The organism is Dactylosporangium sp. NPDC051485 (assembly GCF_040682015.1).
Classification (GTDB): domain Bacteria; phylum Actinomycetota; class Actinomycetes; order Mycobacteriales; family Micromonosporaceae; genus Dactylosporangium.
Window position 1 is genome coordinate 54,754 of the sequence record NZ_JBFAZW010000010.1, and the last position, 56,110, is coordinate 110,863.

Below are 56,110 nucleotides of genomic sequence, written 5' to 3' on the forward strand. Positions count from 1 at the left end.
CGGCTCACCCCGGCGAGCGGCGGCACCGCCCTCATCCCCGGCCTGATCGTGGCCGGCCTGGGTGTGGCCGCGGTGCTGCCGACGATGGCCTCGGCCGCCCTGGCCGCGGTCCCACACGAGCGCAGCGGCATGGCCGGCGGCGCGGTGAACACCTTCCGCCAGCTCGGCTTCGCCCTGGGCGTAGCCATCTTCGGCGCCCTGTTCGCCGACCGGCTCTCGGCGCACCACCCCCCGACCGACGCCATCAACCACGTCACCGCCGTGGCCGGCTGGGTCGCCCTCGCCGGTGGCGTCCTGGTCCTGCTCCTGGTCCGCACCGGCCGCCCCGCCTGGGAGGCCCCCGCGAAGCCTTCAGAGGCCGGCCAGCCCGGCGCGCTCGCCGGCCTCGACGGCGCTCAGCGTGACGAGGCCGTCGCGTGACCACTTCTTGTCGTTGAACAGCCGGATCCACAGGCCGGCCGCCCACGCCGCGCGGTTCTCCGCCGCGGTCCACGGGCGGCCGGCCGCCCGCTGGTAGCCCTCCAGGAACTCCGCGCTCTCCTCGACGGTGGCCCCGAACCGACCGTCGTGCCCGGCCGGCCACATCGCGGCGGCCACGCCGACGATCACCGCCTCGGGCTCGGCCACCGCGCTGTCCCAGTCGTGCACCGCGAGGGGCTCGCCGCCGCGCCACCACACGTTGTGGGCCTCGAAGTCGCAGTGCCCGACGACCGGCGGGGCGTCGAACCCGGCGAGCCGGGCCCGGACCGCCGCGGCGCCGGCGTCGTGCCAGGTGGGCTCCGCGTTCAGGTCGGCGTCGCGGTCGTCGGGGCGGGGCCAGAGCGGGCCTTCGTCGTGGTACCACCGGATCCAGGGCGGCGACGGGCGCAGCGTCGGCGTTGCGCGGGCATCCGGCGCGGCCGCGATCAGCCGGGCCAGCAGCGCCGCCGTCGGGCCGGCCGCCGGCGGCGCCTCGTCCGGGCCGCCGGGGACCGCCAGCTCGGCGCTCAGGGCCTGCCCGCCGAACCGGGCCGGGCCGGCGACCGGCTCCGGGCAGGGGAAGCCGGCCAGCCACAGGTGCCGCTGCACGTGCGCGCAGCCGGCCAGCCGCTCCTCGGCCGGGCGGGCCTTCACCACGACCTCGCGGCCGTCGGCCAGGCGCAGCACGTGCACCTCGGACAGGTTGCCGGTGACCAGGACCGTCCCGGCGACCTCGGCGCCGAGCCAGGCGCCGAGCTCGTCGGGGCCGATCACAGCGGCAGCCAGGCCAGCACGTCGCGGATCTTGGCATCCCAGTACGACCACTCGTGGTTGCCCGGCGAGAAGTCGGCCGTCAGCGCGATGCCGCGGGCGGCGCACGCGTCGCGGAAGCGCAGGTTGCCCGGGTACAGCACGTCCTGCGTCCCGCAGGTCAGGTACAGCGGCGGCCGCGCGCCCGGCCGGTCGAGCAGGTGGAACAGGTCCTCGTCGGTGCCCGCGATCGCCGGCGGGTCGCCGAAGATGCGCTGCCACATCCGCGGGTCCTCGGGCCGGTGCAGGGTGCCGGCCCGGTCGGCGAGGTCGAGCGCGCCGGAGAGGCTGGCCGCGGCGCCGAAGCGGTCCGGGTGGCGCAGGGCCAGCTTGAACGCCCCGTAGCCGCCCATGGACAGCCCGGCCACGAAGGTCTGGGCCGGGTCGGCGGAGAGGCGGAAGAACGCCCGGGCCTTGCGCGGCAGCTCCTCGGCGACGAACTGCCAGTACGGCCGCCCCCACGCCTCGTCGGTGTAGAAGCTGCGGTGCACCTGGGGCATCACGACGGCCACGCCGAGCTCGGCGACGTAGCGTTCGATCGAGGTGTACCGCGTCCAGGCCCCGTGGTCGTCGCTGAGCCCGTGCAGCAGGTAGAGGGTGGGGAAGTCCCCGGCGCGCGAGCTGCCGCCCAGGCCGATCTGCCCGGACGGCGGCTCCGGCAGCAGGACGCTCATCGTCGTGCCGAAGCCCAGGACGTCGGAATAAAAATCGCATCGCACCAGCGCCATGCAGCTACCGTAGGCCAGTGATCGGGCACCGTCGCGCCACCCTCGCCCTTGCGGCCCTGTCCGTCTCCACGTTCACGTTCGTGGCCACCGAGATCCTGCCGGTCGGGCTGCTCACCCTGATCGCCGACGACCTGCACCGCTCGCCGTCGCGGATCGGGCTGCTCATGACCGGCTACGCGGCCGTGGTCGTGCTGGCCTCGCTGCCGCTGGCCCGGCTCACCCAGCGCGTTCCCCGCCGGCCGCTGCTCGGCGTCACGCTCGCGGTGTTCTCCGTCGGCACGCTCGTCTCCGCGCTCGCGCCCGGCTATCCGGTGCTGCTCGGCGCCAGGCTCGTCGTCGGGCTCAGCCAGGCGATGTTCTGGTCGGTCGTCGGCTCGACCGCCGTCGGGCTGTTCCCGCCCGAGCGGCGCGGGCGCACGGTGGCCCGCCTGTCGCTGGGCGCCGCCCTCGCCCCGGTGCTCGGCGTGCCGGCCGGCACCTGGCTCGGGCAGCAGGCCGGCTGGCGGGTCGCCTTCCTGGTCATGGCCGGGGTCGGGGTCGCCACCGGCGCGGCGATCGTGGCGCTGCTGCCCTCGGCCCAGCCCGGGTCCTCCCCGTCCTCGCGCGGCCTTGCCCCGGACGCCCGCCGGTTCGCCGTGCTGGCGCTGTCCGTCACGCTCGGCGTCACGGGGGCGATGACGGCGCAGACCTACGTGACGCCGTTCCTGCTCGACGTGGCCGGGTTCGCGCCCGCCACGCTCGGGCCGATCCTGGCCGTGGCCGGCTCGGCCGGGTTCGCCGGCACGCTCGTGACCGGGCGGTTCCTGGACCGGCACCCGTGGGGCGCGCTGCTCGTGCCGATGGCGCTGCTGTGCGCGACCCTGCTGGGGCTCTTCACGCTCGGGCCGGTGCGCCCGGTGACGGTCGCCGTCCTGGCGCTCAACGGGGCCGCGTACAGCGCGATGGCGGTGGCGGTGCAGAACCGGACGCTGCTGATCGCGCCGGGCAGTACCGACATCGGGGCCGCCGTCATCGGATCGGCGTTCAACGTGGGCATCGCGGCCGGCTCGTTCCTCGGCGGCGAGATCGTCGACGGGCCCGGGGTGCGCGTGGTCGCCCTGACCGGCGCCGGGCTCACCGCGGCCGCCGCCGCCCTGCTGCTGGCCGAGCCGCGGCTGGCCCGCCGCGGTCCGTCCACTGTGGAGAAGGCGGCCGCGGCCGAGCCCGTTGCGGCGGAGCCGATCCGGGCGACTGGCACGTGATCGGGTACCCGGCTGACCTTACGGTGCCGGACCGTGGCGGCGGTCCGGCACCCGCTCGGGGTCAGGCGAGGTCGAACTGCTCCCACTGGCCGATCGCGGTGCGGTTGGCGATCAGCGGCGCGGCACCGGCGTTGTCGGCGCACACGTAGCGGCCGTTGGCCCGCGACACCAGGCTGACCGTGCCGTTCGGGTTGTGCACGAGCCCGAAGGTCTCCCAGGCGCCGATCGCGGTGCGGTTGGCGATGAGCGCCGCCGCGCCCGCGTTCTCCGCGCACACGTACTTCCCGTTGACCCGGGCCCGCAGCGCCACGTCCCCGCCGGAGAGCTGGATGAGGTCGAAGCGCTCCCAGTCCCCGGCCGCCGTGCGGTTGGCGACGAGCGCGGCGGCCCCGGCGTTCTCGGCCGAGACGAGCCGGTCGTTGGCCCGCGCGCGCAGCGTCACGCCGTTGCCGGGGCTGGTGGTCGGCGGCGGCGTCGTCGGGGTGGTGGCCGGGACCGGCGGGGTCGGGCGGGTGGCGGTGAGCGCGATCTCGCCCTTGAGCATCCGGCCGCCGTCGTTCGTCAGGCGCAGGTAGTAGTCGGAGGAGCAGCGCACGCCGTCGGCGTCCAGGGCCCGCAGGCCCGAGCCGCCCGGGACCAGCGAGGCGTCCGGCGCCGTCTTGGCGATCTGGTTGCCCTCGTTGTACTCGTCGAACATCGAGATGTAGACGCTCTTCACCCCGGCCCGGGCCATGTTGTAGAACTGCCGCCACATGAGGTCGCCGTTCGCGCGCTGGCCGGGCACGCTCATGTCGCCGGGCAGCACGCACGGCTGGTAGTCGATGTTGCGGGCGGCGCAGTCGGCGAGGTCGCCGACGGTCCGGTTGGTGTAGAACCAGTCCGATCCGGCCGCGTCGCCGATCCGGCCGACCATCCACGGCGAGAGCATGTCGAAGGCGTGGTAGACGTCGAGGTACCCGGCCCGCGAGTCGTCGGTGCCCAGCCGCCAGTGGGTCGGCACGCCGCCCATCACGTAGCAGCCCTGGGCCTTGAACCAGTTGATGACGTCGAGGCAGGCGGCCGCGCTCCACGGGTGGTTGCCGTCGTTGAACCCGAAGCCCCAGATGCCCACGACCGGCTTGCCGTTCTGCCGCGCGTACGCGCCCGACGCGGTGTGCGCCGCCATCTTCGTGGTCCAGTCCGTCTTGATCTGGCCCTGCATGTCGGCCCAGCCGCTGACGTCGTACATGATGTAGAACTTCCGCCCGGTCGCCTCGGCCGCGGTGCGCACCTTGCCGGCCATCGCGTCCCGGGTCGCTCCCTCGCCCCCGAACGGGTTGAACCGCTGCAGGGCCGCGGTGTCACAGCCGTTCTGCTGCATCCAGCGGAAGTGCGTGTCCACGGTCTGCTGGTCGTAGGAGGAGTAGAGGTTCGCCGGCTGCCCGTTGCCGAGGTTGGAGAAGGCGGTGCGGTACCCCTTGGTGTACTCGCGCATGTCGGGCCAGCTCTTGATCGCGGCCTGGCTCGGCGACGGCGCCTGCGACCAGTTCTGGCTCCAGTGCCACCAGCCGTTGATCGGCGCGCCGTCGCCGGGGCAGGCGAACCACCCCTGGTACCCGACCGTCACCTTGCCGACCACGTCCCCCGGGGCGCTGGCCGCCAGCCCGTCCGGCGTCGCGTAGAAAGCCAGGGCCCCCGCCCCGCCAACCGCGAGCCCGGAAGCGATCACGGTCCGTCGTGAGATCCCCATCGCGCCTGTACTCCACCGATCTGTTCGCCAGGTTGCTTGATCGACCGGAGCCTAGGCATCCGCGGGTTCCCCGGTCAATCGATGTGCGCTTTTGATCGTGAATGTTTGCGCAGCTCAACACGCATCTGTGGAGATCATTGATTCTCCCTTAGCCGAGTCTTAGCCGGACCTTTTCCCGCAACTTGGCCCAGTGAAATCGGCCACGAATTGGAACTTCCGTGGTCCAATGCCGAGGACTTGAATAGCTGCATGATCGTCGTGGACATGTGGTTCGACCCGAAGTGCCCCTGGGCCTGGAACGCCTCCCGCTGGCTGCTGGAGGTCGAGCGGGTCCGCCCGGTGGAGGCCCGCTTCCACGTGATGAGCCTCTGGCTGCTCAACAAGGACCAGGAGAACCTGGACGACTGGTACCGCACCTGGCTGTCCGACACCCGGGGCCCCGTGCGCGTGTCCATCGCCGCCGAGCAGCGGTACGGCACGTCTGTCCTGCGCGGGCTCTACACGGAGATGGGCAACCGCATCCACCACGATCGGCAGCCGATCGGCGCGGACCTGTACCGGGGCGCCCTGAAGGCCCTGTCGCTGGACGACTCGCTGGCCGAGGCCGCGGAGACGGACACCTACGACGAGGCCCTCCTCGCGAGTCACCGGGCGGGCCTGGACCCGGTCGGCGAGGACCTCGGCACCCCGGCCATCCACATCGAAGGAACGGCCATCTTCGGTCCGGTGGTGACCCCTGTCCCGCGCGGCGAGGCGGCCGGCGAGTTCTTCGACGCCATGCACCTGCTGATGCGCAACCCGGGCTTCTACGAGCTCAAGCGAGGCAACCGCCGCAGCCCGAGCGTCGACTGACCTGTACGGCGGCGTCCCCGGGCGGTCGATCAGCGCCCGGCGGGCGTCACGCGTCCGGGGTGCGCAGGACCCGGAACGTTGTGGGGCGGGTCTGCTTGAAGCCCAGCGACTCGTACAGGCGGATGGCGTTGGTGTTGCCGGCCGAGGCGTGCAGGAACGGGGTCTCGCCGCGGGCCCGGATGTCGTGGGCCAGGGCGCGGACCAGCCGCGTGGCCAGGCCTCGGCCGCGGTAGGCGGGGTCGGTGCACACGGCGCTGATCTCGGTGTGGCCCGGCGGGTGCATGCGCTCGCCGGCCATGGCGATCAGGGCGCCCTCGTGGCGCAGGCCCAGGTAGGTGCCCAGCTCGATGGTGCGCCTGCGGAACGGGCCCGGCTGGGTGCGGGCCACCAGGTCGAGCATCTCGTCGACGTCGTCGGCGCCCAGCCGTACCGCCGAGGGATCCGGCGCGGTGTCCAGCGCCACGGCGGCGAGCTGGACGCCCGGGATCTCGTGGACGAGGGCCCAGTCCGCGGGGACGGGCGGGACCGGGCCGGCCAGCAGGACGTCCGAGCCCGGGCCGGCCAGCTCGGCCAGGTCCGGCCAGGCCTCCGGGCCGGCGTCGGGGTCGAGGGCGCAGAACGTGGCCACGTCCGGGTGGAAGCGGGCCGCGCGGCCCGAGCGCTCGGCGAAGCTGTGGTGCGGCCCGTGCAGCGCGGCCCAGACCGGCGCGTCGAGGACGTCGTGAGGTTCCATCGTCGCCGAGTGTATGGTGCCGCGGTGCATGACCGAAGCCCGTGCTGGGCGCGGTCGACGAACGCTGATCCCAGCAGGGCTCCTGCCACGTCAGGTCAAGCGTCACCGCGGGTGCCGGCGCCGGCGAGATCCAGGCTCGGCAACGCCGCGAGCAGTTCCCGCGTGTACTGGTGCGAGGGGTCGGTGAACACGTCGTTCACCGGTCCCTCTTCGACGACCCGGCCGCCCTGCATGACGAGCACCCGGTCGGCGACGTGGTGGACCACGCCCAGGTCGTGGGAGATGAACAGCAGCGCGGTGCCGTCCGCGGCCTGCAGTTCGGCCAGCAGGTCCAGCACCTGGGCCTGGATCGACACGTCCAGGGCGGACACCGGCTCGTCGCAGACCAGCACGTCCGGCCGCGGCCCGACGGCCCGGGCGATCGCGACCCGCTGCCGCTGCCCGCCCGAGAGCCGGCGCGGCCGCCGCCGCAGATGCTCGGCGCCGAGCCCGACCCGCTCGAGCAGTTCGACCACGCGGTCCCGGCGGGCCTGGCCGCGCTCGGTGAGCCCTTCGCCGATGATCTCCTCCACGGTGTACCGCGGGTCGAAGGAGCCCAGCGGGTCCTGCGAGACGACCTGGAGCCGGCGGCGGCGGGCCCGGCGCCGCCGCTCGGGCACGCCGCTCCAGTCCTCGCCGCCGAGGAGCACCCGTCCGGCCGACGGCTCCAGCAGCCCGAGCGCGATGCGGGAGAGCGTCGTCTTGCCCGACCCGGACTCGCCGACGACGCCGAGCGTCTCGCCGCGGCGCAGTTCGAAGCCGACGTCCTGCACGGCGGTGCGCTCGCCGAAGCGCTTGTGCACGCCGGTGGCGGACAGCACCACCTCGCCCGGCGCGGCCCGCGGCGGCAGCGGTTCCCGGCCGGGGGAGGAGAGCCGGTGCCCGCGGGAGGCGGCGGTGGGCACGGCCGCGAGGAGGATCCGGGTGTACTCGTGCTCCGGCGCGGTGAGCACCCGCGCGACCGGCCCCTGCTCCACGATCTGGCCCTCGCGCATGACCAGCACCCGGTCGGCGATCCCGGCCACGACGGCCAGGTCGTGGCTGACCAGCAGCAGGGCCCGGCCCTCGGCCTTGCGCTGCGCGAGCAGCCGCAGCAGCTGGGCCTGCACGGTGACGTCGAGTGCGGTGGTCGGCTCGTCGGCGATGAGCAGCGGCGGGTCGGCGGCGATCGCGGCGGCGATGAGCGCGCGCTGGCGCTGCCCGCCGGACAGCTCGTGCGGATGCGAACTGGCGCGGTCGGGCGGCACGGCCACCGACTCGAGCAGCGCGGCCACCCGGCCCGGGCGCTCGGCCGCGGTCCCGATGCGGTGGGTGCGCAGCGTCTCGGCGATCTCCTCGCCGATCGTGCGCAGCGGGTCGAGCGAGACGAGGGCGTCCTGCAGAACCAGGCCGGCGAGGCGCCCGCGCAGCCGCCGCCAGTCCCGGTCGGCGAAGCCACCGGTGTCGCGTCCGGCGACGACCAGGCCCTCGTGCCGTACCACCGCGGCCTCTCCGGCCAGGCCGACGAGCGTCCGCGCGGTCACGCTCTTGCCCGACCCGGACTCGCCGACGATGGCCACGCACTCGCCGGGCTCGACGGAGAAGCTCACGCCGCGCACGGCGTGCACGCCGCCGGGAAAGGTCACGTGCAGGTTCGATACCACTGTGGACATTCAGTGCCTGCCTTCGAAGCGGGCCTGCAGCCGCCGGCCGACGGCGGTGAGCGAGACGACGGTGACGGTCAGGGCGAGCCCCGGCAGGATCGCGGTCCACCAGGCGACCCGCAGGTAGCTGCGGCTCTCGGCGAGCATCGCGCCCCACTCCGGCGACGGCGGCTGCGGGCCCATGCCGAGGAAGCTCAGCGCGGCGGCGTTGACGATCGACGCGCCGAGGCCGATGGTGGCCAGGATCGGCAGCGGGCCGAGCACGTTGGGCAGGATGTGCCGCCAGGCCAGCCGGGCCCGGGACAGCCCGAGGGTCAAGGCCTGCTCGACGTAGCCGGCCCGGCGCACCAACAGGGTCTGGGCCCGCACGATGCGCCCGTAGCGGGGCGCGAACGCGAGCGCGATGGCCAGGATCAGGCTGGGCGTGCCGGGCTCGGTGAACGCGATGAACAGCAGTGCCAGCAGGACCTCGGGAAAGGCCGACAGCACGTCGAGCGCCCGGCTGAGCAGCTCGTCGACGACCCGCGGGGCGAGCCCGGCGACCAGCCCGATGATCCCGCCGGCGAGCACGGACAGGGCCGTGGCCGCGGCGCCGATGCTCAGCGAGTACCGGGCGCCGTACACGACCCGGGTGAACACGTCGCGGCCGAGCTGGTCGGTGCCGAACCAGTGCGCCCCGCTCGGCCCCTGCAGGGCGGCCAGCGGGTTGGCGGCCAGCGGGTCGGCCCCGGTCAGCAGCGAAGGGAACACTACCGCGACCACCACGACGGCCAGCAGCGCGAGCGGCACGATCGTCGCCGGCACCCGCCACCGCGAGCGGAGGTCTATTGTGGACGGTGCGGGCAGCGAGATGTCCACCATGGTCAGCTCCTTCGCAGCCGGGGGTCGATGACGAGGTACGCGACATCGGCGAGCGTGCTCAGCAGCACGTAGATCGCGGCGGCGAGCATCACCACGGCCAGCACGACCGGGATGTCCTTGTCGCCGACGGCCTGGGTGGCGACCTGGCCCAGCCCGGGCCGGCCGAAGACGCGCTCGACGACCACGGCCGCGCTGAGCAGGAAGCCGATCAGCGTGCCGCCGAGCGTGACGGCCGGCAGCAGCGCGTGGCGCAGCGCGTGCCGCCACAGCAGCGCCCGCCGGGTGAGCCCGCGGGCCCGGGCGGTGACCGCGAAGGGCTCCTCCACGGCCCGTTCGAGGCCTTCCCGGATGACCTGGCTCAGCAGGGTGCCGATCGGCAGGGCGAGGGCCAGCGCGGGCAGCACCAGCGCGGAGAGGTCGCGGTCGCCGGAGACCGGGAACCAGCCCAGCTGGAACGAGAAGAGGCTCAGCAGCAGGATGCCGATGAGGAACGCGGGCGCCGACACGACGGTCAGCTCCACCGTGGACACCAGCCCGGCCAGCCAGCGCGGCCGCCCGGCGGTGAGCAGGGCCAGCCCGACGGCGATGACGACGCTGAACGCGCTGGCGGCCAGGGCGAGCTTGACGGTGGGCCAGATCTGGCTGCCGATGATGTCGATGACGGGGCGCTGCAGCACGTAGGAGCGGCCGAAGTCGCCGTGCAGCAGGCGCCACAGGTAGTCGAGGTACTGCACCACGGCCGGGCGGTCCAGGCCGAGGTCGGCGGCGATCTGCGCGCGGATCGCCGGGGTGTCGGGCCCGTCGCCGACGAGCGTGTCGATGGTGTCCCCGGGCGCCAGGTGCAGCGCCAGGTAGGCCGCGGTGGCGGCGGCCCAGAGGACCGCCGCCCCGCTTGCGATGCGTCGCAGGATCGGCTGGAGCATGGCCTAGTTGCCGATCCAGACGTTGTAGGCGCTGCGCGGCACCCCCGCCGTGGGCTCGAACCCGAGGCCACCGATCTTCTTCTGGGCCGCGAGCTGGTCGGCCGGGGCGTAGAGCGGCAGCAGCGTCGCGTTGTCGGTGACCAGCTTCTGCAGCTTGACGTAGATCTCCTTGCGCTTGGCCACGTCGCTGGTCGCGGCGGCCTGGGCCACCAGCTGGTCGACCTCCGGCGAGTTGAACCCGTGCCGGTTGATCGGCGCGCCCTTGGGCAGGATGAGGCTCAGCGCGGCGCCGGCGTCGGTGTCGGCCCGGGAGTTCTCGAAGACCTCGAACTCGTTCTTGTTGAGCGCGTCGGTCGCGGTGCCGGCGTCGACGATCTTCACCTGCAGGTCGATGCCGGCGGTCTGCTTGACCGCGGCCTGCACCGCCTGGGCGAGGATGTCGCGCTTGTCCCGCACGTAGGGCGCGGAGAGCACGATGCGCACGGAGAGCCGCTTGCCGTCCTTGGTGCGGAAGCCGTCGGCGTCCTTCGTGGACCAGCCGGCCTCGTCCAGCAGCGAGTTGGCCTCGGCGGCGTTGTTGCCGTAGGTCTTCTCCAGCGAGGGGTCGTAGAACTGGCCGGACGGGCTGAGGATGCTCCAGGCGCGGGTGGCCGTGCCGCGGTACACCCCCTGCAGCACCGCGTCCACGTCGACCGCGTCGCGGAAGGCCTTGCGGACCCGGATGTCGTCGAACGGGGCGCGGGTCTGGTTGAGGTAGTAGTTGTACGCGGTGCCGCTGTTGAGCGACCGGCTGAAGGTCAGGTTCGGGTCGGCCTTGACCAGCTCCTGCTCGGTCGCCGGGATGCCCTCGGCCACGTCGATCTGGCCCGAGGTCAGCGCGCCGACGCGCACCGAGGACTCGCCCAGGAAGCGGTAGGTGACCTCGTCGAGGTAGGCCGGGCCCTGGTGGCCGGCGTTGGACGGCGCCCACTTGTAGTTCGGGTTGCGCTTGTAGTGCACCTCCTGGCCCTTGGTGTAGCGGTCCAGGATGAACGGCCCGGTGCCGACCACGTCGGGACCGCCGGCCTTGAGGTTCGGGCTCTTGAGCGACTTCGGCGAGATCTGGGCGCCCTGCGGCGCGGCGAAGAAGTCCAGGATCAGCACGTCGGGCTTCTTGAGGTGGATCTCGATCGTGGTGGGGTCGACGACCTGGGCGTCCTTGAAGTTCTTCAGCTGGGTGGCCAGGACCGACGGGGCGTACCCGGGGACCTGCAGCTGGTCGAGGTTCGCCTTGACCGCGGCGGCGTCGAACTTCTCGCCGTCGTGGAAGGTCACGTCGTCGCGGAGCTTGAAGGTGTACGTCAAGCCGTCGGCCGACGCCGAGTACGACGACGCCAGCCAGGGGAGGTACCCGCCCTTGTCGTCGTGGGTCAGCAGCCCCTCGAAGCTGTTCCAGACCAGCAGCCGGGCCTTGGCCTGCGCGTACTGGTGCGGGTTGAAGGTGATCGGCTCGGTCTCGACGCCCCAGGTGAGCTTGCCGCCCTGGACCGGAGCGCCGGCCCCGGCCGCGGGGTCGGCACCGGCGCCCTGGCAGCCGGCGAGGAGCAGGCCGGCCACGGCGAGACCGGCAAGAAATCTGCGCATGAAGAATCCTCAATGGAGGGTGTAGGAGGGCGACCCGCTCGACATCGATGCGGCGGCGTCCCCGCCAGTGCACCAGCGGCCCGCCGGGCAAGTCAACGAACCGAGGTCCGTGTCACGAACCCCTGGCGTAAATCATAGTTCACACGTAGGATTAGTCGGCTTAGCCGCTCCGGATCTCGGAGGTTTCGTCATGCCCGAACGACCGCAGGAGCACGGAGTGCCGCGCGCCGAGTACACGACCACGCCCCTGCGCGGGCGCCTGGGCCTGGCCGATGAGTGACCCCGTCTTCCACTGGTTCCTGCCGACCGGCGGCGACGACCGGGCCGTCGGCCCGGGCAGCCACGGCGGCATCATCGGCGCCCAGGACGCGGCCGCGCTGCAGCGCTCGGCCACGCACCGGGCGCCGAGCCTGGAGTACCTCGGCGAGATCGCCCGCGCCGCCGACCGGCTCGGCTACGCCGGGGTACTCACCCCGACCGGCGTGCACTGCGAGGACGCCTGGCTGACCACGGCCGCGCTCATCGCGCAGACCCAGCGGCTGCGCTTCCTCGTCGCGTTCCGCCCCGGGCTCATCGCCCCCGTCCTGGCCGCGCAGATGGCCGCCACCTTCCAGCGGTTGTCCGCCGGGCGGCTGCTGCTCAACGTGGTCATCGGCTCCAGCGCGGCGGAGCAGCGCGGCTACGGCGACTTCCTCGACCACGACGCCCGCTACGAGCGGGCCGGGGAGTTCCTCGACGTCGTGCGCGCCGCCTGGCGCGGCGAGCCGTTCGACCACGCCGGCCCGCACTACACCGTCGAGGGCGGGCTGCTGCGCGAGCCGCCGCCGAGCACGCCCACCGTGTACCTCGGCGGCTCCTCGCCCGCCGCGGTCCGCCTCGCCGCCCGGCACGCCGACGTGTACCTCACCTGGGGCGAGCCGGTCGATCAGGTGGCCGAGAAGGTGGAGAAGGTCCGGGCCGAGGCCGCCGCCCACGGCCGGGAGCTCCGCTTCGGCATCCGGCTGCACGTCATCACCCGCGACACCGCCGAGCGAGCCTGGGACGACGCCGAGCGGCTCATTGCCGGCCTGGACGAGGCAACGGTACGGCAGCGCCAGGAGAGCCTGCGCGGGCTGGACTCGGAGGGGCAGCGGCGCATGCTGGCCCTGCACGGCGGCGACCGCGACCGGCTGGTCGTCGCGCCCAACCTGTGGGCGGGCATCGGCCTGGTCCGCGGCGGGGCGGGCACCGCGCTGGTCGGCAGCCACGCCGAGGTGGCCGCGCGCATCGAGGAGTACCGGGCGGCCGGCATCTCCGAGTTCATCCTGTCCGGCTATCCGCATCTGGAAGAGGTCTACGCCTTCGCCGAGGGCGTCCTGGGGAGGTCGTCGTGAACGTGCCACTGTCCATTCTGGACCTCGCACCTGTCCCGTCGGGCAGCGATACCGGGGCGGCCCTGCGCAACAGCATCGACCTGGCCCGGCGGGCCGAGTCGCACGGGTATCACCGGTACTGGGTCGCCGAGCACCACTTCACCGACGGGGTGGCCAGCGCCGCCCCGGCGGTGCTCATCGGGCTCATCGCCGCGGCCACGGACCGGATCCGGGTCGGCTCGGGCGCGGTCCAGGTCGGCCACCAGACGCCACTGTCCATCGTGGAGAGCTTCGGGCTGCTCGACGCCGTCTTCCCGGGCCGCATCGACCTCGGCCTGGGCCGCTCCGGCCAGCGCCGCACGGAGGCCGTCGCGGCCGCCGCCGCCCCGCGCCCGGCCCAGCGCACCTCGTCGACGGTCGTCGACGGCCTGCTCATCCCGCCGCCGTTCGACTTCACCACCATCGTGGCGTCACCGCGCTGGGCCGTCCAGGCGGGCCTGCAGCAGCAGCCCGGCGCCGAGTCCCCGGACTTCGCCGAGGTGGTCGACGACATCCAGGCGCTCATCGGCGGCACCTACGCCCGGGACGGGATCGACGTGCACGTCACGCCGGGGGAGGGGGCCAAGACCGAGCTGTGGGTCCTGGGCAGCAGCGCGGGGCGCAGCGCGCAGGTGGCGGGGGAGCGGGGCCTGCCGTTCGCGGCCAACTACCACGTGTCGCCGGCCACCGTGCTGGAGGCGGTGAACCACTACCGCTCGGCGTTCCGGCCCTCGGCGGTGCTCGACCGGCCGTACGTGCTCGTCTCGGCCGACGTGGTGGTCGCCGAGACCTCCGAGGAGGCGCGCCGGCTGGCGTCGCCGTATGGGCACTGGGTGTACAGCATCCGCTCCGGCCGCGGCGCGATCCCCTTCCCGACGCCGGCCGAGGCATCGGCCTCGCCGCTGTCGCCGGAGCAGCAGGCGCTGGTCCAGGACCGGCTGGACACGCAGTTCGTGGGGACCGCGGAGGAGGTGTCGCGGCAGCTCTCGGTGCTGCAGCGGGTGACCGGCGCCGACGAGCTGCTCGTCACGACCATCACTCACGACCACGGGGACCGGGTGCGCTCCTTCGAGCTGCTGGCCTCGCACTGGCTCGCGTGACCTGGGGATAACGAAAAGTCCGGACATCGTGCGATGTCCGGACTTTTCGGCTCGATCGTCTGCGCCGGGTGGCGGTCAGGCGCTGCGCACCTGGCCGGCGCACGACGTCGCGACGCCCGCCCAGTCGGTGCCGAAGACCTTCGCCGAGGCGGCCTCCAGCGAGGCCTGCTTGCGCACCACCTCGCCGAAGAAGTCGAGCATCTTCGGCTCGGTGAACTTCTTCGCCAGGCAGTTGATGGCGATGAGGGCGATGCCGTACCGCCCGCTGATCTCCTCGCCGCCGGCGCTCTCCGGCGGCGGCCCGAGCGTGATCGTCCCGTCCCAGCCGTGCTTGACGAACCACCGCACGCTGGGCACCCGGCCCTGCATCGTGCGGCCGTCGCCGTTGGCGATGTAGTCGGCGATGCCCTCGGTCATCCACCAGGTCTTGGCCGTGCCGTAGTCCTCGCCGACCGTGACCACGTGGCCGAACTCGTGCGTGAGCAGGATCTGCAGGAAGTCCTGGCCGGCGTCGGCGGCCTGCATGACGATGCCGCGCGGGCCGGTCGAGTAGCCGTCGTAGTTGGCGCCGATGTCGCCGTTGTCCCACCACGACTTCCACTCGCCCTGGCCGGCGATGTACACGATGTACCACTTCGGCGGCGGGTCCCACTTCGCGAACCGGTCCGCGACGTCCGCCGCCGCGTCGGCCTTGGCCACCACCCGCTGCAGCTTGCCCGCGCTGGCCGCGGTGCCGGCCACGATGACGTGCCGCCCGACCGACGTCTGCAGCGCGGAGGCGTCCCACGGCTCGGAGGTCTGCTCGTACTTCGCGACCGTCGCCTTGCTCCCGGTGACCGTCCACGAGGTCTGCACGACCTGCGGGAACAGCTGGGTGCAGCCCTGGCCGAAGCAGTAGTCCCAGCGGACCAGCACGGACCAGGTCCCGTCGGCGTTCTGCGAGGGCCGGTCGACCAGCGAGGGCGTCCACCGCTGCACGCCCATCGCGCGCAGCGAACCGAACCGCCGGGAGAACCCGTCCTGCAGGCCACCGCCGAGTTCGGCGAGGTACCCGTCGCGGTCGCCGGCCAGCAGCGCCTTCGACTGCTTGCCCAGCGCGTCCAGGATCGGGACCGACACCCCGGTTTCGGCCTTGGGTGAGCCCGTCGCCGCCGCACCGGACCCGGCGGAGCGCCCGGCGAGCGGGTGGGCGGCGCCGGCGAGGGGTCGCTTACCGCCGGAGCCGGCGAAGGCGATCCCGATGAGCAGGGCGAGCACCAGGACGGCGGCGGTGACGACGCCGGTCGCGACCAGGCCTCGGCGCCGCGGCCGGGGCGGCAACGGCGGCTGCCCGGGCCAGTACCCGGCGGGGTACTGCGGCGGGTGGTACGGCGGCGCCGCGGGGTAGGCGGCGGGCGTGTACATCTCCGGGCCGCGCTGCTGCGGGATGTGCAGGCCCGCGCCGGTGACCGTCGTGCGCGGCTGCTGGTGCGCCTCCGGCTCCGTGGCCTCCCCGGGCTCCGCGAGCCTTTGCGCGTCCTGTGCTACGGCCACCGGCGAAGTCGCGGCGTCGGCCGCGGCGGGAGCGGGCACCGCGGCGGGCGGTGTCCAGTAGGTCGGGGCCGGTGGCGGTTCCGGCGCGAGCGGCGGCGCGGCAGTTTGCGGCCCGGCCGGTGCCGCGGGCTCCTGTGGGCCCGCCCCCGCCGGAGCCGCCGCCGGCTCCGAGTTGTCCCCGTGCATCACGCAGGAACCGTACTGGATGCGAGGTGTCCTCGGGAATCGGTCCGCCGGCCAGCTTGCACCGGGTGTCCGCGGGACGTGACGCGGGTCATAAACGCCTGCGCAGGGGCCGTCCGGGTCCGCCCTCCGCCCGTACCGTGACCGGCATGGCCCCCGGCATCGAAGCGCTCGTGTTCGACTTCGACGGCCTGCTCATGCACACCGAGGACACGCACCTCGATGCGTGGCGGACCGAGTGGGCGTACCACGGCCTCGCCCTCGACGAGTCCACGTTCTTCGCCGACCACGGCGGCGACATGACCGAGCACCACTTCGCCGCGCTCGCCGCCGCGGTGGGCCCCGGCTTCGACCGCCCGGCCAGTCACGCCCGCCGGATCGCCTACCGCGACACCCTCCACGTGGGCCTCGACCTCGCCGCCGGCTTCCGCGACTGGTTCACCGCGGCCGCCGGCCTGGGCCTGCGCCTGGCGGTGGCGAGCAGCTCGACCCGGGAGTGGGTGGAGGGCCATCTGGCCCGGGTCGGCGAGCTGGAGCGGTTCGAGGCGCGGGCCTACGGCGACGAGGTCGCCGGCCACAAGCCCGACCCGGCCGTGTACCTGCTCGCGCTGCGGCGCCTCGGCCTCCCGCCCGGCCGGGTGGTGGCCTTCGAGGACACCGCGCACGGGGTGGCCGCGGCGAAGGCGGCGGGCCTGCGGTGCGTGGCGATCCCCAACCCGTACACCGACCCGACGGCCTTCGCCGCCGCCGACGTGGTGCTGCGCGCGGCCACCGACCTGCCGCTGCCGGAGCTGCTCGCCCGGCTCTGACGGGCCGGTGCCCGGTCCGCGCCGGCGCGGATAGGATGCCGCGATGCCTTTCCGGTTCGCGGTGGACCTCGGCACGTCCAACACGGTCGCGGTGGTGGACCGCGGCGACGGCACGCCCCGGCCGCTGCTGTTCGACGGCTCGCCGATGCTGCCCTCCGCGGTCTTCGCCGACCGGGCCGGCGCGCTGCTGGTCGGCCGGGACGCCGAGCGGCACATGATGACCGACGCCGCGCGGTTCGAGCCGAACCCCAAGGGCCGCATCGACGAGGGCGCGATCCTGCTGGGCGACCGCGAGGTGCCGGTCGCCGACCTGCTCGCCGCCGTGCTGCGCCGGGCCGCGACCGAGGCCGCCCAGACCGGCGTGCCGGTGGCCGGGGCGAGCGTCCTGACCTGCCCCGTCGACTGGGGCAACACCCGCCGGGCGGTCCTGCTCGACGCGGCCGCCCGGGCCGGGCTCGGGCGGGTCGCGCTGCTCGACGAGCCGGTGTCCGCCGCCACGTACTGCGTCCGCGCCCTCGGCGGCCGCCTGGCCCCGGCCCGCTGCGCGGTGGTCTTCGACTTCGGCGGCGGCACGCTCGACGTCACCGTGGTCGAGGCGGCCCCGGCCGGCCTGCGGGTGCTCGCCACCGGCGGCCTGGCCGACCTGGGCGGCACCGACATCGACGCGGCCCTCGTCGGCCACCTGGGCCACCTGGTCGCCACCGGCGATCCCGGCCTCTGGCAGCGGCTGGCGGCGCCCCGCACGCCCGGCGAGTTCCGGGACCGGCGGACGTTCTGGTCCGAGGTACGCCAGGCCAAGGAAATGCTCGCCCGGACCTCGTCGGCCCCGGTGCACATCCCGGGCAGCGACCGGGGCGTGCACCTGACCCGGGAGGAGCTCGACCGCATCGCCGGCCCGCTGGTCGACCGCGCGGTGGACGAGACCCGGCGGGTGCTGGACCGCTCCGGCGTCACGCCCGCCCGGCTCGACGCGATCGTGCTCGTGGGCGGGTCGAGCCGCCTGCCGCTGGTGGCGAGCCGGCTGCACGCGCGGTTCGGTCTGGCCCCGGTCGTGCCGGAGCAGCCCGAGCTCCCCGTGGCGTTCGGCGCTCTCCTGCTCGCCAACGGTCCCGGCCGTCCACCGGCGCGTTCGGCCCGTCCGCCGGCGATTCGGGTCCGGTCGCGGCCGGGTTCGGTCCCGCTGCGACCGGTGCTGGTCCGGCTGCCGTCGGTCACGGTTCGGCTCCGGCCGCCGCTGGTTTCGGCCCGTCCACCGGCGGGTTCGGTCCGGGCGCCGCTGGTTTCGGTTCGGGCGGCAGCGGTTTCGGTCCGGGTGCGGATGGTTTTGGTTCGAGCGGCGGCGGGTTTGGTTCGGGTGCGGATGGTTTTGGTTCGGGTGGCGGTGGGCTCCGTCTGGGCGGTGACGGTTTTGGTCCGGGGGCCGGCGGGCCGTCCGCGGACGGTACCCAGACCGGCGCCGTCTACGGCGCGACCGCATCGGGTGGGTTTGCGTCCCCCGCGGGTCCCGTGCACGGTTATCCCGGGTCGAGCGCCGCCCCGGTCAGCGCCCATCCCGCCGGGCTTTCGGACGAGGCGGGGCCGCGGAGCGTACCGAATGCGCCGGAAACGCCGCCGCAGCGCCGTTCCCGGCCGTCGGTCGTCATCGGGCCGGGCGTGACGATTCAGGGCAACGTGGCCGTGTACGGGGATGCCGACCTCATGCCGCCCGACGACGATGACGAACGCCCCGCGGCGCGACCCGAGCCCGAGCCCGCGCCCGCGGTGAAACGGCGCCGCGGCGGATGGCTGCGCCGCCTGCGCTTCGCCGCGCTGCCGCTGCTGCCGGTGGCCATCATCATGGCGGTCACCCCGTGGGGCCGCGGCCTCGTCCACGACGGCAAGACCAGGGTGGAGAGCCTGTTCGGCGCCGGTCCCGCACCGAGCGGCTCCGTCGCCGCGTCCGGCCCGCCCGGCAACCCGTCCACCGGCCCGGCGCCTTCGGCCGGCGCAGGGTCGGCCGTCGTGCTGGTGCAGCCGCCGAGCGGCAGGGCGGGCGCCGCGGTGAAGCTGACCGCCAGCGGATTCGGGCCGGGCGAGCGCATCGACGTGAAGACCAGCACGAAGACGCTCACCACGCTGACCGCCGACGACCAGGGCGCGGTGGAGGAGAGCGTGACGGTCGCCCCCGCCGGCACCAAGACCGGCAGCACCGTCATCGTCCAGCTCGTCGGCCGCACGTCGCACAGGTCGGCGACGTCGCAGTACCGCGTGACCCAGTGACTTGCGAGTAAGTCTGCGCGGCGACTAACTGACCTCGCAGGTCCTGCAGAAGCTCGAGGACAAGGGCCTGCTCGAGCGCGAGGTCGACCCCTCCGACACCCGGGCCAAGCTGTTGCGCGTCACGGACAAGGGCCGCCGCGCTGGCCGGCCGCGCGGTCGAGGTGGTGGAGGCCGCCGACGCCGCCTTCTTCGCCGCCACCCCGGACGCCAAGGCGCTGCTGGCCCTGCTCCGCCCGTTGGCCGCCCGCTGACCGACGGCGGCACGAACGGCGCACGATGTTGAGCGTTGCGCCGATGGTGCCAGCCGTCGATGTACGGTTTGGTCGGGTACATGTGGCAGTGTGGGGTCTGCGGCCAGACCAACGCGGACGCGAACGGCACCTGCCCGCACTGCGGCGCCGTTCGCGCCCCGGTAGCCTGGCCCGCCTCCGCCCCCGCCGAGGAGTTCGCCTCCTGGTCTCCCGGCGCCAGCCCCGACGCCCCGATCCCGCCCGGCGCTGGGCCGATTCCGCCCGGACCTGGCCCGGTCCCGCACGGCTCTGGGCCCAATGTGCCCGGTCCTGGACCAAACGTGGCCGCCGCCGCGCAGCCGTGGCCCGCCCTTGGTACGCCGGGCCAACCGCCCGCGCCGGCCGAATCGGGCGCGGTGCCGACCCATTGGCCGTCGGACGCGCCACCCGGCATCTCGCAACCAACGGCCGCCGCTGCGCAGCCGTGGCCCGCCCTTGGCGTGCCGGGCCAGCCGCCCGCGCCGGCCGAATCGGGCGCGGTGCCGACGCAATGGCCGTCGGGCGCGCCACCCGGCATCCCGCAGCCAACGGCCGCGCCGGGTCAGTGGCCGGCGGAGGCGCCCGGGCCCGCCCAGTGGACCCCGGCCACACCCCGCCACCCGGTCTGGATCTTCCCGGCCGTCGTCGCCGTCGTCCTGCTGCTGGCCGGTGGCACGATCGCGTTCGTCCTGCGCGACCGCTGGCTGCCCGGCGCCGCCGACCCGTCCACCGCCGCCCCCGCCGGCCCCACCGCGACGCCGGCCACGACCAGCCCCAGCGGCGGCCGCACCACCACCGCGCCCGCCACGCCCACGGCCAGCCCCACGAGCGCGGCCCCCACCCAGGTCCCCCCGACCCTGCCCGCCAGCGTCGGCAGCGTCCGCCTCGACCCCAGCCTCGACCCGGTCCAGGCGCCCGCGGTGGCCGGCGTCTTCGACCGGTACTTCGCCGCCGTCAACGCCCGCAACGCCACCGCCGCGCTGGGCGTCATGGACCCCGGCGGCTCGATCAACCAGGGCGACCCGAGCGCGGTCAAGCGGTTCACCGACGGCATCAGCACGAGCACGGACGACGACATCGTGCTGCTGGCCCTCGGGCCCGACCCGACCGGCAAGGGCGTGCTGCAGGCGCGGGTCACGTTCCGCAGCCGCCAGGAACCCGGCAAGGGACCGAAGGGGCGCGAGTCGGAGGCCTGCACGCGCTGGGACGTCACGTACTCGCTCACCCAGCCCGGCGGCGGCGAGTACCGGATCTGGGGCAGCACCGGCGCCGGCAGCCGCCCCTGCTGAACGCGATTGGTCCGCCCCGGCGCCCGCCGTCCTGACCGCGGCCCGTCCGGAGCTCAACACCGCATGATCGCAAGAAACGGGCAAACCAGTATATGGCCGCGGTATGCCCCGTCAGGCGAAAAGTCCGATAAGTCGCGGCGCGGAGCGCCCGACTTATCGGGCCCGGCGGTCTACCATCACCGCGGTTCGAGTCGACCCGGCGTGCCGGCGTGACGGGGCTGTCTACCATCGCCGGGTGCTCCAGTCGACAACAGCGACCCGCATCGCGGCGGTCCTCACGGCGGCCGCCGCCACGGCCCTGGCCCTCGGTCTGCGCGCCGTGCTCAGCGGCGACGTCACCAGCACCGGCGCGCTGGAACAGAACTCCGGGACGGCCCTGTACGCATCCGCCGTCTACGCCGCCGTGGTCTTCCTCCGCCCGGCCGCGCACCCGCTGACGGCCGGCGCGTGGGCGCTCGCCTGGTGCTGGGCCGTAGAACTGGCCCAGCTCACCCCGGTCCCGCGCACCCTGTCGGCGCAGAGCATCCTGCTGCGCCTGGTCTTCGGCAACGCCTTCGACTGGACGGACGTGTGGTGGTACCCGGTCGGCATCGTCCCGCTGGTCCTCGCCCACCACGCCTTGCGGCGGGCGAGGACCGAGCCGGACGGTCGGGAGCCGTGAGCCGCATCCCGGCAGGCCATCCACGTATGCCTACAGCCCTACCCCGTAGGCGAACGTGCACGAAACATCCGGGCGCCGCGTGCGGACGCGGGACGGCAGGCGATCAGGTCGCCGTGATCGCGCCCGTCGCCAGCAGCCCGACGATGATGCCGCCCAGCGCCACCCGGTAGTAGACGAACGCGGCGAAGGTGTGCCCGGCGACGTACCGCAGCAGCCACGCGATGCTGACGTAGGCCACCACGAAGCTGATCGCGGTGCCCATCGCGGTGGCGCCCCAGCCGACGGTCGCGGCGATCTCCTTGGACTGGCTGACGCCCTCCAGGATGCCGCCGCCGGTGAGCGCCGGGATGCCCAGGAAGAACGACAGCCGGGTGGCCGTCACCCGATCGAGGCCGCGGAACAGCGACATGCTGATCGTGGCGCCGGAGCGGGACACGCCGGGGATCACGGCGATGCACTGCGCGAGGCCGATGATGAGCGAGTCCTTCCACGTCACGTCGCCCTCGGCGCGCTTCTGCTTGCCGAGGTGGTCGCCGAGCACCATGACGACGCTCCACACGACGAGGCCCCCGGCGACGAACCACATGCTGCGCAGCGCGCCCTCGATGACGTCCTTGAACGCGAGGCCGACGATGACGATCGGGATCGAGCCGACGATGACGTTGACGGCCATCCGCCAGTCCTCGTGCTGGCGAGCCTCGGCGCTGCCCAGCCCCTTGAACAGCCCGACGATGAACCGGATGATGTCCTTGCGGAAGTAGATGATCGCCGCGAGGATCGCGCCGACCTGGATGACCGCGGTGAACGCCGTGACGCCCTTGTCGTCGATCGGGATGCCCATCAGCTTCTCGGTGATGGTCAGGTGGCCGGTCGAGGACACGGGAAGGAACTCCGTGACGCCCTCCACGACGCCCAGCACGATCGCTTCCCAGATCTGCAAAACCGTTCCTCCAAACGCCACGCCCGATACACCGCTGGCGAACTTACCGGACCGTTGCTGAGAAGTTTCCGAGGACTACTGCGGCGGGGGCGGCGGCGCGTCCTCGCGGTGGTGGCGGTTGGCGTGCCCGTGGGTCAGCTCGTCGCGCAACTCGGCAAGGTGCTCGGTGTCCTCGGGCATCTCGAGGCTGTCCAGCAGCTCCAGCGCCGGGGCGATCTCGAGCGAGCCGTACATGTCGTGGTAGCTGTACAGCAGGCCGTTGAACACCGCCGGGCGCAGCCGCGGTACCGCCGCGGCCGCGGTGTAGACGGCGTGCTTGAGCTTCCACGGGACGGGCCCGCTGACCTTGAGCGCCGCCGCGGCCCGCCGCAGCAGCTCCTCGCCGGCGTCGGGCAGTGCCGGGACGTCCCGGGCGAGCACCTCGGTGAAGGCGCGCTCGACCGTGGCGATGTCCTCGAACCAGTCCACCCACAGCGAGTACAGCACCGCCTCGCTCGGCTTGGGCCGCTCCAGGTGCTTGCGGATCGCCTGCCAGTGCGCGTCGCGGATCGCCTCGTCGGCGGCGGCGTTGACGAACCAGCGCAGCTCCACCGTCACCCAGTACGTGTCCAGCAGCTCCAGCAGCCCCAGGCCGAGCTCCAGCTTGTCGGCGTCGGGCAGCTCGGCGTCGCCGCGGATCTCGGGCATGACGGCCCGGGCCACGTGGTCCGGATCACCCTCCGTGTTCAGCTCGTGCGCGGCCAGCCACTGCCGCGTCCGTTCACTCCGTTCGGTCTCCACGATCGACCAGTATCGCCCCTCCTCAACTCGGCCGCGCGTCGATGTGATCTCGCGGGCCGGCGCGCCGCCGCCACGATCGAGCGGCGCCCGCTCGGCGACCCGTCCCGAGCCGGGCCGGCGTCAGAGCGACCCGTCCTGAGCCGGGCCGGCGTCAGAGCGACCCGTCCTGGGCCGGGCCGGCGTCAGAAGGCCTGGACGCCGACCGGGAGGGGACCGGCGGCGACGTGGTCGAGCAGGGTGGCGCGCAGGGCCTGGGCCGCGTGGGGCAGGACCGACTCCCGCCGCTGGGCCAGGGAGATGGTGCGGTGCACGCCCGGCGCCACGAGCGGGGCCGCGTGCAGCAGCGGCCGGTTGACGAGGGCCATGCTCGGCACGAGGGCCACGCCCAGGCCCGCCTCGACGAAGGCCAGCACCGCGTCCATCTCGCCGCCTTCCACGGCGTACCGCGGCGTGAACCCCGCCCTCCGGCAGGCCTCCAGGGTCGTGTCCCGCAGGTCGTAGCCGGTGCGGAACATCACCAGCGGGGTGTCGCGCAGGTCCGCGAGGGCGATGTGCTCCGACAGCGGCTCGACGGAGGCGACGACGAGGCTCTCGCGCAGCACCGGGACCGTCTCGAGGGCCGGGTCGGTGCCCCGGGCCGGCTCGACGATCAGCGCCAGGTCGAGGGTGTGCGCGACGAGCTCGGCGACGAGGTCCTGCGATCCGCCCTCGTCCACGTGCAGTTCGATGCCCGGGTGGCGCTCGTGGAAATCGCGGAGCACCACCGGTACCAGTGACGTGCAGAGACTCGGCGTGGCGCCCAGCCGCACCCGGCCGCGGCGCAGGCCGACCACCTCCTGGACGGCGTCGCGCGCGGTGTCGGCGTCGGCGACCACCCGGCGGGCCAGGGGCAGCAGCGTCTCGCCGGCGGTGGTGAGCACGACGCCGCCGCGGGAGCGATCGAAGAGCGGGGCGCCGAGGGTCGCCTCCAGGGTGTGAATTTGTTTACTCAGTGTCGGCTGACTCACACCGAGTTGCTCGGCCGCCCGGGTGAAATGTCGTAGTTCGGCGACCAATACGAAGTATCGAAGCTGCTGCAACTGCACTTCCATAGCCTATGGCTATCGCCGCTGCGGATGTCATGCATTGGACGAATCGGCGCGGGCGCCCCTAGCGTCGGCGGTGTGGCGGTAATGACGGCAGAACGGGTGACTCCGGCAAAGGCCGCGAAACCCAAGAAAAAGGCCTCTTCGGTCGCGCTGAAGATGCTCATGGCGGGGACCGGCACCCTGCTGGTGCTGTTCCTGTTCGCGCACATGACCGGGAACCTGAAGATTTTTGTCGGCACGGAGGCCTTCGACCACTACGCGCACTGGCTGCGCGAGCTCGGCTCGCCGCTGCTGCCGCGCACCTGGTTCCTGTGGATCCAGCGCGGCGGGCTCACGGTGGCCGTGCTCGGGCACATCTTCGCCGCCGTCGTGCTGGCCCGCCGGGCCCGCGCCGCCCGCCCGGTCCGCTACGCGCACCGGCCCAAGGTCCAGGGCAGCTACGCGGCCCGCACCATGCGCTGGGGCGGCGTCATCATCCTGCTGTTCGTCGTCTTCCACATCCTCGACCTGACCACCGGCACGGTGAACCCGGTCGGCGACGGGCAGCACCCCTCCGCCAACGTGCTCGCCGACTTCGCGCCCGGGCGCTGGTACGTCACGCTGTTCTACGCCCTGGCCGTCGTGGCGGTCGGGTTCCACCTGCGGCACGGGATCTTCTCCGCGCTGCGCACCCTCGGCCAGCAGTCCGCGCGCGGCGAGCGCATCGCCAAGGCGGTCGCCCTCGCGCTGTCGATTGTGCTGGTCGCCGGCTACCTCTCCGTGCCGTTCGCCGTGCTGACCGGGTTGGTGAAGTGACATGACGTACTGGACCGAAGGCGAACCCGTCGAGGACAAGGCCGCGCCGGACGGCCCCATCGAGACCCGCTGGGAGCGGCGCAAGTTCTCCGCCAAGCTGGTCAACCCGGCCAACAAGCGCAAGCTGACCGTCATCGTGGTCGGCACCGGCCTGGCCGGCGGATCGGCGGCGGCGACGCTGGCCGAGGCCGGTTACAAGGTGAAGTCGTACTGCTACCAGGACAGCCCCCGCCGCGCGCACTCGATCGCGGCGCAGGGCGGGATCAACGCCGCCAAGAACTACCGCAACGACGGCGACTCGGTGTACCGGCTCTTCTACGACACGGTGAAGGGCGGCGACTTCCGCGCCCGCGAGTCCAACGTCTACCGCCTGGCCCAGGTATCGGTGAACATCATCGACCAGTGCGTGGCCCAGGGCGTGCCCTTCGCCCGCGAGTACGGCGGCCTGCTCGACAACCGCTCGTTCGGCGGCACCCAGGTGTCGCGCACCTTCTACGCCCGCGGCCAGACGGGCCAGCAGCTGCTGCTCGGCGCCTACCAGGCCCTCGAGCGGCAGGCCGCGGCCGGCAACGTGGAGATGAACGCCCGCCACGAGATGCTCGAGCTCATCATCGTGGACGGCCGGGCCCGCGGCGTCGTGGTGCGCGACCTCGTCACCGGCGAGATCACCACCGAGATGGCCGACGCCGTGGTCCTGGCCTCCGGGGGGTACGGCAACGTCTTCTTCCTGTCCACCAACGCCAAGGGCTGCAACGTCACCGCGTCGTGGCGGGCCCACCGCAAGGGCGCGCTGTTCGCCAACCCCTGCTACACGCAGATCCACCCGACCTGCATCCCCGAGTCCGGCACACACCAGAGCAAGCTCACGCTGATGAGCGAGTCGCTGCGCAACGACGGCCGGGTCTGGGTGCCGGTGCGGGCCGGCGACGACCGCGCCCCGGCCGACATCCCCGAGGACGAGCGCGACTACTACCTCGAGCGGATCTACCCGTCGTTCGGCAACCTGGTGCCCCGCGACATCGCCTCCCGCGCCGCCAAGAACGTCTGCGACGAGGGCCGCGGCGTCGGGCCCGGCGGCCTCGGCGTCTACCTCGACTTCGCCGACGCGATCGCGCGCCTGGGCCGCCCGGCGGTCGAGGCCAAGTACGGCAACCTCTTCGAGATGTACGAGCGGATCACCGGCGAGGACCCCTACGTCACGCCGATGCGCATCTACCCCGCCGTGCACTACACGATGGGCGGCCTGTGGGTCGACTACGACCTGCAGTCCAACATCCCCGGCCTGTTCGTCGTCGGCGAGGCCAACTTCTCCGACCACGGCGCCAACCGGCTCGGCGCGTCCGCGCTCATGCAGGGCCTCGCCGACGGGTACTTCGTGCTGCCCAACACCATCAACGACTACCTCGCCTCGGGCCCGTTCCCGCGCGTGTCCCCGTCGGATGACGCGGTGGTCGCGGCCCGCACGGCGGTCGAGGAGCGGCTCGCGTCGCTGCTCGCCGTCGACGGCGACCGGACCGTGGACTCCTTCCACCGCGAGCTCGGCCACATCATGTGGGAGTACTGCGGCATGGAGCGCACCGAGGAAGGCCTGACGAAGGCCATCGCGCTGATCCAGTCCCTGCGCGAGGAGTTCTGGACCCGGGTCAAGGTGCCCGGCACGGGCGAGCAGCTCAACCAGAACCTGGAGCGCGCCGGCCGGGTCGCCGACTTCTTCGAGCTGGCCGAGCTCATGTGCGTCGACGCCCTGCACCGGGCCGAGTCGTGCGGCGGGCACTTCCGCGGCGAGAGCCAGACCCCCGACGGCGAGGCCCTCCGCCACGACGACCGGTTCTCCTACGTCGCCGCCTGGGAGTTCGCCGGCACCGGCGAGCCCCCGGTGCTGCACAAGGAGACGCTCGAGTTCGAATACGTCCACCCGACCCAGCGGAGCTACAAGTAATGGACATCAAGCTGCGCGTGTGGCGCCAGACGGGCCCTTCCGACAAGGGGCGCATGGTGACGTACGAGGTGAAGGACATCTCCCCGGACGCCTCCTTCCTGGAGATGCTCGACGTCCTCAACGAGCGCCTGATCCTCGCCGGCGACGAGCCGATCGCCTTCGACCACGACTGCCGCGAGGGCATCTGCGGCATGTGCGGCATGATGATCAACGGCGTCGCGCACGGCCCGCTCAAGGCCACCACGACGTGCCAGCTGCACATGCGGCACTTCAACGACGGCGACACCATCGACGTCGAGCCGTGGCGCTCGGCCGCCTTCCCGGTCGTGCGCGACCTGGTTGTCGACCGCGGCGCGTTCGACTCGATCATCCAGGCCGGCGGCTACATCACCGCCCCGACCGGCGCCGCGCCGGACGCGCACGCCACGCCCGTGCCGAAGGCCGACGCCGACGCCGCCTTCGAGGCCGCCACGTGCATCGGCTGCGGCGCCTGCGTGGCCGCCTGCCCCAACGGCTCGGGGATGCTGTTCACCGCGGCCAAGGTCGGCCACCTGGGCCTGCTGCCGCAGGGCCAGCCCGAGCGCGACACCCGGGTGCTGAGCATGATCGCCGCCCACGACGAGGCCGGCTTCGGCGGCTGCACCAACGCCGGCGAGTGCACCACGGTCTGCCCCAAGGGCATCCCGCTCACCCTCATCGGCCGACTGAACAGCGACTACCGCAAGGCGTCGACCGGCCGCCGGTAGAGTACGCAGTCATGCAGCTTTCGGACCTCGCCGGGCGGCGGGTCGCCGTGTGGGGCACGGGCCGCGAGGGCGTCGCCGCGCTCGAGGCGATCGCCCCCGTCGGCCCGTCCTCCCTGGTCGTCGTGCAGGACAAGACCACGTTCCTGGCCACGAAGTGGGAGGGCCGCCTGGCCGGGCTCGCCGAGCTGCACGAGGGCGAGGCGATGGCCGCCGCCCTGGACGGCGTCGAGGTGCTGGTGCGCTCCCCGGGCGTCGGCGAGTCCAACCCCTGGATCCAGCGCCTGCGCCGCCGGGGCGTTTCCATCACCGGCGGTACCGCGCTGTGGATGGCCGGCCACGCCAAGCAGACGATCGGCGTGACCGGCAGCAAGGGCAAGAGCACCACCACGACGCTGATCTCGCACCTGCTCACCGCGACCGGCCGCCCGAACGAGCTCGGCGGCAACATCGGCATCGCGGTGCTCTCGCTGCCGCCCGCCGAGCGCTACGTGCTCGAGCTGTCCATGTACCAGTGCGCCGACCTGCAGGACTCCCCGCGCGTCGCGGTGATCACGTCGCTGTTCGAGGAGCACCTGGACTGGACCCGGGACGGCCGCCCGTCGCAGTACTACGCCCACAAGCTCAACATCGCCGAGCACGGCCCGGAGGCGGTGGTCCACAACGCCGCCGACCCGACCCTCTCGGCGGAGCTGGCCGCCCGCCCCGGCCTCCCCCTGATCCCCGCCAACACCGACGCGTCCTTCCACGTCGCCGACGGCTGGGTCATGCTCGCCGGCGAGCGCCTCTTCGAGCGCGACGCGTTCCCCCTCCGCGGCACCCACAACGCCGGCAACCTGTGCGTGGCCCTCGCCGCCCTGCAGGCCTACGGCATCGACGTCGCCGCCGAACGCGCCGCGATCGAGGCCGCGGTGCGCACCTACACGCCGCTGCCGCACCGCCTGACCCCGATCCCGGACCCGACGGGCGTCGAGTTCGTGAACGACTCCCTCTCGACGGCCCCGCAGACCACCATCCACGCCATCGAGGCCTACGCCGGCCGCCCCCTGGCCGTCATCGTCGGCGGCCAGGACCGCGGCATCGACTACACCCCGCTGCGCGACTACCTGCGCGACAAGGCCGTCCCCCTCACCCTCATCGCCGTCCCCGACAGCGGCTCGCACATCCTCGACGTGGTCGGCGACCTGCCGGGCGTCTCCCACGTGGTCGCCGACGACCTGCCCGACGCCGTGGCCCGCTCCCGCGCCCTGATCCCGCCGGGCGGCGTGGTCCTGCTCTCGCCGGCCGCCCCGAGCTACGGCCGCTACGACAACTACGAGGCCCGGGCCAAGGCCTTCATCGCCGCCATCGAGGCCACCCGCCCCTGACCCCGGCGGTCTGCCGGTCACGATCCGTGCGCGGACGGCGCGCGTGCTGTACCCCTTCGGCAGCGGCTCCTGACAAATCGCTGTCCGCGGTAACCCGTCGGCCTCCGGGCGGTGTCGTGTAAGGGGTAGCGACCGGATGGGGGAACGCGTGGACAACCGTAACGACGCCGCCTTCGAGGAGTTTGTGCAGGTCCGGGCGGCCGCGCTGCTGCGGTCGGCGTATCTGCTCACCGCCGACCGGCAAGCCGCGGAGGACCTCCTCCAGGACGTCCTGGAACAGATGTACATGCGGTGGTCGCGCATCCGGGCCTCGCCCGAGGCGTACGCGCGGCAGGCCCTCGTCAACCGGGCCACGAACCGGTGGCGATGGCGCCGGCGACGGCCGGAGGCGCCGCTCACCGACGGGGTGGACGCGCCGCAGCCTGACCACGCCGATCGGGTCGCCAGCCACGCCGCCGTCCTCGGCGTGCTGCGCGAGCTGCCGCTGCGCCAGCGTGCGGTGGTGGTCCTGCGCTACCTCGAGGACCGGCCCGAAGCCGAGATCGCGCAGCTGCTGGGCTGCAGCGTCGGCACGGTCAAGAGTCACAGCGCCCGTGGGCTGGCCCGGTTGCGGGCCGTCCTCGTTCCAGTCTCGCCGGATGGGAGCCTCCGATGACAACCGACAGCGACATCGCCGTCGTCAGCACCGCGCTGCGCGACGTGGCGAGCGGGATCGAGCCCAACCCGGAGCTGGTCCGGATCGTCCGCCGGCACGGGCGGGCCCGGCGGCGCCGGCGCAACGCCCTGTACGTGGCGACCGCGGCCGTGCTGGCCCTGGCCGTCGCCGGCGGGGCAGTGCAGTGGTACATGCCGTTCGGCAAGGCGGACCGCGGCCCGGGCTGGGCCGACACGTGGACCGGCACCCAGGGCGACCTGATCGGCGACCAGGCGTACCTGAACTCGGTGAAGGCCGCCTGGAAGGGCAGCCACCAGGCATCCGCCAACGCCAGCCGGGGCATCTTCGACGACCTGCGCGGCGAGCCCGAGATCAAGTGGGCCGCCCACACGCCGGCCGGGCGGGCGGCGGTGGTCACCCAGCGCGCGCGGCTGCACCGGCACGGGGCCCTCGCCCCCGACGACGCCGGGCGGATGGCGACGCTGGTCGGTTTCGTCTCGGACATCGACGGCCGCCCCACCGTGGTCGACGACGACTACGGCCCGGGCGGGACCCCGGAAGTGACCGGGTTCTTCGCCGGCGCCGACCGGTCCACGCTCATCGTCATCGACTTCGCCGAGTCGCTGCAGTACTCCATCGGCCGCGAGTACCACCCCGACGGAACGGTCACCCGCGACTGGAAGCCGCTGCCGTTCCAGCAAGGGGTGGCGGTCGTAACGACACCGAAGGGCGTGGCCGCGTCCGGGGTGAGAGTCGCCGCCGACCCGGCGCAGCCGCTGGCCTACCGGCTGGCCAACACCGGCGACCAGTGGACGTATCAGGACCACCGCCTGCAGTGGAAAGCCGGCTTTCAGCTGACCGGCCCGGACACCCCGCAGTCCGTGGAGGCCGGGCAGCAGGCCTGCGAGGCGCTGTCGTCGGCCGACTCGGTCGGGGTCGACCTCCTCGGCTACGCCGGGTTCAATCCGCTGTGGTGCGCGACCGGCACCACACCCGACGGCCGGTCCGTGGTCGTCGGCGAGAAGCAGATCGGCGACGATCCCAGCTACCTGTACTACGCGCTCGGCTCGGGTGCCGCGATCCGGTACGGCAACGCCGGCCCGGTCGATGCGAGCAAGCCGGTGCCGGTGCTGTTCGCGCTGCCCGACCGGCAGGGCTTCGTGGCGGTCCGCAAGGACGCGACGCTGCGCTACCGGGTCGGCAACGGCGCCTGGCAGGGTGAGCGCCGCAACGCCGCGCTCCTGCCGCCGGAGGCCACCGAGGTCCAGGTGACCCCGGCCGGCGGCCAGGCAACGATCGTCCCGATCAAGTAAGCCCCGATCCAGTAAGCACAGCGGCCCGCAGGGCCGGGTCGGACAGCCCGGCGAACCCGAGGCGTGCGACCCGGAGCGCCCGCGCGGTGGTCTCGTCAACGGCGGCCTCCGCCCGGCGCAGCACGGCCCGACCGGCCGCGCTGCGCCGGGCGCGGCCGTGGTAGCCGGGCGAGCGCGGCCGGGGCTCGGGTCATGGGCGCCTGGCTGCGGCCGTGGTAGCCGGGCCATCGCCGGGCGAGCGCGGCCGGGGCTCGCGTCATCGGCGCCTGACTTGGCCGGGGCTTGCTACACGGTCGCCTGACTTCGGCCGGGGCCTGCTACGCGGGCGCCTCCAGGCGGGGGTCGCCCGGCAGCCAGGAGGCCTCGGCAAGGGCGCGGCCGGCGGCGTCCGCGTACGTCGCCGCGGCCAGCCACGCCCGCGCGAACGCGGTGCCGTCATCGTCGCCCAGCCGCCCGAACGCGTCCCGCGGCCGGTCCGCCGCGGCGCCGATCAGGCCGTCGAGCAGCGCGGCGCCGGCATCGAGGCGGACCGCCCGCAGCCGGTCGGCGTCCGAGGGGCCGCGCCCGTCCGGGAACGCGAGCATGGCCCGGCCGCCGGCCACCGTGCGCTCGACCTGCGCGGTGAGCCGGTGCAGCGCCGGGTCGCTCACCGCGGGCCGCCACCCTTCCTCCGCGATGCCCCCACCCGCCGCCGTCTCCTCCCGCTCGCCGTCACCGGCCGGCAGCTCCTCGTCCGCGTCGGTCTCCCCGGGGGCGGAGGGCTGGGGGAGCTGGCTGCGGTGGAGGCGGTCGAAGGCGAGGTCGGCGTGCCCGCCGTGCGGTGCGGGCAGGTGCCAGCCGGTCCCCTCCGGCGGCGCGACCGCCAGCGGCAGCACCGTGCCCGGGCGCCCCGGGTCGGGCCGGGCGATCACCAGCATCTCGAGCCCCTCGGCCCGGCCGAGCACCCGCAGGTTGTCCCGGTACCCCAGCGCCGGGTGATCGACCGCCACCCGCAGCAGCAGCGGCATCCCGTCCGCGTCCCGGGCCAGCACCACGTCGCCGTCGCTGCCGGCCACCGTGACCCGCAGGAACAGCAGGTCGGCACCGGCCGGCCGGTCGCTCACCGGCACGGCCAGGGCCTCGAACGCCCGGTGCACCTGCTCGGCAACCGGCTCCGCCCACAGCCCCGCCAACGGCTCCTCGTGCCAGCCCGCCCCGGCGGCGGTGACCGCCCGCACCCCCTTGCCGGCCCCGAGCTGCCGCCCGCCGGTCGCGGTCGCCCCGGTCACGACCAGCCCGGCGCGGGTCAGCCCGCGGTGCGTGAGCGCCGTCTCGCCCATCGCGAGCGTGGCACCCCCGGCCCGGGCGGCCCGCCGCGCGTCCCCGGGCATGATGTCGGCGACCATCCACAGCCGCCCCTGCCGATCGGCCGCGTACGTCACCACCCCCGCGTGCCCCGTCCCGGCGAGCACCGCGGTCGTGCACAGCCCGAAGAGCCGCAGGCTCCCGGCGAGGTGGTACTGCCGCCGCGCCGTCCCCACCAGCCCCTCCGCGACCGGGTCCCCGCCGCCGGCCATCAGCCGATGCGTGACCGTGAGCAGCTCGCGCAGCGCCTCGCCGAGGTCGGCCAGCCGGTAGTGCGCATCCCCGGCCCGCCCGGCCTGCAGCAGCGTGGCCACGACCCGCGCCGCGGCCGCCGCCCGGTACACCTTGCCCGCCTGCGCCTCGTGCGCCGCCCGCAGCAGGGCCGCCCGCGCGACGGTCCCCGCGCCGCTGACCCCGTCCGTGAGCACCCCGCAGGCCGCCCGCCACAGCTGCGCCACCGCGGCCCGTTGCTGTGCGGTCAGCACGACGGCACCCTCCTCCGGCACCGCCCCCTCGGCACCGTCCACCCGCCCGGCCCCGGCCCCGCCCACGTCGCCTGCTCGCGCCTCGCCAGCGTGACCTGCTCGTGTCCCGCCAGCGTGACCTGTCCGGGCCTCGTCCGCGTTACCAGCTCGCGTTCCGTCCGCGTCACCACCTTGCGTCCCGCCCGTGCCGCCGGGGGCGCCGCTCGGTCGGGCAGCGCCCGCGTCACCCGGTCGTGGTGCGCCCGTTTCGTCGGCCCTGTCCGTTTCGTCGGCCGTGCTCGCGTCGGCTGTCGTGCCTGCGCCGCCCGTCGGGTCCGGCCTTGCGGTGTCCGGTCGTGCCCGGCCCGCGTCGGCCGCGCTCGCGCCTTCGCCGCTGTCGCTTCCCGCGGGCGCCGGGCTCGAACTGTCCACAGTGGACGCTGGAGCGGAGTCGTCCGCGGCGGGGTCGTGGATCGGGGCGAGGGAGAGCACGGCGGCGCGGTGCAGACAGTTCGGCGCCAGCAGGCAGGTGCAGGTGACCGCCTCCGGGGCGCGGACCACGCCGCCGGCCGTCGTCAGGGTCACCGTCGTGGCGTCGTCGATCGCGACCGTGTGGCGGTCGCCGTCGCGCTCCACCGGGCGGCCGGCGAGCTTGGCCGCGGCGTCGTCAAGCTTCTTGCGTAGGCGGGCGGGCAGCGCGTCGACGGCGGCCAGCAGTACCGTCGTTTCGATCGGCGGCAGCGCCGGGCTCATGATCGCACCTTCTCCGCGACCCAGCGGGCCAGCTCCAGGGGGCTCACCGCGGCCACCGGCATCCCGGCCGCCACGAGCTGTGAGGCGACCGGCACCGAGTACCGCGGGCGGCCGGCGTCGTCCAGGCTCGCGCACCCGAGCACGGTCACGCCCGACTCGACGAGCGCGCGCGTCTCGGCGAGGAGGCCGCTGAGGGGGTACCCCTCCTCGAAATCGCTGACGAGCACCACAAGGGTCCGCGCCGGTACCGTGACCAGGCTCCGCGCGTGCCGCAGCCCCTTGGCGATGTGGGTGCCGCCGCCGACCCGGACCTCCAGCAGCAGGCCCAACGGGTCGCCGACCCGGTCGGTGAGGTCCACGACCTCCGTGGAGAACGCCACGAAGTGCGTCGTCAGGGCCGGTACCCCGGCCAGGATCGCGCCGGTCAGCGCCGACCAGATCACCGACGCCTCCATCGACCCGGACACGTCCACGACGAGCACGAGCCGCCAGTCGACCCCGCGCCGCGCCCGGGTCCGGAACACCGGCCGCTCCGGGACGACCCGCACCCGTCCGTCCTCGCCCCGCCGCGTGGTCGTGAGGTTGGCCCGCAGCGTGCGCGCCAGGTCGAGGCGCCCGCCCGGCCGGTACGTCGGCCGCGGCGTGCTGATCCCGGCCAGCGCCGGCCGCAGCCGCGTGGCCAGCCGCCGGGTCAGCTCGTCGACGATGCGCGCCACGAGCGGCCGCAGCCGCGCCATCGCGCTCTCGGGCATGCCGCCGGCCAGCGAGAGGACCGTCTGCAGCAGCTCCACCGAGGGGTTGACCTTGCCGGGATCGAGCAGCAGCACGGCGTCGCGCCGCCCGGCCTCGGCCGCCCGGGCCAGGACCTCCTCGCGGATGCCGGTGCCGAACAGCGCGGACAGCTCCTCGGCCCACTCCCGCACCCCGGGGAACGGCGCCTCCCGCCCGGCCCGCCCACCGGCATCGGCCGCGGAGCCTTCGCCGCTCCCGGCCCCGTACAGCTCGTCCAGCGCCGTCGCGTACCGCCGCGCCAGGCCGCCGAGCTGCCGCTCCTGCCGTCCGAGCAGCAACCGCCACCGGTCGATGACCCCGAGCCCGCGCCCGTCCTCCGCATCGGGGGCGGGGTACGGCACGGTCACCGGCCCGACGCCCGGCCGAGCCGGTCCCGCAGGCGGCGCGGACAACACGACGTCGGTTGCGGGTTCGTCGTCGGGTCTGGATAGGGCCGGTGCGGTGCCGGCCACGGGTCCCGGTGACGGTTCCGCCAGCACGGACGGTTCCGCACCGGAGCCGGACGCGGCGGGCGCGAGGCCAGCCGGCGATGTCGGAGCCGGCGTGAGGCCGGCTGCGGGCGCGAGGTCGGCTGCCGGCGTGGGGAAGGTCGCGGGTGGTGCCGGGTGGGGCAGGACGCCCAGGGCCTCGGCGGCGGCCCGGCCCGCGCGGTCGGCCAGCAGGTGGCGCAGCAGCGTCGCCGGGTCGGTGTCGTTCAGGTCCCGGGTGAGGCCGTCGCCGAGGCGGTCCTCGACCACCGCCAGGAGCCGGTCGCGGGCGGCCGGGCTCATCGCCTGGAAGCCGCCGCGCAGGGCCGGCAGGCGGGACAGGAAGGCCGCGTCGGGCAGCGACGATACCCGGTCGAGCAGGCCGTCGAGGGCGTCCGGGGCGGACTGCAGGAGGGGCTCGGCGGCGGCGAGCAGGCCGCGCAGGTGGCCGAGCAGCCGGCGGCGGGCCTCGTCGGCCTCGGCGGCGTCGATCCACGAGGCCACCCGGGTGCCAAGGTCGGCGGGCGGGCGCAGGGCCAGCATGACCTGGACCGCGGTGGCCGCGGCGGACATCGCCGGGGTGCCGGCGGCGCTCAGCCGCTCCAGCGCGTCGGCCAGCCGCAGGCCCACCCCGGCGGCGTCGGCGCGCCGGCCGAGGGCGACCAGGGCGCGCACGTCGGCGACGTCGTCGGAGCCGGCGAGGCCGTCGACCTGGCGTACCGCGGCGGCCTCCAACGCCTCGCCCAGCGCCGGCAGGTCGGCGAGGGCGGCCGCAGCGGGGGCCGGCAGCCCGGGCACGTGCCCGTTGCGGAGGCGGTCGAGCAGGGCCAGGGACCGCATGAGCTCGTCGAGCGTGGCGCTGGCCGGGACGACCTCGGCCAGTTCCGCCAGGCGCTCGCCGGCCAGCGCGGGCAGCCCGCACTCGGCCGCGGCGGCGAGACCAGCGATGACCTGGGCGGCGGTCGCACCCTCGGCGCCTTCCTCGCGGCGGCGTTGCTCGCGCAGCGCGCCCTCGGCGGCCTGGGGCAGGGTCACCCCGCGCAGCCCGGCGACGTCCAGCATCGCCTCGGTGCCCGGCGTCCACTCGACGCTCCAGCGGGTGCTCAGCGCGTCGACGCCGCCGGTGCCCTCGACCGCGGCCGGCTCCGCATACGGGATCCGGCACGCCGCGAGCTGCCGCAGCGCGACGTCGCGGCGGCGGTCCAGGTCGGAGCGCAGCGGGTCGAGGCGCAGGTCCTTGCGGGCCGGCTGGCCGGGGCCGGGCAGGCGCAGCTCGGCCAGCCGGGCCTCCACCGCCGGGCGCAGGCCCGAGCGGGGCGCGCCGGGGGCGAGCGCGCCGCGTACGTCACCGACGAGCACCGCCTCCATCGCGGCCGCGACGACCCGGCCGCGGCCGAGCACCTCGCCGTGGGCCAGCACGCTCTGCAGCGCCTCGATCAGCTCGCCGCGCCCGGGCGCCGGCAGCCCCCGCAGCCGCGCCAGGTCGGCCGCCAGCCGGTACACCTCGCGCGCCTCGGCCGGCCCGGCCGGATGGCCACCGGCCCGCACCCGCGCACACACCTCGACGACGCTCGCGAGGGCGGCCGCCTCGACCGCCTCGGGACGCCCGCCAGCCTCGACCACGGCCTGCTGCCACCGCGGATCCCGGATCCCGGCCGGATATCCGGAGCGGGCATCGAGCAACGCGAAGCTGTACGGCACGAGCGACGTCACCACCCCGTCCGCCGCGGCGTCGGCGGCGGCGGCGGCGGACGAGCCTGCGTCGGGCGGGGCGAGCAGGGCCGCGGCGTGGAAGGAGCCGACCACGGCGGCGACGCGGCGCGAACCCGCGGCGGCCAGGCAACGGCGCATCCACGCCTCGCGGTGCAGGTCGAGCGGGTCGACGCCGGGGCCGGCCGCCGCGTCGGTGCGCATCGCCCAGCCGACCAGCAGGGCGGCGCGGCGGATCGACTCCGGGGTGGAGCCGGGGGCGCGGGCCTCGACGACGCGGTCCCACATGTCCTCGTCGGGCCGGCCGGTCGCGGACCGCTTGAGCGCGTCGCCCAGTGACACCTCGGGGGCGTGGCCGAGGAAGGACCGCGGCTCGTGCCACTCGCGGGCGGCCAGGGGCAGGTCGCAGGGCACGACCTCGACGCCGTTGCGGGCCGCCCAGCGCACGGCGACCAGCTCCGGCGAGAAGTCGGCGAAGGGGTAGAACGCGGGCGCGCCGTCGGCCCCGGTCACCCCGGCGAGGGCGACCGGCGCCCGGGTGTCCGGAGAGGCCAGCCACGGCAGCCAGGAGGCGAACTCGGCGGGGAGCTCCAGCAGGACCGCCTCGGGCCGGAACCCGTCCAGCAGCTCCTCCATGACGGCCGAGAGCGCCGGCGAGTGGTGCCGCACCCCGATGAGCAACGGCGCCGACGAACCGGCCAGCTGATCGAGCGCCGCCCCGGGATCAGGCGCTGAGGACATCGCGCAGCTCCCACAGGTGACGCCACAGCCGGGCGCCTTCCTCGGCGCGGCGGCGCACCGGCCCGTCCCAGTAGCCGAGCAGCTTGGCGCCGTCGGAGGGGTCGTCCTTGCAGACCACGCCGCGCAGGTGGGCCGGCAGCAGGGACAGCACGTCGCGGTCGCCGGGGAAGTAGGCGGCGGCCAGGCCGAGGGACGTGGCCACGGCGACGGCCTCGGCGGTGCTCATCACTGTCGACGGCCGCTCGATCTCCCAGCCCTCGACCGAGCGGCCCGCCCGCAGGTCGCGGAAGGCGGTGACCAGCGCCTCCAGGACGGCCTCGTCGACCTCGAACGGGGTCTGCGAGCGGGTCAGGGCGGCGCGGGCCTGGCGGCCGACCAGGGCGGTCTCGGCGGCCAGGTCGGGGATCGGGCCCACGGTCTCGAAGTTGAAGCGGCGCTTCAGGGCGGCCGACATCTCCGAGACGCCGCGGTCGCGCAGGTTGGCGGTGGCGATAAGGGTGAAGCCGGGGGCGGCGTGCACCGTCGCGGCCTCGGTGCCGGCCAGCTCCGGCACGGCGATGCGCCGGTCGGACAGGATCGACACCATCGCGTCCTGCACCTCCGGCAGGCAGCGGGTGATCTCCTCGATGCGGGCCACCCGTCCGGCCCGCATCGCGGTCAGCACCGGGGACGGCACCAGGGCCTCCGGGGTCGGGCCGCTGGCCAGCAGGAGGGCGTAGTTCCAGCCGTACCGCAACTGGTCCTCGGTCGTGCCCGCCGTGCCCTGCACGACCAGCTCGCTGGTGCCGCACACGGCGGCGGCCAGCAGCTCCGACAGCATCGACTTGGCCGTGCCGGGCTCGCCGACGAGCAGCAGGCCGCGCTCGCCGGCGAGGGTGACGACGCAGCGCTCGACCAGGGCCCGGTCGCCGACGAACTTGCGGGGGATCTCCAGCTTCGCCGGCACGCCGTCGGGACGGGCGCCCTTGGGCAGGGCGAGCTGCTCGCCGTCGCTGCCGACGATGAACGTGACGACGGCCCGCGGGGTGAGCCGCCAGCCGGGCGGGCGCGCCCCGCCGTCGAACGCGGCCAGGAACGCAAGCTCCGTCGCGTGGGCGTGCTCGGCGGGGTCGACCTGCCGGGGGCTGGTGACGGTGGCGGTCATCGACGGCCTCTCGTGACGAAGCGGCAAGAACACGGGGACGGCAGCGGCCGGGCGGCCGTGGGTGGCCGCCCATGACGAAGCCGGCGGAGGGCGGGGGAGACGGTCATCGACGCCCCCGGGTGGTGAGCTCCTCGAAGCGCGGGTGGTCGCCGCCCACGATCCGGTCCCAGGCGACGTGGAAGAGCCGCGGCGCGGGCGTGACCGGCACGACCGCGCCCAGCTCCGAGCCGTCCTCGGCCGCCCCGACGAGCAGCGGCAGCTTCCAGCGCTCCAGCGGCGGCAGCGGTGCCTTCCAGGCCAGCCAGCCGCCGGGCAGGAACAGCGACCGCCCGGCCCGCGGGCGCTTGGCCTCCACCACCAGCTCGGTGGCGGCCAGCTCGGCCCGGGCCTGCTTCAGGCGGGCCGGCTTCCAGCCCGTCCACTCGGCCACGTTGCGGTCGGTCGGATCGGGCAGGGCGAGCAGCTGCAGGTACAGCGTGGCCGCGTCGGCGCCCAGGCCGTGCCGCTCGGCCGCCGCGGCGACCAGCTCCGGCGCGGACCGGGACGGGTCGTGCGGTGCGTCGGCGGACGCCGGGGCGACCCAGGCGTCCAGCGCCCCGCCGAGGATGGCCCGCAGGGCGACGACCGGCCGGGCCTCGACGTTGATGGCGTCCAGCAGCGCATCGACCCGCCGGTCGTCCAGCCCGTCCATCCGGGACGGGCGCACGCGCACCTGGCGGTAGTACGAGTCCGTCGACGCCACGAACAGCCCGGCGTCGAGCTGCTTCGGGGTCGTCTGCACCGGCAGGCCGAGCGCGGCCACGGCCTTGTCCAGCTCCTCCTCGCTGGCGCCGCCGACCGGCAGCTCGAAGCCGGGATCGAGGACGAGCGCGCGGACGAGCTCCAGCGCCCGGGGCAGGCCCTCGCGCAGCGGGTCGCCGGCGGGCAGGCGCCGGGCCAGCCAGGGCAGGCCGCGGGCGATGGTGACGAGCAGGTTCCTCGCGTCGATCTCGGCGACGGGGCCGTGCAGCCAGCGGCAGGTGTCCGGGTTGCTCAGGCCGTGCAGGAACTCCGAGGCGGACAGGCCGTGCGGCACGCCGGCCCGCCGGCACTCGGCGATCAGGTCGTCGCCGACGGGGGTGCGCGCGCCGACCCGCCCGGCCCACCAGGCGGCGAAGCGGGCCACATCCGGGCCCGCGGCCCACAGCTGGGCCGGGTCGGCCGGCATCAGCTGCCGGTGCGCCGCGTGCTGCGTGTCCCGCGTCCAGTGCCGCATCTGGTCCTGGGCCGTCTCGATGGCGTATTCGGTGACCGTCTCGGCGGCGGGGGTGAAGTCCTCCGGCCGGTGGGCCTTCCAGCGCCGGCCGTCGATGGCGCCGGACAGCAGCACGGTCGCCTCGGCGAGGCTGATGCCGGCCGCGGCCGACAGCGCGCGGACCGTCTCGGGGCGCAGCAGGTCGGCCGGGCCGCCGTGGGCCCGCCCGGCTTCGACGAACGCGGCCACCGCGGCCGCGTCGACGCCCGGGGACTCGAAGAGGTGCTCCACGGACACGCCGTGCCCGGGCACCGGGCCGAAGCGGCCATCGGTGGCGTGCTCGACGGCGGCGGCTCCGCCCTTGCCGGGGTCGAGCTGGAAGACCAGCATCCGGCGGGCCTCGCCGGTGGCCACCACCTGCCCGATGGCGACCTGCGCACGGCCCGTGTCCGAGGTCAGCAGCAGGCGGCGGGTCCGCGCGCCGGGGGCGAGCAGACCCGAGCCGGCCAGCACGTCGAGCATGGTGAGGAGGGTCTCGCGATGCTCGGCCGGGGTGGTCGGCGCGGCGGCCTTGAGCATGATCGCCGGCACCGCGCCGAGCGCCTCGTACCAGTCCAGATCCACGCGGGGCAGCCACGGCTCCATCGGCGCCCGGGGCACCCCGCCGGTGAGCACCGCGCCCACGTCGGCGAAGACCTTCTCCCACTCGCGGCCGTGGTCGTAGCAGTGCGGGATCAGCCCCTCGAGGGCCGCGTTCACCTGGGAGTCGGTGGGCAGGTGGGCGCCGGGGTCGGCGGCCTGCTCCGCCGGGCCGGCCAGGGCCTCGGTCTCGCCGACGAGCCGGGCCAGGCGCAGCACCGCCCGGGCGGCGTGCTTGGCCACCCCGGCGACGCCGGACACCAGCGCGGGATCGGTGAGCCCGGGCAGGGCCGACCGCACCGCGGCGCGCACCTCGTCGTCGGTGAAGACGACCTTGGCGTCGGGGCGCTGCGCGTCCTCGCCCGGGCGGGCCAGCGCCGAGACGGCGGCCAGCAGCGCGCCGGCCGGCTCGTCGGCGAAGGCGCGCAGGGCCAGCGATCCGGCCTCGTCGCGCGGGCGCAGCAGGTGCCAGAACGCCGGCGGCGCGACGAACGCGGTGCCCTCGGCGAACGCCCCGGGCCCCAGCCGGCTGGCGGCGACGGTGGCCAGGCGCAGCCCGTCGGCGGTCTGCAGGTGGACCGTGGTCTCCCGCCAGCCATGCTCGACGACCAGGCCGTGCGCGGTGTCGGCCCCGGGGAAGCGGATCGCGCCGCTGAGCGTGCCGTGCCGGCGGCGGTCGTCGGGCAGCGTGAACGAGCGCCCGTCGACCCCCTCGCCGGCCTGGCCCTCCCCGGTGTTGCGCACGCGCCAGCCGACGAGCCCGTCGCGGTGCCCGAGCGGGCTGTGCGCCATCGCCGGCGTGGCGGGCAGCAGCCGGCACTCCCACTGCAGCAGCGGCTGCCCGTCGACCGCGCCTTCCTCGAAGAAGCCTGGCATCGACGCGCGCCCGCGCTGCCCGGTCGCCGGGTCGAACTCCACCCACTTGTGCTCGAAGTCGGACCCCTGCACGAGCACCCAGTAGTGCCGCCCGTCAGTGCTCACCGCGCCGACCTCCTGGGCCCGCCGGTCGCCGGGGAACAGCGGCCGGCCACCGCCGCTGCGCCCGCCGCCGGGCAGGGCGACGGAGCGCTCGCCGACGTCGGCGACGCCGTCCTCGTCGCCGGTGAACACGTCGTCGGGGGCGCCGGACCAGTAGCCGGACCGCCCGTGCTCGTCGTTCCAGACGACCATGAGCTGGCCGTCGACGAACCGCACCGCCTCCCGCCAGGTCTGCTTCTGCGACGGGATGCGCAGCGTGTGCTCCAGCACCGTCGCGTCGTCGCCGAGCACCACCACCCGCTCGTCCCAGCGCACCACGAGGTGCGGCCACTGCGCCGTCGTCTCCGGGGCGCCGGTGCGCCGCTCGGCCCGCAGCGCCGCCATCGCGGCCTCCAGCGCCGGCCAGCCGAACTCGTCGACCACCCCGGCCCGCAGCGTGCGGCCGAACACCGGGCCGAGGTCGAGCGCGCCGATGCGGGCGATCGCCTCCGGGTTGACCGCGAGGCCGGCCGGGCAAGCGATCAGCGTGAGCCGGTCGAGCTCGTCCTCGAACGTGGTGAGGCCCTGCCTGGTGAAGCGCTCGGCGAGCCGGTCGAGCCACCAGTGCAGCGCGGAGCGCAGGCCCGGCACGGCCACCACCCGGCCGACCCGGTCCGTGGCGACCCGGGCCTGGTGGGCGCCGTACCACGTCCTGAGATACGACTCGATGCCGTCGGCGATGAGGGGCCGCAGCCGCTCGTGCGCCGCCGCCTCGGTCAGGTCGCGGCGGCCCTCGCCCTCGTCGGCGAGCCAGTTGCCGACGTCGCAGCGGGAGAACTCGCCCTCCACCGGCACGCCGAGGGACAGCATGAGGTCGACGAGGTCGAGGTCGACCCGGCGCCCGGTGCCCAGGTCGACCGGGACGGCGTCGTCGCGCAGCCGCGGGGCCATCCGCTCGGCCAGCCCGTAGAGCTGGGCGTCGCGGTTGCGCTGCCAGCCGCCGCGGCCCCGGTCGGCGCGGCTCAGCCAGCCGGCCGGGCCGTCGGGGGAGGCGGCCTCGGCCTCGGCCTCGCCGGCCGGGGCGGTCAGCGCCGCCGTGGCGCCGCACTCCTCGAGGATGTCCAGCCAGGTGCCGAACCCGCACTCGCGCGGGAACATGCCGAGCAACTGCCCGCACACCCGCGGGTCGCGCCGGGCGATGCGGACCAGCGCCGGACGGTACGCCTTCCAGAACCCGCCCGGCGCCCGCAGCAGCGACGGCGCGGCCAGCAGCTCGCCCAGCAGCGTCTCGTCCTCCTCCGCGCCCAGCTTCGCCGCCTTGGCCAGCCGGCCGAGGTCGACGTGCATCTGCGCGTAGGGCGGCATCCCGCCGAGGGTGCGCTCCACGCACAGCCGACGGAACCGCTCGTAAGCCACTGCGGGCGCGCACCGGGCGGCGAGGTCGCGGGCGTGCTGGGCGAGGGCCTTCGCGGTCAGCGCGCCGGCCAGGGCGAACTCGAGGAACACCGCGTGCTGGCGGTCCTCGTCGATGTCGAGGGCGTAGAGCCGCTCGGCCTCGCGGGCCTTGCCGAACATGCTCGCCGCGTAGGACTGGCTGTCGGCGGCGAGGAACGCCCGGGCCGCCTCCTCGTAGAAGGTGGGCAGGAAGTGCGGCACCGAGCGGGCCAGCCGGTCGCCGAGCTCGTTGAAGCCGTCGCGGGCCGGGCCGATGCGGGAGCGGGCCGTGCGCACCAGCCGCTCGATGTCCTTGACCAGGGCCAGCGCGTGGTGGCCGTTGGCCGGGTCGTGCACGAGGGCCCAGGCCGGGAAGCCCAGCGCCTGCTGGCGCACCACGCCGACCTCGGCAACCGTCTCCGGCGCGCCGAACCCGAGGAACTCCATGGTGAGGTCCTCGGCCTGACCCAGGGTGCCGGGCACGAGCCGGACCACCCGCCGGTCGCCGAGAACCGGGTGCCCGTACTCCCGCGTGGTCAGCGTGTCGGTGGTGTCCTTCGCGGCGTCTGTCCCGGTGGCGAGCACCGCACCGGCATCCAGCAACGCCTCGATGTCGTGCCCGGTCATGCCGACTCCTCCTGGTTCTCCTCGACGTTGCGGCCGGCGTAGAGCGCCGCGGCCATGCGCATGCCCTCCGACCAGGCCACCGGCCCCACCTCGGCGAGGGGGATCGAGCGGCCGTCGGGGTGGACGAAGACCAGGTCGCCGGTCTCCGCCTGCCAATAGGGGTCGTCGGCCCCGACCCAGCTGCGCGCCTCCAGCCCGCGGCCGTCCTCGAAGACCCGGCAGACCGCATAGCCGCCGCGCACCGGATAGCCCAGCTGCGCGGAGCGGGCCAGCAGGTGCCGCAGCTCGGCGAAGCGCCCGCCGGCGTAGTCGCGCACGCTGGTCGCGCCCGGCTCCAGGTCGCCGGGGCGGGTCCAGGTCTGGCGGAACAGCTGGTCGACGGACTGCTTGACGCCCAGGTCGGCGGCGAACTCGCGCAGGTCCTCCAGGTCGGGCAGGCGCACCGGGTGCACCACCGCGACCCGCTCGGCCGGCAGCCGCACCGTGTCGCCGTCGAGGTTGACCACGCCGATGCCCTCGGCGGTGGCGTCGCGCAGGAATCCGGCCTCGTCGGGGTCGAAGCCGCCCTCGTCGTCGAGGACGGCGACCACCAGGTCGGTCAGCGCGGCCCGCCACGTCTCGTCGGGCCACACCCGGGCCAGCAGCGCCGCCGGCACCGGCAGGGAGCGGATCATCCACAGGTCGACCTGCTCGCGGACCTCGGCCTCGTGCCGGGCCAGCCACTCGGTGAGCTGCCGCAACCCGGTCACCGCCGGGTCGTCGCGCAGCGTCGGGGGCAGCGACTTGAGCACCTTGCCCTTCGGATTGCGGCACGCTATGCGCCCCGCCTCCAGGGTCACCTCGTAACCACCGGCAGCCGCCAGCCAACCCATGCGATCCGTCCTCCGCTCCGCCGTGATCCATCGGATGCGGGGCACAGTAGCGAGGGGGTGCGACATTTTTTCGCGCGCCTGGCATCGTGGGGTACATGTGCAGGAACATCCGGGTGCTGAACAACTTCGAGCCGCCGGCCACCGAGGACGAGATCGAGGCGGCCGCGCTGCAGTACGTGCGGAAGGTCGCGGGCATGACCCGGCCGGCCGCGGTCAACCAGGAGGCGTTCGACGCCGCCGTGCAGGCCGTGGCCGAGGCGACCCGGGCGCTGCTGGACAATCTGGTCACCCGCACGCCACCGCGCGACCGCGAGGTCGAGGCGGCCCGCGCCCGCGCCCGCGCGGCCGAGCGCTACGGCCCCCGCGACGCGGAGTGAGCCGCACCCGACGCGGCGCTGACTGCCCCTTGACCCAGGGTGAAGGTCAAGCCGCAACGGTACTGAGGTCAGCCTCGATGCCGTAGTGGTCGGACAGGTACACGCGCCGTCCGTCGCCGAGCGTGATCGTGTCCTCCTCCAGCGTGAGCCGGCAGGCGGCGGTCACGGGGCCGCGCAGCAGCACGTGGTCGAAGGCCGGCGGATCGGGCCACTGCGGGATCGGCCGGTACGTCGGGCGGGTGTCCCCGGCCATCGCGTCGCGCAGACCCCGCGCGGCGAGGAACTCGGCCAGGACCGCCGACTCCCGCGGCAGGTTCATGTCGCCGGTGACGACCGCGGGCGCGTCCGGGGCGAGGGCGGACAGCTCCCGGCCGAGGCGGGCCAGTTCGACGCGGGCCACCGCCGAGTACCGGTTCTGCGGCGCCCAGTCGTCGTCGCGGTTGGCCGACAGGTGCGTGTTCACCACGGTCAGCCGGCCGTCGGGGGTGTCGAGAACGGCGAGCTGGGCGCCCTTGCGCATGAGCAGCTCCGGGCGGACCGGGCGGGTGAGCGGGAACCGGACGAACCGCGCGGCGGTGATCGGCCAGCGCGACAGCAGCATCAGGCCGCCCTTGACCAGGGTGGCGCCGCTGTACCGCCGGTGCGGGTAGGCGGGGGCCAGCCGGGCGATCATCCGCGCGCTGCCCGGGGCCATCACCTCCTGGAGGCACACCACATCGTAGGCGCGCTCCTGCAGCATCGCGCCGATCGCGGCCATCCGCGGGCGGACGTCGCCCTTGAACAATGCGTTGAGGGTCAGCAGGCGCAGCACGCCGCATTTTACTGCGCGAACATCGGCGTTTCAGGCAGGGTCGCCGGCTCAGGAGAAGCTGGAGACGGCCTCGGCGGTGCCGACCTTCTGCGCCGCGAGGGCCTTCACGATGGTGGCCGTCTCGTCGTACCCCAGGATCAGCACCCCGTCGGGCGCGTCGTCGCGCACCCGCGCCGCGATCCCGGCGAAGTCGTCGGTGCTGGTCGGGTAGGAGATGAGGGACACGGCCGCGTCCGGCATGCCGGAGGCGACGAGGTCGGCCTTGACGTTCTTCTGCAGCCCGAGGCCGTAGGCGTCCTCGCGGGCCACGATCGTCACCTTCCGCGCGCCGTCGCGCATGACGACGTCGGCGAGGGCCCGGGCCTGCAGCCGGTCCGGGGGCGCGGTACGGAAGAACAGCCCGCCGTCGGCGACGGTGCTCAGCTCGTCCGACGTCGAGGACGGCGAGACGAGAATGCGCCCGGCCGCGGCGATCTTCGGGATGACCGCCTTCGTCACGCTGGAGGAGGACGCGCCGATGATGACCTGCACGCCGAGGCCGACGAACCGGTCGACGGTGGCCGCGGCGACGGTGGCGTCCGTGCCGTCGTCGCCGTCCACCCACTCCACCGGCTGGTCGAGCACCCCGCCGGCCGCGTTGAGGTCCTGCACGGCGAGGCGGGCACCGGCGAAGCGGGGGGCGCTGCGGTAGGCCAGCCGGCCCGTGTGCGGCATCAGCCCGCCGACCTTGAGCGCCGGCGGCCTCTTCGCACTGCCCTTGAGCGCGGGCGGGAACGCCGGCGCGGCCGCGGACGAGGCGAGGGACTCCCTATGGGGCGGCCCGCTCAGGGATACGGTCCGTCATCGAACCTTGAGGAAACCTTGCGATGGAACGGGATGGAACGCGTTTCCTGCGTAACGCTACGTAGGAAGGACTCGTCCATGTCCCTCTCGGCCGCCAAGAGCCGCGCACCGCAGGCCCGCGACCAGATCGAGACCGGCCGCGCCGCAGCGGTCAGGGCCGACGCCCTCGACGGGGCGCCGCCCCTGGTGACCGAGCTGGAGCGGCGGGTCCGCGAGGGCCTGTTCGCGGGCCGTTATCCCGCGGTGGGACCCTGCCGGTAGTGGCACGAACCGGGGAGTCCACTTCCGTCACGGGGCGCCACGCTGAGTGCCATGGCGTACGCATACCAACCGCAGCAGGCGTGGCACCCCCACCCGGTCCGCTCCAGCGCCCCGATCTCCCTGCACGTCGTGGCCATCTTCCAGTACCTGATGGGCCTCGCCGTGCTGGCCGGCGCCACCCTGATGGCGCTGGCCATGGCGAACCTCGCCCCGAAGTGGCAGTTCCAGGCGGGCAGCGACGTCTACGCCACCCGCCCCCCGCCGGCTGCCGCCTCGGTGGTCAGCTGGACGGGGTTGGAGCCGTCGCTGCCGGCCAGCCACAGCTGGGCCTTGCCGTTCGCGCTGTCACTACGGACGAAGACGATCCGCGACCCGTCGGGCGAGACGTCCGCGTCCCAGCCGTTCGTGATGACCTCCTCGGGCTCGGCCTGGCCGTCGAAGCGGAAGATCGAGCGGGTGTCGAGGGTGCCGCCCTGGTCGAAGAAGATCATGCCGTCCATGGACACCGTCGGCCGGTCGACCGAGATCCCGGCGTAGAACAGGTGCGTGCCGTCCCCGTTGCCGCCCGCGGCGGAGTAGTGCAGGCCGTTGTCGTTGCTGAAGATGATGAAGCGACCGTCCCGGGTCAACGTGAGGTTCCGCACGGACGGGATGATGCGACCCGACAGGTCGGTCCCGTGTGGGCCGCCGGGGGGCGCGGAGCCCAACGAATCGCCACCGCTGCAGAAGTACCGGCTGCCGTCCGGCGCCCATGCACCGCTACCGACGACGGGTGCGCCGAGGTCGACGATCGCGTGCGCATTGGCCCCGTTCGCGTCCGCGACGTAGATGATGTTTCCGACGACGTACGAGATCTGGCCGACCTCGCCGGGAAACGTCGCGGAGGCGGCCTTCTCGGTCGCTGACATGACCAGCGGCGCGGCGGCGGTCGTGGCCGCGGCAGCCGCCACCGCCCGGAATATGGCCCTACGGCTGAGCGTGGACGACAAGGTGTTTCCTCCCCGAGTATGTGTCGAGCCCCCGGACGTACGGCGTGTGGGCGGTGCCGGCCGCGCGAAGGCGACCCGCAGTTTAAGGCGAACGGCCTGCGAGAAGATAGGACCATGGCATTGCGCCATGGTCCTGTCGTCGTGCTCGGGCTCGCTATCACGGGCATCGGTGCGCGCGCATCGCCGCGAGCAGCCATGCGTACGCGGGCACGGCCGGCGGTCCCGCGTCGGTGGCGTTGAGCGTGCCGAGGAGCTGCCAGTAGCGCTCGGTCCGGGCGTCGGCCACCATCTCCAGCCAGGCGACGAGCGCGGTGGCTTCTTCGGCGGGCAGGTCGGCCGGCACGACCCGGTCGAGCGTCTCGCGGCCCTCGGCGGAGGCGGGTGAGACCCCGCGTTCGACGGCGCCTCCGGCGTGGGCGAGGACGAGCGGCCGGATGTTCAGGCCGAACTCCACCCGCGGGTCATCGGCGGCGCTCAGGACCATCGCCCGGATCTTCTGCCGGAAGTCCCGGTCGACGACCAGCTCGGCCAGCTCCAGCCAGGCATCGATCTGCTCGTCGGTGAGATCCTCGCCGACCGCGGTGGGCAGCTCGCGCATCCAACCGGCGATGACGGTGGCATCCGGGTCGGCCGCACCGTCGAATGCCTCCTCGACGAAGTCGTCGATGATGCGCTGGCGCTCCTTCGCGGACAGTCTGGTGAGCTTGGCCATCAAGATCATCTCCTCGGTCGTGCTCTGTCGGCGGGCAACGGTGTGCATGACCGCGCGTCGTACCTGCAGCGTGCGGATCTCCGCGTCGAGCGCCTTGACGTGCGCCGCCGCCACATCGGCCAGCGTGACGTGCCTGGCCAGCAGCGCCGCGACGGCGTCGAGGCCGAGGCCCAGGTCACGCAGCGTCCGGATGAGCTCCAGCCGGGCGACGGCCACCACGTCGTAGAGTCGATACCCCCCGCTGGAACGGCCGACCGGCGGCAACACGCCCCGATCCGACCAGAACCGCACGGTCCGGGCCGACACGCCGGCGTACTGCGCGAGCTGCCCGATCGTGTAGAGCTCCGTTTCGCGATCCACGCGCCAAGCTTGAAGGTTCCACCGGGTGGAAGCTCAAGCGATTCCCGCGTCGCCCGCGGGATCGGGTGCACTGATATGCCGCGGTTCGTCGGGGCCGGGGTACGGCGAGGGAGCCGGGATCTGGCAGAGTGCGTCAATGGTGGTGACCAACCCGTGGCTCTCCGGCCCGAGCCCGACGAAGCGGCTGGACCGCGAACGGCTGGAAGAACGCATCCTCAACCTGCTGTCCTCGCAGAATATGTGCGTCCTGGCAACGACCGGCCCCGATGGGCCGTTGGCGACGCCCGTCCGGTACTTCCATCTCGACTTCACCGTGGTCTTCACCGCGCTGGGGACCTCCCCGAAGATGCGGAACATCCGCGCGGACCCGCGGGTCTCCATCGGTGTCTTCGCGCCCCTTGTCGGGCAGGCGAGCAGTCGCGGCGCGCAGCTGTTCGGCGCCGCCCGCATCCTCGAACCGGAAGATGCCGACTTCGAGCGGTACTGGTCCGTGGTGCGATGGCAGTCCGACCATGTCGAGCGATCCCGATCCCTCGACGAGCCGCCCCTTGGACCACTCGGCGTGGTCCCCGCCGAACGGATCGTCTATACCGAGCACTGGCTGCGCCGGGAGGGCTACGCACCCCGGCAGTTCTGGCGCAACGAGCGACCACCGAACGAGTAGAACGGTCGACGCCGTCCTCGATGTGGCCGGCGGTCACGGGAAAGGCGCGGTACATTGCCGATGTGCCGCGCCTTCACCATGTCTCGTCCGTGCGCAATCGGGACTCGATCCGATCGTTCGGGCTGGACTGGACCCGGATGGGCGCGGCGCCCGGGATCGCCGGCAGCCGCCGGCCCGAGGTCGAGGGCGTCTTCCTCTGCGTCCAGCCGGAGGACGCCGACTGGTTTGTCCGGTTCAACAACACCGGCGGCCCGGTGGACGTCTGGGCCGTCGACGGCATCGAGCTGGATCAGCTTCGCGGCGCACCGGAGGGCTACCGGTACTTCCCGGGCAGTATCGGTCCGCAGCAACTGCTCCTCGTTCGCCGGGACCTGCCGCCCAGGTGTAACGGTTCCGAGCCGTAAATCGCTCCCGGTCACCGCCGTGTACAGCTGTCGATCAAACACTTAGGCTTCTTTCCTAATTGATGGTCGTGCGGCCGAGGGAGTCCTTCGATGCGCCGAATCCTTGCTGCGTTTGCCCTGGTCATCGCCGTCCTCGTCGCACCCGCCCGGCCGGCCGCCGCCGCCGCGGTGGCCCCGTTGCAGATCTACGGCGCCTGGCACTGCGGCAACGACTTCTGCACCTGGGGTGCCGTGCGGACGGTGGCCGAGTTCGACTCCCAGAATCACTGGCTGGTGGACCGCGGCGACGGCCGTCCGTCCGTCAACGTCGTCGTGCTGAGCTTCCTGGACCCGCTGAAGCTGCTGCACCTGAGCGACGACGCGGGCACCGTCGCGGGCGTCCCGCGGGGCATGACGCCGGACATCGTCGGCTACTTCAGCGGCCGCGGCGTGCGCGTGATGCTCTCGATCGGCGGCTTCACCTACACCGGCGCCTGGAACACCGCCCTCGCCGAAAACGCCGCACAGCTCGGCCGCAACGCGGCCGCCGTCGCGCAGCGGCTCGGCGTCGGCATCGAGATCGACTACGAGGAGAACACCAGCCCGAACCTCGCCGGGCTGCAGGCGTTCATCGACGCGTACCGCGCGGCGCTGCCGTACGACGCGACCGGCGCCAACCCGGCGGCGCGGCTGACCATCGACCTGGCCGCCGGCGACCGCTACCTCATCGCCCTCACCCGCAAGGCCACCGCCGACTGGCTGCGCACCGACCGGCCGGTCCTGGACTACGCCAACGCGATGGTGCCGGCGAAGCAGCCCGCGGCCAGCGCGGCGATCGCGAGCTGGCAGGAGCACCTCGACGGCAAGCCGGCGTACGCGCCGCCGGTGCCCCCGCTGGCCCCGGCCAAGTTCACCGGTGGGCTGTACGTCGCCAACGGGGGCAAGCCCCTGCCGGAGTGCACCAGCTTCGCCTCGTCGCTGCAGAACTCCACCGGCACGTTCGTGCAGTCGGCGGCGCCCAACGGCGCGGGCACCACGGCCGGGCTGCTCGGCTACATGTTCTGGGCGGCCGAACGGCCCGCCACTCGCGGCATCGGCACCGTGCCGCCGAACACGTGCGAGGGCGGCATCGGCGTCGGCGCCACCACGTACCAGATCCCGATCCCGATGACAGCACTGCGGCAGAGCTGACCGAGCCGACGGGGGTCGACGACCGCCGACCAACGCTGCTGCGTGGTCGGCGGTCCTCGGTTGTACCGGCCGCGCCTACTCGCAGAAGACGCGGACCTTCGCGTCGGGCTGGTCGACCTCCACGGTCATCTCGTCGAGGTGCTCCAGGAGCGCTTCGAGCTGCTCGGGCTTGAGCTGCGTCAGGTCGAACGGCACGCCCGACTTGTGCAGTTCGGCGTTGGCCTTGCCCAGTGCCTGCGGCGGGATCAGCGCCGTCAGCCGTACCCCGGCCCGCAGCAACTGCAGCGGCACCCGCACGTTGATCCGCCCCGGCTCGCCGTTCTCGTCGACGGCGTCCACCATCACCCGCAGGTACTTGGCCTTGCCCTTCGGCCGAGCGTCGAGGCTCGACGCCGCCGGCGGCTGGTCCCGTTCGAGCGCGGCGATGAGCTGCTCGGCCTCCTCCGCGGTGATCTTGCCCTCGGCCAGCAGGTCGAGGATGTCCTTGCGCTGCTCGTTCATCGGAAAACCTCTCCTAACGGATAGCCACGAGCACGGCCGTGCGACCCTGCGTGAAGTCGACCCGGGTGCCGGGCAGTGCGGATACGATGCGCCAGCCGGTGCCGAGCGCCCGCGCCACGCTGATGCGGTACACGAGGCAGGCCACGGCCGCCGCCAGTAGGGCCAGGACCACGACCGGTGCGAGCACGAGCACCACGGGGAGCACCGGAACCCAGATCCGGATGGGACGACCGCCGGGGCGCTTGACCCGTACGGTCAGCAGCTGCGGCATCACGTCCGCCCCTCCAGTTCGGACAATGCCTGCTGTGCGGTGATCTCGCCGCGGCGCAGCCGATCGATGACATCGGCCCGCGACGGCGCCGGATCGGTCTCGACGAAGTCGAGCATCTGCGTGATCCGGTTCAGTCGCGATTTGATCGTCGGGTAGCTCACCCCGAAGATCCGCTCCATCTCCTTGATGGAGCCGTGGCACCGCACGAACGCCGTGACGAAGACCTGATCCTCGACGTTGAGCTGCGCCAGCTGCGGTACCTCGAACTCGCCCTCGATCGCGATGCCGCTGCCCGCCAGGCGCACCCGCTCGACGACGAACGGCTGGCCCCGGGTCAGGTTCGTGAGCTCCTGCCATTCCATCGCCTGCTCTGCCATATATCAAGACTATGTCCGAGAGGAATTAACTTTCAAGAAGTTGATCTTAATTTTCTTGAAGTTGGCCTCTTGGGTGCCCGGGCGAGGGGGCATGGCGCTGCGGGCTCAGGACGGTGCCGACGACGCGGCCTCGGGTGCCCGGGCGCGGGGCGTGGCAGGATCGCGGGCATGGCGATCATGGATCGGGATGGGTTCTGGGCGATCGTGGACCGCGCCCGCGAGGGCGTCGAGGACACCCGGACCGGCGAAGGCGCCGAGAAGGTGGCCGGGCGCATCGGGGACCGCCTCGCCGAGCTGGGCCGGGAGGCGGCGGTTGCGTTCCAGGTCCGCTACGACGCGCTCGGTCCGGAGTCGTACGACTGGGACCTCTGGGGCGCCGCCTACCGCATGAAAGGGGGCTGCTCCGACGACGCCTTCGACTACTTCCGCGGCTGGCTCGTCGCGCAGGGCCGCAGTACCTGGGAGCGGGCCCTTCGAGACCCGGACACGCTCGCCGAACTCGGCGTCGACCCCGACGACGACTTCTTGGAGTGCGAAGACATGCTGTACGTCGGGCGAGTAGCGTTCGACGCGAACGAGGACTTCTACGCCGCCGTCGACGCGGCGCGCGCCGAGCTGCCCGCGGAGACGTTCAACGGGCCGCTACTCGGCGACGGCTTCGACCACGACGACGAGGGTGAGGTGCGCGCCCGTTACCCCCGCCTGGCCGAGATCTACCTCTAAGGCGAGGGCGGCGTCACGTCTGGGATCCATGTTGTACGGGATGTCCTCCCACGGCCCGCCGCGGACTTCGCCGGCGTGGGTGACGAGATGGCCCCTTCACGCCGCAAAGCCGGAGCGTCGCAAAGTCGGAGCGCCGCATGCTGGGCATGCGGCGCTCCGACGACGCTCAGGGTGTTTTGCCGGGACCGAGTCAGAGACCGCGGACGTTCTCCGCCTGAGGACCCTTCTGGCCCTGGGTCACCTCGTACTCGACCTTCTGGCCTTCCGCGAGCTCACGGTATCCACTGCTCGCGATGGCGGAGTAGTGGACGAAGACGTCCGGGCCGCCGTCGTCCTGCTGGATGAAGCCGAAGCCCTTTTCGGAGTTGAACCACTTGACAGTACCGCTAGCCACACTTTCCTCCTGTTAGCGGAACGCAGTCCATCGCAGATCGTCGGCGATGGCCTCCACGCTCCGTCCGAACAATACCTGCTCCGGGCGTGAACCTCGCTACCGAGGTGTCCGTTCACACTCCCACGATCCACTCGAACGTGGGCTACGACGGATGTCGCGACCGCTGTCCGTCCTGCGCCGCAGGGGCGCCGGGCCGCGGTCGTCGCGGCGTGGGCCGTCGATGGACCCGGCAATTCCCGCAGCGTACGGCGATGGCATCATGGCCATCGGGAGCGGATACGCCGGCTGGCACCGAGGATCGGTGGCCTCGGCCAAACGGGACGTTCCGTGTCCGAATCGGCCGTCCCGGTGACGAACCGGCGTATCCGGCGAATGGCATCGAGCAGACGGTCATATCGCGCGAAAACGGCGATTCCCACGCAGAAGTCACCGAAGGGGCCGGCAACGTCGTCGGAACCGCCTTCCGCGGCCTCGCGGTGCGGGGGCGCTCGGATGCATGAAGCCGCCCGCGGTGGGAAGCGCCTGTTGAACACCGGTCACGTCGAGGGGGCCGTGCCGATGTCGGTCAGCGAGATGGCGGCCATGCGGCGGCGAAGCCGGGCGGCGGTCGTCGGTGTGGACGGCACCGCGGAAGGCGACCGGGCCATACGGTGGGCCGCGGACGACGCCGCGCACCGGGGGTGCCCGCTGCACCTGCTGCACGTCTGCGACGGGCCGGCCCTGGTGTACCCGCCGCCGGGCCTCTCGCTTCCGGTCGCCGGGGCGCCGCGACCGACGACCCATGCCGCGCGGCTGCTCACCGACGCGGCCGCCCTCGCGCGTCAGGTCAGCGCCGGGCTGGACATCACCGGGGAGGTCATCGGCGGCCGGCCGATCCCGGCGCTGCTGGCGGCGTCCGAGCGCGCCGCGACGGTCGTGGTGGGCAGGCGGGACATCGGGGAGCTCGGCGCGGCGCTCGCCGGCTCGATCGCCGCCGAGATCGCCGAGCGTGCGGCCTGTCCGGTGGTGGTCGTCCGCGAGCGCAGCGGCGCCGGCGGCCCGAACGAGGGGCGGGTCGTCGTCGGCGTCGACGGGTCCGCGGCCTCAGCGGCGGCCGTCGCGTTCGCTGTCGAGGAGGCGGCGGCTCGCGGCGCCGGGCTGACCGCGGTGCACGCCTACGATCTGCCGGTCGGCCGGGTCCTCGGCGAGCCCCTGCCCGGGTACTTCGGCCTGGGCGCCCGCAGCGACGCGGCGCAGCGGCTGCTGGCGGAGGTGATGTCCGGCTGGCGCGAGCGGTGCCCGGAGGTCGACCTGCGGCTGCACGTCGAGCTCGGCGGGCCGGCCGGGGCGCTGAAGCGGGCCAGCACGGGCGCGGAACTGCTCGTGGTCGGGGCGCGCGGCCGGGGAACGCTCCGCGGCCTGCTGCTCGGGTCCGTCAGCCGGGCGATGCTGCGCCACGCACCCTGCCCGGTCGCCGTGGTGCACCCGAGGCCGTCCCGGGCGCGCTGAGCGGGGCCTGCCCGGTCGCCGTGGTGCACCCGAGGCCGTCCCGGGCGCGCTGAGCGGGGCCTGCCCGGTCGCCGTGGTGCACCCGAGGCCGTCCCGGGCGCGCTGAGCGGGGCCACGCCACGGGAGCGGGTCAGCAGGCGGCATCGACGAAGCCGGCGGGCCCGGGCGCGGCATGATGGGCGCCTTCGAGGAGTTCCTGCGCCGTTCTGCGGTGTCGCCGCCGGGTCCGCGCGAGGGCAGAATCCGCGTGGTCGGGAGTTTGCCGCCGGTGCCCGCGTGGTAGCTGACCGTTAGGTCCAGCGCTAGGAGGGACCCGACATGACACGAAATCGAATCGGCCTCGCGGTCGGCGCCGCGGTGCTGACCGGCGCCGGTGTGGTCGGGATACCGGCCACGGCCATAGCCCAGCCCAGCCCGGCCCCGCCGGGTGGTGGCACGGCCACCACGGCACCGGCTCCGGGCTACGGCGCGCAGGACCACCACCACGGAGGCATGCTCTCGGGCGTCGAGCACGGCGAGGGCGTCGTGCAGACCGACAAGGGACAGGTCAACGTGGCCATGCAGGTCGGCACGCTCACCTCCGCCACGGGCTCGGCGGTCACCGTGAAGTCGGCCGACGGGTGGACCAGGACGTGGAACCTCGGCAGCAACCTGCGGGTCTTCGAGCAGCGGCACACCCTGCAACCCAACGCCCTGACGGCCGGCACGAAGATCGTGATCGCCGGCACGACCAGCGGTGCCGGTACCGGCGCGGAGACGTACACCGCACAGTTCATCAAGGTGCACCAGCACGGCGGCATGCGGCAGCCGGCCCCGGCGACACCGTCGCCGGGCGGGATGACGCCGTCGCCGGCGCCTACCGGCACGTGACGCCGGAGGCGCCACCGGAGCAACGATGAACGACCGGGCATCCGCCGGCGGCCTGTCGCGCCGGCAGGAGTCGGCGGAACTGCTCGTGTTCCTGCTGCTCGTCGTGCCGCCGTGGCTGCTGTCGCTGCTGGCGAGCGGCTCGGCCGGCGGGAGCTTCGCGCTGCTGGCCGTCGCGACGATCCTGCGCGACGTGGCCCTGGTGGCCCTCGTGCTGCTGCTGTTGTCGCGGGCCCGCCAGCCGGTCGCGGCCATCGGCTGGGTCACCCGGGCGGCCGGGCGGGAGGCGGCCCTCGGCGCCGCCCTGTTCGTGCCGCTCCTGATCGGCATGCAGGCGCTGAACATCGCCTTGCGGGGCGCCGGCCTGTCGGGGCCGCGGACGACCGCGCTGCTGGCCGCGCCCGATGTCGGGCAGCTGCTGCTCGGCGTGGCGCTGGTCGCGGTCGTCGCCGTCGCCGAGGAGACGATCTTCCGCGGGTACCTGATCCTGCGGTTCGCGAGCGTCCTGCGCAGCCGCGGGTGGGCGGTGCTGCTGTCCGCGCTCGTGTTCTCGGCCGGGCACGGGTACGAGGGCGGCGCGGGCGTGCTGACCGCCGGCGTGACCGGGCTGGCGCTGGCCGGCCTGTACGTCTGGCGGCACAGCCTCGTGGCGCCGGTGGTGGCGCATTTCCTGCTGGACTTCTTCGCGATCGTGGTGGTGCCGCTGCTGCTCGGCTGAGCGCCCGGGGCTCAGGGGACAGCGGCGGCGCGGTGCTCGGCGTGGGCGGCCAGGGCGGCGGCCAGGTCGGCCTCGTGGGCGAGCGGGTAGCGCTCGGCCAGGGACCGCCAGATGGGAAGCGCCTCCTCGTCGGCCGCCACCGCCTCGGCCGGGCGGCCCAGGGCGTGCAGGGCGTTCGCCACGCGCCGCAGCGACCACGCGAGGTCCACGCCGTCGGGCGGGCCCACGCGGCGCTGCAGGGCCAGCG

The 56,110-nt window shown here is 74.0% G+C and carries 51 protein-coding genes (2 of these 51 running past the window's edge); 25 read left to right on the plus strand and 26 right to left on the minus strand.

Features of this window, described 5'->3' with window-relative positions; translation table 11 throughout:
- Positions 1-420 carry the end of an MFS transporter gene (locus tag AB0M46_RS07850; RefSeq protein WP_363333602.1) on the plus strand. Its footprint begins 1,026 nt before the window's first position, so 420 of the gene's 1,446 nt are visible here — the last part of the coding sequence; its start codon lies beyond the left edge, outside the window; its stop codon occupies positions 418-420.
- Here AB0M46_RS07850 and AB0M46_RS07855 read toward each other — a convergent pair.
- Together AB0M46_RS07855 and AB0M46_RS07860 are read right to left on the minus strand one after the other, a co-directional pair.
- Positions 352-1,233 (minus strand): phosphotransferase, encoded by an 882-nt coding sequence (locus tag AB0M46_RS07855; protein WP_363333604.1) that lies wholly within the window; start codon positions 1,231-1,233, stop codon positions 352-354. The genes AB0M46_RS07850 and AB0M46_RS07855 overlap by 69 nt on opposite strands.
- Positions 1,230-1,997: an alpha/beta hydrolase family protein gene (locus AB0M46_RS07860; protein ID WP_363333606.1), complete on the minus strand. Its 768-nt coding sequence runs from the start codon at positions 1,995-1,997 to the stop codon at positions 1,230-1,232. The genes AB0M46_RS07855 and AB0M46_RS07860 overlap by 4 nt, the downstream gene beginning before the upstream one ends.
- A 17-nt stretch (positions 1,998-2,014) precedes the next feature.
- Between AB0M46_RS07860 and AB0M46_RS07865 the strand changes: the two genes are divergently transcribed.
- Positions 2,015-3,238, plus strand: a complete 1,224-nt coding sequence (locus tag AB0M46_RS07865) for an MFS transporter (protein ID WP_363333608.1) — start codon at positions 2,015-2,017, stop codon at positions 3,236-3,238.
- A 61-nt stretch (positions 3,239-3,299) separates the two neighbouring features.
- On the opposite strand, the gene AB0M46_RS07870 is transcribed toward AB0M46_RS07865, so the two are convergent.
- Positions 3,300-4,967 carry a lectin gene (locus AB0M46_RS07870; protein WP_363333610.1) on the minus strand — a complete coding sequence of 556 codons (1,668 nt, stop codon included), beginning with the start codon at positions 4,965-4,967 and terminating at the stop codon, positions 3,300-3,302.
- Positions 4,968-5,216: 249 nt separating this feature from the next.
- On the opposite strand from AB0M46_RS07870, the gene AB0M46_RS07875 reads away from it, so the two are divergent.
- The gene (locus tag AB0M46_RS07875) at positions 5,217-5,819 is read left to right on the plus strand and encodes a disulfide bond formation protein DsbA (RefSeq protein WP_363333611.1); all 603 of its coding nucleotides are present in this window, start codon (positions 5,217-5,219) and stop codon (positions 5,817-5,819) included.
- Between the two features lie 46 nt (positions 5,820-5,865).
- On the opposite strand, the gene AB0M46_RS07880 is transcribed toward AB0M46_RS07875, so the two are convergent.
- The 5 genes from AB0M46_RS07880 to AB0M46_RS07900 all read right to left on the minus strand — a co-directional run bounded on the left by AB0M46_RS07880 (position 5,866) and on the right by AB0M46_RS07900 (position 11,641).
- A complete protein-coding gene (locus AB0M46_RS07880; RefSeq protein WP_363333613.1) occupies positions 5,866-6,552 on the minus strand; it encodes a GNAT family N-acetyltransferase in 687 nt (228 codons plus the stop codon).
- A gap of 95 nt (positions 6,553-6,647) precedes the next feature.
- Entirely contained in the window at positions 6,648-8,243 is a 1,596-nt protein-coding gene (locus tag AB0M46_RS07885) for an ABC transporter ATP-binding protein (protein WP_363333615.1), read from the minus strand.
- Positions 8,244-9,095, minus strand: coding sequence for an ABC transporter permease (locus tag AB0M46_RS07890; protein ID WP_363333617.1), 852 nt, complete (start codon positions 9,093-9,095; stop codon positions 8,244-8,246). It abuts the gene before it with no gap.
- Positions 9,096-9,097: 2 nt separating this feature from the next.
- Positions 9,098-10,018, minus strand: coding sequence for an ABC transporter permease (locus AB0M46_RS07895; protein WP_363333619.1), 921 nt, complete (start codon positions 10,016-10,018; stop codon positions 9,098-9,100).
- Positions 10,019-10,021: 3 nt separating this feature from the next.
- Complete coding sequence (locus AB0M46_RS07900; RefSeq protein ID WP_363333621.1) at positions 10,022-11,641, minus strand: ABC transporter substrate-binding protein; 1,620 nt, start codon at positions 11,639-11,641, stop codon at positions 10,022-10,024.
- Positions 11,642-11,913: 272 nt separating this feature from the next.
- Between AB0M46_RS07900 and AB0M46_RS07905 the strand changes: the two genes are divergently transcribed.
- Together AB0M46_RS07905 and AB0M46_RS07910 are read left to right on the plus strand one after the other, a co-directional pair.
- Positions 11,914-13,014, plus strand: a complete 1,101-nt coding sequence (locus AB0M46_RS07905; protein WP_363333623.1) for an LLM class flavin-dependent oxidoreductase — start codon at positions 11,914-11,916, stop codon at positions 13,012-13,014.
- On the plus strand, positions 13,011-14,132 hold the full coding sequence (locus tag AB0M46_RS07910) for an LLM class flavin-dependent oxidoreductase (RefSeq protein ID WP_363333625.1): 1,122 nt from the start codon (positions 13,011-13,013) through the stop codon (positions 14,130-14,132). Before AB0M46_RS07905 ends, AB0M46_RS07910 begins: the two co-directional genes overlap by 4 nt.
- A gap of 75 nt (positions 14,133-14,207) precedes the next feature.
- On the opposite strand, the gene AB0M46_RS07915 is transcribed toward AB0M46_RS07910, so the two are convergent.
- Positions 14,208-15,665 carry a hypothetical protein gene (locus AB0M46_RS07915; protein ID WP_363333627.1) on the minus strand — a complete coding sequence of 486 codons (1,458 nt, stop codon included), beginning with the start codon at positions 15,663-15,665 and terminating at the stop codon, positions 14,208-14,210.
- 332 nt (positions 15,666-15,997) lie between these two features.
- Between AB0M46_RS07915 and AB0M46_RS07920 the strand changes: the two genes are divergently transcribed.
- The 5 genes from AB0M46_RS07920 to AB0M46_RS07940 all read left to right on the plus strand — a co-directional run bounded on the left by AB0M46_RS07920 (position 15,998) and on the right by AB0M46_RS07940 (position 21,135).
- Positions 15,998-16,657 carry an HAD-IA family hydrolase gene (locus AB0M46_RS07920; RefSeq protein ID WP_363333629.1) on the plus strand — a complete coding sequence of 220 codons (660 nt, stop codon included), beginning with the start codon at positions 15,998-16,000 and terminating at the stop codon, positions 16,655-16,657.
- A 43-nt stretch (positions 16,658-16,700) separates the two neighbouring features.
- Positions 16,701-18,314, plus strand: a complete 1,614-nt coding sequence (locus tag AB0M46_RS07925) for an Hsp70 family protein (protein WP_363333630.1) — start codon at positions 16,701-16,703, stop codon at positions 18,312-18,314.
- Positions 18,311-18,916 (plus strand): hypothetical protein, encoded by a 606-nt coding sequence (locus tag AB0M46_RS07930; RefSeq protein ID WP_363333632.1) that lies wholly within the window; start codon positions 18,311-18,313, stop codon positions 18,914-18,916. The genes AB0M46_RS07925 and AB0M46_RS07930 overlap by 4 nt, the downstream gene beginning before the upstream one ends.
- 769 nt (positions 18,917-19,685) lie before the next feature.
- Complete coding sequence (locus AB0M46_RS07935) at positions 19,686-20,474, plus strand: hypothetical protein (RefSeq protein WP_363333634.1); 789 nt, start codon at positions 19,686-19,688, stop codon at positions 20,472-20,474.
- 235 nt (positions 20,475-20,709) lie between these two features.
- On the plus strand, positions 20,710-21,135 hold the full coding sequence (locus AB0M46_RS07940; RefSeq protein ID WP_363333636.1) for a DUF2809 domain-containing protein: 426 nt from the start codon (positions 20,710-20,712) through the stop codon (positions 21,133-21,135).
- Between the two features lie 103 nt (positions 21,136-21,238).
- Here AB0M46_RS07940 and AB0M46_RS07945 read toward each other — a convergent pair whose 3' ends face one another.
- The 3 genes from AB0M46_RS07945 to AB0M46_RS07955 all read right to left on the minus strand — a co-directional run bounded on the left by AB0M46_RS07945 (position 21,239) and on the right by AB0M46_RS07955 (position 23,946).
- Complete coding sequence (locus AB0M46_RS07945; protein ID WP_363333638.1) at positions 21,239-22,075, minus strand: undecaprenyl-diphosphate phosphatase; 837 nt, start codon at positions 22,073-22,075, stop codon at positions 21,239-21,241.
- A gap of 75 nt (positions 22,076-22,150) precedes the next feature.
- On the minus strand, positions 22,151-22,855 hold the full coding sequence (locus AB0M46_RS07950; RefSeq protein WP_363333640.1) for a hypothetical protein: 705 nt from the start codon (positions 22,853-22,855) through the stop codon (positions 22,151-22,153).
- A 182-nt stretch (positions 22,856-23,037) separates the two neighbouring features.
- Positions 23,038-23,946, minus strand: coding sequence for a LysR substrate-binding domain-containing protein (locus AB0M46_RS07955; RefSeq protein WP_363333642.1), 909 nt, complete (start codon positions 23,944-23,946; stop codon positions 23,038-23,040).
- 81 nt (positions 23,947-24,027) lie between these two features.
- Between AB0M46_RS07955 and AB0M46_RS07960 the strand changes: the two genes are divergently transcribed.
- From AB0M46_RS07960 to AB0M46_RS07985, 6 genes are all read left to right on the plus strand, one after another.
- On the plus strand, positions 24,028-24,738 hold the full coding sequence (locus AB0M46_RS07960) for a succinate dehydrogenase cytochrome b subunit (RefSeq protein WP_363333763.1): 711 nt from the start codon (positions 24,028-24,030) through the stop codon (positions 24,736-24,738).
- 1 nt (position 24,739) lies between these two features.
- The gene (locus AB0M46_RS07965) at positions 24,740-26,677 is read left to right on the plus strand and encodes a fumarate reductase/succinate dehydrogenase flavoprotein subunit (protein ID WP_363333644.1); all 1,938 of its coding nucleotides are present in this window, start codon (positions 24,740-24,742) and stop codon (positions 26,675-26,677) included.
- Complete coding sequence (locus AB0M46_RS07970) at positions 26,677-27,423, plus strand: succinate dehydrogenase/fumarate reductase iron-sulfur subunit (protein ID WP_363333646.1); 747 nt, start codon at positions 26,677-26,679, stop codon at positions 27,421-27,423. The genes AB0M46_RS07965 and AB0M46_RS07970 overlap by 1 nt, the downstream gene beginning before the upstream one ends.
- Before the next feature lie 11 nt (positions 27,424-27,434).
- Positions 27,435-28,787, plus strand: coding sequence for a UDP-N-acetylmuramoyl-L-alanine--D-glutamate ligase (gene murD / locus AB0M46_RS07975; protein WP_363333648.1), 1,353 nt, complete (start codon positions 27,435-27,437; stop codon positions 28,785-28,787).
- A gap of 148 nt (positions 28,788-28,935) precedes the next feature.
- Positions 28,936-29,442 carry a SigE family RNA polymerase sigma factor gene (locus AB0M46_RS07980; protein ID WP_363333650.1) on the plus strand — a complete coding sequence of 169 codons (507 nt, stop codon included), beginning with the start codon at positions 28,936-28,938 and terminating at the stop codon, positions 29,440-29,442.
- Positions 29,439-30,755: a hypothetical protein gene (locus AB0M46_RS07985; RefSeq protein WP_363333652.1), complete on the plus strand. Its 1,317-nt coding sequence runs from the start codon at positions 29,439-29,441 to the stop codon at positions 30,753-30,755. The genes AB0M46_RS07980 and AB0M46_RS07985 overlap by 4 nt, the downstream gene beginning before the upstream one ends.
- A 317-nt stretch (positions 30,756-31,072) precedes the next feature.
- Here AB0M46_RS07985 and AB0M46_RS07990 read toward each other — a convergent pair whose 3' ends face one another.
- The 5 genes from AB0M46_RS07990 to AB0M46_RS08010 all read right to left on the minus strand — a co-directional run bounded on the left by AB0M46_RS07990 (position 31,073) and on the right by AB0M46_RS08010 (position 43,933).
- Positions 31,073-33,316 (minus strand): hypothetical protein, encoded by a 2,244-nt coding sequence (locus tag AB0M46_RS07990; RefSeq protein ID WP_363333654.1) that lies wholly within the window; start codon positions 33,314-33,316, stop codon positions 31,073-31,075.
- Complete coding sequence (locus AB0M46_RS07995; protein ID WP_363333656.1) at positions 33,313-37,026, minus strand: DUF5682 family protein; 3,714 nt, start codon at positions 37,024-37,026, stop codon at positions 33,313-33,315. Before AB0M46_RS07995 ends, AB0M46_RS07990 begins: the two co-directional genes overlap by 4 nt.
- A complete protein-coding gene (locus AB0M46_RS08000) occupies positions 37,010-38,170 on the minus strand; it encodes an AAA family ATPase (RefSeq protein ID WP_363333657.1) in 1,161 nt (386 codons plus the stop codon). Before AB0M46_RS08000 ends, AB0M46_RS07995 begins: the two co-directional genes overlap by 17 nt.
- A 103-nt stretch (positions 38,171-38,273) precedes the next feature.
- Entirely contained in the window at positions 38,274-43,061 is a 4,788-nt protein-coding gene (locus AB0M46_RS08005; protein WP_363333659.1) for a hypothetical protein, read from the minus strand.
- On the minus strand, positions 43,058-43,933 hold the full coding sequence (locus tag AB0M46_RS08010; protein WP_363333661.1) for a DUF4132 domain-containing protein: 876 nt from the start codon (positions 43,931-43,933) through the stop codon (positions 43,058-43,060). Before AB0M46_RS08010 ends, AB0M46_RS08005 begins: the two co-directional genes overlap by 4 nt.
- Positions 43,934-44,028: 95 nt before the next feature.
- Between AB0M46_RS08010 and AB0M46_RS08015 the strand changes: the two genes are divergently transcribed.
- Positions 44,029-44,310: a DUF2277 domain-containing protein gene (locus AB0M46_RS08015; protein WP_363333663.1), complete on the plus strand. Its 282-nt coding sequence runs from the start codon at positions 44,029-44,031 to the stop codon at positions 44,308-44,310.
- Positions 44,311-44,356: 46 nt separating this feature from the next.
- Here AB0M46_RS08015 and AB0M46_RS08020 read toward each other — a convergent pair whose 3' ends face one another.
- Both AB0M46_RS08020 and AB0M46_RS08025 read right to left on the minus strand, forming a co-directional pair.
- Positions 44,357-45,121: an endonuclease/exonuclease/phosphatase family protein gene (locus AB0M46_RS08020; RefSeq protein WP_363333665.1), complete on the minus strand. Its 765-nt coding sequence runs from the start codon at positions 45,119-45,121 to the stop codon at positions 44,357-44,359.
- 48 nt (positions 45,122-45,169) lie between these two features.
- Entirely contained in the window at positions 45,170-45,949 is a 780-nt protein-coding gene (locus AB0M46_RS08025; RefSeq protein ID WP_363333765.1) for an ABC transporter substrate-binding protein, read from the minus strand.
- Positions 45,950-46,042: 93 nt separating this feature from the next.
- Here AB0M46_RS08025 and AB0M46_RS08030 point away from each other — a divergent pair, with 93 nt between their 5' ends.
- A complete protein-coding gene (locus AB0M46_RS08030; protein ID WP_363333666.1) occupies positions 46,043-46,225 on the plus strand; it encodes a hypothetical protein in 183 nt (60 codons plus the stop codon).
- Between the two features lie 242 nt (positions 46,226-46,467).
- Here the strand turns inward: AB0M46_RS08030 and AB0M46_RS08035 are convergent, their stop codons facing one another.
- Both AB0M46_RS08035 and AB0M46_RS08040 read right to left on the minus strand, forming a co-directional pair.
- The gene (locus AB0M46_RS08035) at positions 46,468-47,175 is read right to left on the minus strand and encodes a hypothetical protein (RefSeq protein ID WP_363333668.1); all 708 of its coding nucleotides are present in this window, start codon (positions 47,173-47,175) and stop codon (positions 46,468-46,470) included.
- A gap of 196 nt (positions 47,176-47,371) precedes the next feature.
- Entirely contained in the window at positions 47,372-48,286 is a 915-nt protein-coding gene (locus AB0M46_RS08040) for a MerR family transcriptional regulator (protein WP_363333670.1), read from the minus strand.
- Positions 48,287-48,422: 136 nt separating this feature from the next.
- On the opposite strand from AB0M46_RS08040, the gene AB0M46_RS08045 reads away from it, so the two are divergent.
- The 3 genes from AB0M46_RS08045 (at position 48,423) to AB0M46_RS08055 (ending at position 50,524) form a co-directional block, all read left to right on the plus strand.
- Positions 48,423-48,950 carry a pyridoxamine 5'-phosphate oxidase family protein gene (locus tag AB0M46_RS08045; RefSeq protein ID WP_363333673.1) on the plus strand — a complete coding sequence of 176 codons (528 nt, stop codon included), beginning with the start codon at positions 48,423-48,425 and terminating at the stop codon, positions 48,948-48,950.
- A gap of 89 nt (positions 48,951-49,039) precedes the next feature.
- Positions 49,040-49,354 carry a hypothetical protein gene (locus tag AB0M46_RS08050; RefSeq protein WP_363333675.1) on the plus strand — a complete coding sequence of 105 codons (315 nt, stop codon included), beginning with the start codon at positions 49,040-49,042 and terminating at the stop codon, positions 49,352-49,354.
- Positions 49,355-49,444: 90 nt separating this feature from the next.
- The gene (locus tag AB0M46_RS08055) at positions 49,445-50,524 is read left to right on the plus strand and encodes a hypothetical protein (RefSeq protein WP_363333677.1); all 1,080 of its coding nucleotides are present in this window, start codon (positions 49,445-49,447) and stop codon (positions 50,522-50,524) included.
- Between the two features lie 75 nt (positions 50,525-50,599).
- On the opposite strand, the gene AB0M46_RS08060 is transcribed toward AB0M46_RS08055, so the two are convergent.
- Genes AB0M46_RS08060 through AB0M46_RS08070 form a run of 3 tightly spaced genes read right to left on the minus strand, consistent with a single transcriptional unit; the run spans position 50,600 to position 51,673 of the window.
- Entirely contained in the window at positions 50,600-51,025 is a 426-nt protein-coding gene (locus tag AB0M46_RS08060) for a hypothetical protein (protein ID WP_363333679.1), read from the minus strand.
- A 13-nt stretch (positions 51,026-51,038) separates the two neighbouring features.
- Positions 51,039-51,296 (minus strand): hypothetical protein, encoded by a 258-nt coding sequence (locus AB0M46_RS08065; protein ID WP_363333681.1) that lies wholly within the window; start codon positions 51,294-51,296, stop codon positions 51,039-51,041.
- Positions 51,296-51,673, minus strand: a complete 378-nt coding sequence (locus AB0M46_RS08070) for a DUF2089 domain-containing protein (RefSeq protein WP_363333683.1) — start codon at positions 51,671-51,673, stop codon at positions 51,296-51,298. Before AB0M46_RS08070 ends, AB0M46_RS08065 begins: the two co-directional genes overlap by 1 nt.
- 168 nt (positions 51,674-51,841) lie before the next feature.
- Here AB0M46_RS08070 and AB0M46_RS08075 point away from each other — a divergent pair, with 168 nt between their 5' ends.
- Positions 51,842-52,396, plus strand: a complete 555-nt coding sequence (locus tag AB0M46_RS08075) for a DUF4240 domain-containing protein (protein WP_363333685.1) — start codon at positions 51,842-51,844, stop codon at positions 52,394-52,396.
- A gap of 190 nt (positions 52,397-52,586) precedes the next feature.
- Here AB0M46_RS08075 and AB0M46_RS08080 read toward each other — a convergent pair whose 3' ends face one another.
- Entirely contained in the window at positions 52,587-52,790 is a 204-nt protein-coding gene (locus AB0M46_RS08080) for a cold-shock protein (protein ID WP_363333687.1), read from the minus strand.
- A 525-nt stretch (positions 52,791-53,315) separates the two neighbouring features.
- Here AB0M46_RS08080 and AB0M46_RS08085 point away from each other — a divergent pair.
- The 3 genes from AB0M46_RS08085 (at position 53,316) to AB0M46_RS08095 (ending at position 55,863) form a co-directional block, all read left to right on the plus strand.
- Positions 53,316-54,278, plus strand: a complete 963-nt coding sequence (locus AB0M46_RS08085) for a universal stress protein (RefSeq protein WP_363333689.1) — start codon at positions 53,316-53,318, stop codon at positions 54,276-54,278.
- Between the two features lie 318 nt (positions 54,279-54,596).
- On the plus strand, positions 54,597-55,148 hold the full coding sequence (locus AB0M46_RS08090; protein WP_363333690.1) for a hypothetical protein: 552 nt from the start codon (positions 54,597-54,599) through the stop codon (positions 55,146-55,148).
- A 25-nt stretch (positions 55,149-55,173) separates the two neighbouring features.
- On the plus strand, positions 55,174-55,863 hold the full coding sequence (locus tag AB0M46_RS08095) for a CPBP family intramembrane glutamic endopeptidase (RefSeq protein ID WP_363333692.1): 690 nt from the start codon (positions 55,174-55,176) through the stop codon (positions 55,861-55,863).
- 11 nt (positions 55,864-55,874) lie between these two features.
- Here AB0M46_RS08095 and AB0M46_RS08100 read toward each other — a convergent pair whose 3' ends face one another.
- Positions 55,875-56,110 carry the end of a tetratricopeptide repeat protein gene (locus AB0M46_RS08100; RefSeq protein ID WP_363333694.1) on the minus strand. Its footprint extends 1,504 nt past the window's final position, so the window shows 236 of its 1,740 coding nt (coding positions 1,505-1,740); its start codon lies beyond the right edge, outside the window; its stop codon occupies positions 55,875-55,877.

Excerpts from the sequence above, each read along its gene's own strand:
- AB0M46_RS07870 (WP_363333610.1), bottom strand. The coding sequence starts at position 4,967 with ATGGGGATCTCACGACGGACCGTGATCGCTTCCGGGCTCGCGGTTGGC.
- AB0M46_RS08030 (WP_363333666.1), top strand. The coding sequence starts at position 46,043 with ATGTCCCTCTCGGCCGCCAAGAGCCGCGCACCGCAGGCCCGCGACCAG.
- AB0M46_RS07905 (WP_363333623.1), top strand. The coding sequence starts at position 11,914 with ATGAGTGACCCCGTCTTCCACTGGTTCCTGCCGACCGGCGGCGACGAC.
- AB0M46_RS08075 (WP_363333685.1), top strand. The coding sequence starts at position 51,842 with ATGGCGATCATGGATCGGGATGGGTTCTGGGCGATCGTGGACCGCGCC.
- AB0M46_RS07925 (WP_363333630.1), top strand. The coding sequence starts at position 16,701 with ATGCCTTTCCGGTTCGCGGTGGACCTCGGCACGTCCAACACGGTCGCG.
- AB0M46_RS07885 (WP_363333615.1), bottom strand. The coding sequence starts at position 8,243 with ATGTCCACAGTGGTATCGAACCTGCACGTGACCTTTCCCGGCGGCGTG.
- AB0M46_RS07960 (WP_363333763.1), top strand. The coding sequence starts at position 24,028 with ATGACGGCAGAACGGGTGACTCCGGCAAAGGCCGCGAAACCCAAGAAA.
- AB0M46_RS07970 (WP_363333646.1), top strand. The coding sequence starts at position 26,677 with ATGGACATCAAGCTGCGCGTGTGGCGCCAGACGGGCCCTTCCGACAAG.
- AB0M46_RS07985 (WP_363333652.1), top strand. The coding sequence starts at position 29,439 with ATGACAACCGACAGCGACATCGCCGTCGTCAGCACCGCGCTGCGCGAC.
- AB0M46_RS08070 (WP_363333683.1), bottom strand. The coding sequence starts at position 51,673 with ATGGCAGAGCAGGCGATGGAATGGCAGGAGCTCACGAACCTGACCCGG.
- AB0M46_RS07895 (WP_363333619.1), bottom strand. The coding sequence starts at position 10,018 with ATGCTCCAGCCGATCCTGCGACGCATCGCAAGCGGGGCGGCGGTCCTC.
- AB0M46_RS08015 (WP_363333663.1), top strand. The coding sequence starts at position 44,029 with ATGTGCAGGAACATCCGGGTGCTGAACAACTTCGAGCCGCCGGCCACC.
- AB0M46_RS07990 (WP_363333654.1), bottom strand. The coding sequence starts at position 33,316 with ATGAGCCCGGCGCTGCCGCCGATCGAAACGACGGTACTGCTGGCCGCC.
- AB0M46_RS07955 (WP_363333642.1), bottom strand. The coding sequence starts at position 23,946 with ATGGAAGTGCAGTTGCAGCAGCTTCGATACTTCGTATTGGTCGCCGAA.
- AB0M46_RS07860 (WP_363333606.1), bottom strand. The coding sequence starts at position 1,997 with ATGGCGCTGGTGCGATGCGATTTTTATTCCGACGTCCTGGGCTTCGGC.
- AB0M46_RS07880 (WP_363333613.1), bottom strand. The coding sequence starts at position 6,552 with ATGGAACCTCACGACGTCCTCGACGCGCCGGTCTGGGCCGCGCTGCAC.
- AB0M46_RS07920 (WP_363333629.1), top strand. The coding sequence starts at position 15,998 with ATGGCCCCCGGCATCGAAGCGCTCGTGTTCGACTTCGACGGCCTGCTC.
- AB0M46_RS08005 (WP_363333659.1), bottom strand. The coding sequence starts at position 43,061 with ATGACCGGGCACGACATCGAGGCGTTGCTGGATGCCGGTGCGGTGCTC.
- murD (WP_363333648.1), top strand. The coding sequence starts at position 27,435 with ATGCAGCTTTCGGACCTCGCCGGGCGGCGGGTCGCCGTGTGGGGCACG.
- AB0M46_RS07965 (WP_363333644.1), top strand. The coding sequence starts at position 24,740 with ATGACGTACTGGACCGAAGGCGAACCCGTCGAGGACAAGGCCGCGCCG.
- AB0M46_RS07875 (WP_363333611.1), top strand. The coding sequence starts at position 5,217 with ATGATCGTCGTGGACATGTGGTTCGACCCGAAGTGCCCCTGGGCCTGG.
- AB0M46_RS08060 (WP_363333679.1), bottom strand. The coding sequence starts at position 51,025 with ATGAACGAGCAGCGCAAGGACATCCTCGACCTGCTGGCCGAGGGCAAG.
- AB0M46_RS08090 (WP_363333690.1), top strand. The coding sequence starts at position 54,597 with ATGACACGAAATCGAATCGGCCTCGCGGTCGGCGCCGCGGTGCTGACC.
- AB0M46_RS08010 (WP_363333661.1), bottom strand. The coding sequence starts at position 43,933 with ATGGGTTGGCTGGCGGCTGCCGGTGGTTACGAGGTGACCCTGGAGGCG.
- AB0M46_RS08000 (WP_363333657.1), bottom strand. The coding sequence starts at position 38,170 with ATGACCGCCACCGTCACCAGCCCCCGGCAGGTCGACCCCGCCGAGCAC.
- AB0M46_RS07890 (WP_363333617.1), bottom strand. The coding sequence starts at position 9,095 with ATGGTGGACATCTCGCTGCCCGCACCGTCCACAATAGACCTCCGCTCG.
- AB0M46_RS08045 (WP_363333673.1), top strand. The coding sequence starts at position 48,423 with ATGGTGGTGACCAACCCGTGGCTCTCCGGCCCGAGCCCGACGAAGCGG.
- AB0M46_RS08065 (WP_363333681.1), bottom strand. The coding sequence starts at position 51,296 with ATGCCGCAGCTGCTGACCGTACGGGTCAAGCGCCCCGGCGGTCGTCCC.
- AB0M46_RS07995 (WP_363333656.1), bottom strand. The coding sequence starts at position 37,026 with ATGTCCTCAGCGCCTGATCCCGGGGCGGCGCTCGATCAGCTGGCCGGT.
- AB0M46_RS07900 (WP_363333621.1), bottom strand. The coding sequence starts at position 11,641 with ATGCGCAGATTTCTTGCCGGTCTCGCCGTGGCCGGCCTGCTCCTCGCC.
- AB0M46_RS08095 (WP_363333692.1), top strand. The coding sequence starts at position 55,174 with ATGAACGACCGGGCATCCGCCGGCGGCCTGTCGCGCCGGCAGGAGTCG.
- AB0M46_RS08055 (WP_363333677.1), top strand. The coding sequence starts at position 49,445 with ATGCGCCGAATCCTTGCTGCGTTTGCCCTGGTCATCGCCGTCCTCGTC.